The 56,998-nt window shown below is 36.3% G+C and carries 63 protein-coding genes (2 of these 63 only partly in view); 29 read left to right on the top strand and 34 right to left on the bottom strand.

Going from position 1 to position 56,998, the window contains the following annotated elements; translation table 11 throughout:
- From WJM97_RS22495 to WJM97_RS22485, 3 genes are all read right to left on the bottom strand, one after another.
- A protein-coding gene (locus tag WJM97_RS22495) for a 7-cyano-7-deazaguanine synthase (RefSeq protein ID WP_353930978.1) crosses the window boundary here: on the bottom strand, positions 1-43 show its 5' end (the start). It extends 1,397 nt beyond the left edge of the window; only the first 43 of its 1,440 coding nucleotides appear in the window; its start codon is at positions 41-43; its stop codon lies beyond the left edge, outside the window.
- Positions 40-666 carry a hypothetical protein gene (locus tag WJM97_RS22490; RefSeq protein ID WP_353930977.1) on the bottom strand — a complete coding sequence of 209 codons (627 nt, stop codon included), beginning with the start codon at positions 664-666 and terminating at the stop codon, positions 40-42. The genes WJM97_RS22495 and WJM97_RS22490 overlap by 4 nt, the downstream gene beginning before the upstream one ends.
- Before the next feature lie 226 nt (positions 667-892).
- Positions 893-1,342, bottom strand: a complete 450-nt coding sequence (locus WJM97_RS22485) for a hypothetical protein (RefSeq protein ID WP_353930976.1) — start codon at positions 1,340-1,342, stop codon at positions 893-895.
- Between the two features lie 184 nt (positions 1,343-1,526).
- Here WJM97_RS22485 and WJM97_RS22480 point away from each other — a divergent pair, with 184 nt between their 5' ends.
- The 5 genes from WJM97_RS22480 to WJM97_RS22460 all read left to right on the top strand — a co-directional run bounded on the left by WJM97_RS22480 (position 1,527) and on the right by WJM97_RS22460 (position 8,058).
- A complete protein-coding gene (locus WJM97_RS22480; protein ID WP_353930975.1) occupies positions 1,527-3,245 on the top strand; it encodes a DUF389 domain-containing protein in 1,719 nt (572 codons plus the stop codon).
- Between the two features lie 46 nt (positions 3,246-3,291).
- Positions 3,292-4,215: a YihY/virulence factor BrkB family protein gene (locus tag WJM97_RS22475; protein WP_353930974.1), complete on the top strand. Its 924-nt coding sequence runs from the start codon at positions 3,292-3,294 to the stop codon at positions 4,213-4,215.
- Positions 4,216-4,255: 40 nt separating this feature from the next.
- A complete protein-coding gene (locus WJM97_RS22470) occupies positions 4,256-4,759 on the top strand; it encodes a DUF4112 domain-containing protein (protein ID WP_353930973.1) in 504 nt (167 codons plus the stop codon).
- 50 nt (positions 4,760-4,809) lie between these two features.
- Positions 4,810-5,745 carry an alpha/beta hydrolase gene (locus WJM97_RS22465; RefSeq protein ID WP_353930972.1) on the top strand — a complete coding sequence of 312 codons (936 nt, stop codon included), beginning with the start codon at positions 4,810-4,812 and terminating at the stop codon, positions 5,743-5,745.
- A 627-nt stretch (positions 5,746-6,372) separates the two neighbouring features.
- Positions 6,373-8,058: an NAD-binding protein gene (locus WJM97_RS22460; protein ID WP_353930971.1), complete on the top strand. Its 1,686-nt coding sequence runs from the start codon at positions 6,373-6,375 to the stop codon at positions 8,056-8,058.
- Between the two features lie 80 nt (positions 8,059-8,138).
- Here the strand turns inward: WJM97_RS22460 and WJM97_RS22455 are convergent, their stop codons facing one another.
- Both WJM97_RS22455 and WJM97_RS22450 read right to left on the bottom strand, forming a co-directional pair.
- Entirely contained in the window at positions 8,139-8,888 is a 750-nt protein-coding gene (locus tag WJM97_RS22455; RefSeq protein ID WP_353930970.1) for a phycobilisome rod-core linker polypeptide, read from the bottom strand.
- A gap of 439 nt (positions 8,889-9,327) precedes the next feature.
- Positions 9,328-10,047: a Uma2 family endonuclease gene (locus WJM97_RS22450; RefSeq protein ID WP_353930969.1), complete on the bottom strand. Its 720-nt coding sequence runs from the start codon at positions 10,045-10,047 to the stop codon at positions 9,328-9,330.
- Between the two features lie 138 nt (positions 10,048-10,185).
- Between WJM97_RS22450 and WJM97_RS22445 the strand changes: the two genes are divergently transcribed.
- From WJM97_RS22445 to WJM97_RS22430, 4 genes are all read left to right on the top strand, one after another.
- The gene (locus tag WJM97_RS22445; RefSeq protein ID WP_353930968.1) at positions 10,186-14,589 is read left to right on the top strand and encodes a tetratricopeptide repeat protein; all 4,404 of its coding nucleotides are present in this window, start codon (positions 10,186-10,188) and stop codon (positions 14,587-14,589) included.
- Positions 14,590-14,604: 15 nt separating this feature from the next.
- Positions 14,605-15,174, top strand: a complete 570-nt coding sequence (locus WJM97_RS22440) for a hypothetical protein (protein WP_353930967.1) — start codon at positions 14,605-14,607, stop codon at positions 15,172-15,174.
- 2 nt (positions 15,175-15,176) lie between these two features.
- Complete coding sequence (locus tag WJM97_RS22435; RefSeq protein ID WP_353930966.1) at positions 15,177-15,464, top strand: hypothetical protein; 288 nt, start codon at positions 15,177-15,179, stop codon at positions 15,462-15,464.
- Between the two features lie 246 nt (positions 15,465-15,710).
- Positions 15,711-17,054, top strand: a complete 1,344-nt coding sequence (locus tag WJM97_RS22430; protein ID WP_353930965.1) for a DEAD/DEAH box helicase — start codon at positions 15,711-15,713, stop codon at positions 17,052-17,054.
- A gap of 400 nt (positions 17,055-17,454) precedes the next feature.
- On the opposite strand, the gene WJM97_RS22425 is transcribed toward WJM97_RS22430, so the two are convergent.
- From WJM97_RS22425 to WJM97_RS22385, 9 genes are all read right to left on the bottom strand, one after another.
- Complete coding sequence (locus tag WJM97_RS22425) at positions 17,455-17,652, bottom strand: hypothetical protein (RefSeq protein ID WP_353930964.1); 198 nt, start codon at positions 17,650-17,652, stop codon at positions 17,455-17,457.
- Complete coding sequence (locus tag WJM97_RS22420) at positions 17,649-17,846, bottom strand: hypothetical protein (RefSeq protein ID WP_353930963.1); 198 nt, start codon at positions 17,844-17,846, stop codon at positions 17,649-17,651. Before WJM97_RS22420 ends, WJM97_RS22425 begins: the two co-directional genes overlap by 4 nt.
- Before the next feature lie 45 nt (positions 17,847-17,891).
- Positions 17,892-18,350 (bottom strand): hypothetical protein, encoded by a 459-nt coding sequence (locus WJM97_RS22415; RefSeq protein ID WP_353930962.1) that lies wholly within the window; start codon positions 18,348-18,350, stop codon positions 17,892-17,894.
- Positions 18,347-18,607: a hypothetical protein gene (locus tag WJM97_RS22410; RefSeq protein ID WP_353930961.1), complete on the bottom strand. Its 261-nt coding sequence runs from the start codon at positions 18,605-18,607 to the stop codon at positions 18,347-18,349. Before WJM97_RS22410 ends, WJM97_RS22415 begins: the two co-directional genes overlap by 4 nt.
- A 2-nt stretch (positions 18,608-18,609) precedes the next feature.
- Positions 18,610-19,182 (bottom strand): hypothetical protein, encoded by a 573-nt coding sequence (locus tag WJM97_RS22405; RefSeq protein WP_353930960.1) that lies wholly within the window; start codon positions 19,180-19,182, stop codon positions 18,610-18,612.
- Positions 19,183-19,283: 101 nt separating this feature from the next.
- The gene (locus tag WJM97_RS22400; protein ID WP_353930959.1) at positions 19,284-20,099 is read right to left on the bottom strand and encodes a hypothetical protein; all 816 of its coding nucleotides are present in this window, start codon (positions 20,097-20,099) and stop codon (positions 19,284-19,286) included.
- Complete coding sequence (locus WJM97_RS22395; protein ID WP_353930958.1) at positions 20,099-22,615, bottom strand: hypothetical protein; 2,517 nt, start codon at positions 22,613-22,615, stop codon at positions 20,099-20,101. The genes WJM97_RS22400 and WJM97_RS22395 overlap by 1 nt, the downstream gene beginning before the upstream one ends.
- A 4-nt stretch (positions 22,616-22,619) precedes the next feature.
- Entirely contained in the window at positions 22,620-23,210 is a 591-nt protein-coding gene (locus WJM97_RS22390) for a hypothetical protein (RefSeq protein WP_353930957.1), read from the bottom strand.
- Positions 23,211-23,269: 59 nt separating this feature from the next.
- Positions 23,270-23,599 (bottom strand): hypothetical protein, encoded by a 330-nt coding sequence (locus WJM97_RS22385; RefSeq protein ID WP_353930956.1) that lies wholly within the window; start codon positions 23,597-23,599, stop codon positions 23,270-23,272.
- A 202-nt stretch (positions 23,600-23,801) separates the two neighbouring features.
- Between WJM97_RS22385 and WJM97_RS22380 the strand changes: the two genes are divergently transcribed.
- The gene (locus tag WJM97_RS22380; protein WP_353930955.1) at positions 23,802-24,380 is read left to right on the top strand and encodes a tyrosine-type recombinase/integrase; all 579 of its coding nucleotides are present in this window, start codon (positions 23,802-23,804) and stop codon (positions 24,378-24,380) included.
- Positions 24,381-24,482: 102 nt separating this feature from the next.
- Here the strand turns inward: WJM97_RS22380 and WJM97_RS22375 are convergent, their stop codons facing one another.
- The 3 genes from WJM97_RS22375 to WJM97_RS22365 form a co-directional block, all read right to left on the bottom strand.
- Positions 24,483-25,049 carry a hypothetical protein gene (locus WJM97_RS22375; RefSeq protein ID WP_353930954.1) on the bottom strand — a complete coding sequence of 189 codons (567 nt, stop codon included), beginning with the start codon at positions 25,047-25,049 and terminating at the stop codon, positions 24,483-24,485.
- 202 nt (positions 25,050-25,251) lie between these two features.
- Positions 25,252-25,926: a hypothetical protein gene (locus WJM97_RS22370; RefSeq protein WP_353930953.1), complete on the bottom strand. Its 675-nt coding sequence runs from the start codon at positions 25,924-25,926 to the stop codon at positions 25,252-25,254.
- A 72-nt stretch (positions 25,927-25,998) separates the two neighbouring features.
- Positions 25,999-26,247: a helix-turn-helix transcriptional regulator gene (locus tag WJM97_RS22365; protein WP_353930952.1), complete on the bottom strand. Its 249-nt coding sequence runs from the start codon at positions 26,245-26,247 to the stop codon at positions 25,999-26,001.
- A gap of 514 nt (positions 26,248-26,761) precedes the next feature.
- Here WJM97_RS22365 and WJM97_RS22360 point away from each other — a divergent pair.
- From WJM97_RS22360 to WJM97_RS22315, 10 genes are all read left to right on the top strand, one after another.
- On the top strand, positions 26,762-26,935 hold the full coding sequence (locus tag WJM97_RS22360; protein ID WP_353930951.1) for a hypothetical protein: 174 nt from the start codon (positions 26,762-26,764) through the stop codon (positions 26,933-26,935).
- Positions 26,928-27,350 (top strand): hypothetical protein, encoded by a 423-nt coding sequence (locus WJM97_RS22355; RefSeq protein WP_353930950.1) that lies wholly within the window; start codon positions 26,928-26,930, stop codon positions 27,348-27,350. The genes WJM97_RS22360 and WJM97_RS22355 overlap by 8 nt, the downstream gene beginning before the upstream one ends.
- Positions 27,351-27,583: 233 nt before the next feature.
- Entirely contained in the window at positions 27,584-28,765 is a 1,182-nt protein-coding gene (locus WJM97_RS22350; RefSeq protein WP_353930949.1) for a transposase, read from the top strand.
- Positions 28,766-28,806: 41 nt separating this feature from the next.
- Positions 28,807-29,169 carry a photosynthetic/respiratory NAD(P)H-quinone oxidoreductase subunit C gene (ndhC, locus tag WJM97_RS22345; protein WP_353930948.1) on the top strand — a complete coding sequence of 121 codons (363 nt, stop codon included), beginning with the start codon at positions 28,807-28,809 and terminating at the stop codon, positions 29,167-29,169.
- On the top strand, positions 29,160-29,894 hold the full coding sequence (gene ndhK / locus WJM97_RS22340) for a photosynthetic/respiratory NAD(P)H-quinone oxidoreductase subunit K (protein ID WP_353930947.1): 735 nt from the start codon (positions 29,160-29,162) through the stop codon (positions 29,892-29,894). Before ndhC ends, ndhK begins: the two co-directional genes overlap by 10 nt.
- Positions 29,887-30,390 carry an NAD(P)H-quinone oxidoreductase subunit J gene (locus WJM97_RS22335; protein WP_353930946.1) on the top strand — a complete coding sequence of 168 codons (504 nt, stop codon included), beginning with the start codon at positions 29,887-29,889 and terminating at the stop codon, positions 30,388-30,390. The genes ndhK and WJM97_RS22335 overlap by 8 nt, the downstream gene beginning before the upstream one ends.
- Before the next feature lie 210 nt (positions 30,391-30,600).
- Positions 30,601-30,813, top strand: a complete 213-nt coding sequence (locus WJM97_RS22330) for a type II toxin-antitoxin system HicB family antitoxin (protein WP_353930945.1) — start codon at positions 30,601-30,603, stop codon at positions 30,811-30,813.
- Positions 30,806-31,114, top strand: a complete 309-nt coding sequence (locus WJM97_RS22325; RefSeq protein ID WP_353930944.1) for a hypothetical protein — start codon at positions 30,806-30,808, stop codon at positions 31,112-31,114. Before WJM97_RS22330 ends, WJM97_RS22325 begins: the two co-directional genes overlap by 8 nt.
- Before the next feature lie 121 nt (positions 31,115-31,235).
- A complete protein-coding gene (locus WJM97_RS22320; protein ID WP_353930943.1) occupies positions 31,236-31,559 on the top strand; it encodes a hypothetical protein in 324 nt (107 codons plus the stop codon).
- Between the two features lie 3 nt (positions 31,560-31,562).
- Positions 31,563-32,234 (top strand): Shedu immune nuclease family protein, encoded by a 672-nt coding sequence (locus WJM97_RS22315; RefSeq protein ID WP_353930942.1) that lies wholly within the window; start codon positions 31,563-31,565, stop codon positions 32,232-32,234.
- Positions 32,235-32,309: 75 nt separating this feature from the next.
- Here WJM97_RS22315 and WJM97_RS22310 read toward each other — a convergent pair whose 3' ends face one another.
- Positions 32,310-32,549 carry a hypothetical protein gene (locus WJM97_RS22310; protein WP_353930941.1) on the bottom strand — a complete coding sequence of 80 codons (240 nt, stop codon included), beginning with the start codon at positions 32,547-32,549 and terminating at the stop codon, positions 32,310-32,312.
- A gap of 534 nt (positions 32,550-33,083) precedes the next feature.
- On the opposite strand from WJM97_RS22310, the gene WJM97_RS22305 reads away from it, so the two are divergent.
- Entirely contained in the window at positions 33,084-34,361 is a 1,278-nt protein-coding gene (locus WJM97_RS22305) for a bifunctional oligoribonuclease/PAP phosphatase NrnA (RefSeq protein ID WP_353930940.1), read from the top strand.
- A gap of 193 nt (positions 34,362-34,554) precedes the next feature.
- On the top strand, positions 34,555-36,732 hold the full coding sequence (gene recQ, locus WJM97_RS22300) for a DNA helicase RecQ (protein ID WP_353930939.1): 2,178 nt from the start codon (positions 34,555-34,557) through the stop codon (positions 36,730-36,732).
- Between the two features lie 6 nt (positions 36,733-36,738).
- Here recQ and WJM97_RS22295 read toward each other — a convergent pair whose 3' ends face one another.
- Together WJM97_RS22295 and WJM97_RS22290 are read right to left on the bottom strand one after the other, a co-directional pair.
- Positions 36,739-36,924, bottom strand: coding sequence for a hypothetical protein (locus WJM97_RS22295; RefSeq protein ID WP_353930938.1), 186 nt, complete (start codon positions 36,922-36,924; stop codon positions 36,739-36,741).
- 216 nt (positions 36,925-37,140) lie between these two features.
- The gene (locus tag WJM97_RS22290) at positions 37,141-37,389 is read right to left on the bottom strand and encodes a hypothetical protein (protein WP_353930937.1); all 249 of its coding nucleotides are present in this window, start codon (positions 37,387-37,389) and stop codon (positions 37,141-37,143) included.
- Positions 37,390-37,625: 236 nt separating this feature from the next.
- Here WJM97_RS22290 and WJM97_RS22285 point away from each other — a divergent pair, with 236 nt between their 5' ends.
- Together WJM97_RS22285 and WJM97_RS22280 are read left to right on the top strand one after the other, a co-directional pair.
- Positions 37,626-39,626 (top strand): long-chain fatty acid--CoA ligase, encoded by a 2,001-nt coding sequence (locus WJM97_RS22285; protein ID WP_353930936.1) that lies wholly within the window; start codon positions 37,626-37,628, stop codon positions 39,624-39,626.
- A 39-nt stretch (positions 39,627-39,665) separates the two neighbouring features.
- Positions 39,666-40,115, top strand: a complete 450-nt coding sequence (locus tag WJM97_RS22280; protein WP_353930935.1) for a YlqD family protein — start codon at positions 39,666-39,668, stop codon at positions 40,113-40,115.
- Positions 40,116-40,179: 64 nt separating this feature from the next.
- Here the strand turns inward: WJM97_RS22280 and WJM97_RS22275 are convergent, their stop codons facing one another.
- Positions 40,180-40,713 (bottom strand): hypothetical protein, encoded by a 534-nt coding sequence (locus tag WJM97_RS22275; RefSeq protein ID WP_353930934.1) that lies wholly within the window; start codon positions 40,711-40,713, stop codon positions 40,180-40,182.
- A 341-nt stretch (positions 40,714-41,054) separates the two neighbouring features.
- Here WJM97_RS22275 and WJM97_RS22270 point away from each other — a divergent pair, with 341 nt between their 5' ends.
- Positions 41,055-42,380: a dihydrolipoamide acetyltransferase family protein gene (locus tag WJM97_RS22270; RefSeq protein ID WP_353930933.1), complete on the top strand. Its 1,326-nt coding sequence runs from the start codon at positions 41,055-41,057 to the stop codon at positions 42,378-42,380.
- 31 nt (positions 42,381-42,411) lie between these two features.
- On the opposite strand, the gene WJM97_RS22265 is transcribed toward WJM97_RS22270, so the two are convergent.
- Positions 42,412-43,839 (bottom strand): bifunctional orotidine-5'-phosphate decarboxylase/orotate phosphoribosyltransferase, encoded by a 1,428-nt coding sequence (locus WJM97_RS22265; RefSeq protein ID WP_353930932.1) that lies wholly within the window; start codon positions 43,837-43,839, stop codon positions 42,412-42,414.
- Between the two features lie 361 nt (positions 43,840-44,200).
- Here WJM97_RS22265 and WJM97_RS22260 point away from each other — a divergent pair, with 361 nt between their 5' ends.
- The 4 genes from WJM97_RS22260 to WJM97_RS22245 all read left to right on the top strand — a co-directional run bounded on the left by WJM97_RS22260 (position 44,201) and on the right by WJM97_RS22245 (position 48,915).
- Positions 44,201-45,508: a restriction endonuclease gene (locus tag WJM97_RS22260; protein WP_353930931.1), complete on the top strand. Its 1,308-nt coding sequence runs from the start codon at positions 44,201-44,203 to the stop codon at positions 45,506-45,508.
- A gap of 54 nt (positions 45,509-45,562) precedes the next feature.
- The gene (locus WJM97_RS22255) at positions 45,563-47,749 is read left to right on the top strand and encodes a hypothetical protein (protein ID WP_353930930.1); all 2,187 of its coding nucleotides are present in this window, start codon (positions 45,563-45,565) and stop codon (positions 47,747-47,749) included.
- Between the two features lie 60 nt (positions 47,750-47,809).
- A complete protein-coding gene (locus WJM97_RS22250; RefSeq protein ID WP_353930929.1) occupies positions 47,810-48,592 on the top strand; it encodes an Rpn family recombination-promoting nuclease/putative transposase in 783 nt (260 codons plus the stop codon).
- A gap of 134 nt (positions 48,593-48,726) precedes the next feature.
- Entirely contained in the window at positions 48,727-48,915 is a 189-nt protein-coding gene (locus WJM97_RS22245; protein ID WP_353930928.1) for a hypothetical protein, read from the top strand.
- Between the two features lie 133 nt (positions 48,916-49,048).
- Here the strand turns inward: WJM97_RS22245 and topA are convergent, their stop codons facing one another.
- The 12 genes from topA to nifN form a co-directional block, all read right to left on the bottom strand.
- Positions 49,049-51,208 carry a type I DNA topoisomerase gene (topA, locus tag WJM97_RS22240; RefSeq protein ID WP_353930927.1) on the bottom strand — a complete coding sequence of 720 codons (2,160 nt, stop codon included), beginning with the start codon at positions 51,206-51,208 and terminating at the stop codon, positions 49,049-49,051.
- A gap of 45 nt (positions 51,209-51,253) precedes the next feature.
- Positions 51,254-51,994, bottom strand: a complete 741-nt coding sequence (locus tag WJM97_RS22235) for a molybdopterin-dependent oxidoreductase (RefSeq protein WP_353930926.1) — start codon at positions 51,992-51,994, stop codon at positions 51,254-51,256.
- Between the two features lie 81 nt (positions 51,995-52,075).
- On the bottom strand, positions 52,076-52,669 hold the full coding sequence (locus tag WJM97_RS22230; RefSeq protein WP_353930925.1) for a cytochrome b/b6 domain-containing protein: 594 nt from the start codon (positions 52,667-52,669) through the stop codon (positions 52,076-52,078).
- A 209-nt stretch (positions 52,670-52,878) separates the two neighbouring features.
- Complete coding sequence (locus tag WJM97_RS22225) at positions 52,879-53,196, bottom strand: FeoA family protein (protein ID WP_353930924.1); 318 nt, start codon at positions 53,194-53,196, stop codon at positions 52,879-52,881.
- Positions 53,197-53,247: 51 nt separating this feature from the next.
- Positions 53,248-53,547 carry a 2Fe-2S iron-sulfur cluster-binding protein gene (locus WJM97_RS22220; RefSeq protein ID WP_353930923.1) on the bottom strand — a complete coding sequence of 100 codons (300 nt, stop codon included), beginning with the start codon at positions 53,545-53,547 and terminating at the stop codon, positions 53,248-53,250.
- A 192-nt stretch (positions 53,548-53,739) separates the two neighbouring features.
- Positions 53,740-54,111: an iron-sulfur cluster assembly accessory protein gene (locus WJM97_RS22215; protein ID WP_353930922.1), complete on the bottom strand. Its 372-nt coding sequence runs from the start codon at positions 54,109-54,111 to the stop codon at positions 53,740-53,742.
- Between the two features lie 70 nt (positions 54,112-54,181).
- The gene (locus WJM97_RS22210; protein ID WP_353930921.1) at positions 54,182-54,964 is read right to left on the bottom strand and encodes a HesA/MoeB/ThiF family protein; all 783 of its coding nucleotides are present in this window, start codon (positions 54,962-54,964) and stop codon (positions 54,182-54,184) included.
- A gap of 10 nt (positions 54,965-54,974) precedes the next feature.
- Positions 54,975-55,292 carry a nitrogenase-stabilizing/protective protein NifW gene (nifW, locus tag WJM97_RS22205; protein ID WP_353930920.1) on the bottom strand — a complete coding sequence of 106 codons (318 nt, stop codon included), beginning with the start codon at positions 55,290-55,292 and terminating at the stop codon, positions 54,975-54,977.
- Entirely contained in the window at positions 55,289-55,489 is a 201-nt protein-coding gene (locus WJM97_RS22200; protein WP_353930919.1) for a CCE_0567 family metalloprotein, read from the bottom strand. The genes nifW and WJM97_RS22200 overlap by 4 nt, the downstream gene beginning before the upstream one ends.
- 24 nt (positions 55,490-55,513) lie before the next feature.
- On the bottom strand, positions 55,514-55,990 hold the full coding sequence (locus tag WJM97_RS22195) for a NifX-associated nitrogen fixation protein (RefSeq protein ID WP_353930918.1): 477 nt from the start codon (positions 55,988-55,990) through the stop codon (positions 55,514-55,516).
- The gene (gene nifX / locus WJM97_RS22190) at positions 55,987-56,406 is read right to left on the bottom strand and encodes a nitrogen fixation protein NifX (protein WP_353930917.1); all 420 of its coding nucleotides are present in this window, start codon (positions 56,404-56,406) and stop codon (positions 55,987-55,989) included. The genes WJM97_RS22195 and nifX overlap by 4 nt, the downstream gene beginning before the upstream one ends.
- Before the next feature lie 76 nt (positions 56,407-56,482).
- On the bottom strand, positions 56,483-56,998 hold the 3' portion of the coding sequence (nifN, locus tag WJM97_RS22185) for a nitrogenase iron-molybdenum cofactor biosynthesis protein NifN (RefSeq protein WP_353930916.1). Its footprint extends 813 nt past the window's final position; the window shows 516 of its 1,329 coding nt (coding positions 814-1,329); its start codon lies off the right edge, out of view — the gene reads right to left on this strand; the stop codon is at positions 56,483-56,485.

Below are 56,998 nucleotides of genomic sequence, written 5' to 3'. Positions count from 1 at the left end.
TACTTTCGTTTAATTTTTTTTGACGCGAAGGTGTATATTTCATATTGCTAGATTCTCCTCCATGTCTATCTCTTTGACTTGCGATCGCCGATTTCTCCTCAGTTTGGCTACACCTTCATCTACATTCGCCTTTTTTGCCCATGTTTTATGAATTTGCTCAAAGATATCTTTCCTCAGCGCATCCTTACGTTCTGTAAAAGTTAAATTGTCAACTTTGGCGTGGTGATCAGGAATGAGTGGAATTCTTCCCTCAAACTCTGATGTATACACCTTCTGCATATATCTTTCTATAACTGTTTCTGAAATAGTGTTGATGTCAAATTGCTGACCATAACGCAAATCAACGAAAACGCTCTTTCCAGCATCACCGACAAGTGACTTAGTTCTATCTGGTATGTTGGCTTGTTGTGCTAATTTATCAAGTTTTTTACTTAAATCAGTCCAATCTATAGATTGATTATTTCCAGAATCTTTAATTACTTGGGTTAAGAGTTCCCCTATACCCTTAGCTAACACAATAGCAGCATCACCTTTTTTCTGGAGATCCTTCAAAAAGGATTGCATCATCATCCGGGTAGATTCGGTGCGCTCAAACTTTCCTTCACAGAGTATTTGGTATGGCTGTCTATAAAGTCCTAAAAGCCGATGCAATACATCCCCATCCACGTTTCAACCTCCATGCTGAAACAATTTATATGACGAATTTAGCTGACATAACCGACAATGTCAATAGTTAAGACTGAATTTCAATATAAATGTCAGAATTTCCTTTCTCTTGTAAACGTCATATCAGTGTGGGACAAGTAGAGTATAGTCTGAATTAAAGATAGGTCTAGCGAGTATATTACATATTTGTAACATATTTATAAAGACAAGTATTATTGATAACTGATTACTGATTCCCTGCTCTCAATTTTGTCAAACTATCAATAGCATCACCTAAAGCAGTAGTTAAATTATTGCGGGTTTGAGCGTGATTTTCCTGTTCTGTTTTTAAAGCTTGAATGAGGCGATCGCGCTCTTGAATTACAGTAGCTAATTGAGTCTTTAATTCTTCCCCAGATGACAATTGTGTTAATTCTGCCTCAACTTCTGTAGTCGTAGTTTCAGTAATATTCTCAGCATTTATACCTTGTAATTTTTGTAGTTCAGCTTTTACAGATGCGATCGCTTGCTGGTGAATCTTAGCATCAGCACGGCGTTGTTCCGATTCAGTATTATATAGTTGTCGCCATTTTTGGGAACTTTCCCAAGCCTGATCTCGTTGTTGTTGTAGTTCAGCCATTTGTTGTTTTAAGGCTTGAATTTCAGCTAACCACTTTTGTGTTAAATCTTGGGACATATCATTTATTTTTAAATAGTTACGTGAGAATAGGCAAAAGGCGAGAGTTGATAAAAATGTATCATAAACGCTTTTTTTACTGTATTTATACGTTATCAGTAAAACTAATAGCTAAGTAGACTAGAGAAAAAAAATTACTCCTGCTATATTGACAATTACATTTGAATTTTATCCACAATCCTATATGTTTAGAGATAAATTTGCAGATAATTTGGGAATTAGTCAAGCCCGCAAGGAACAAGTATATCTGGATATATGCAAAACTGTTACCCTTCAAGATGTCAGTTATTGGATTCAGGTTTTATTTGCAGCTGGTATTGCTACCTTGGGGTTAGTTCTCAATAGTCCAGCAGTTATTATCGGTGCAATGCTAATTTCCCCCTTAATGGGTGGGATTCTAGCCAATGGTTTAGCATTAGCAGCTGGTGATGTCATCTTAGCTATGCGAGCACTGGTTAACCTTATTCTTAGTTGTGTAGTCGCTATTTCCTTTGCTGTACTCTTAGTATCTTTATTACCATTTAAAGAAATGACAGCAGAAATTGCTGCCAGAATTCGTCCCAATATTTTAGATTTAGTAGTTGCTTTATTTTCCGGTGCAGTTGGTTCAGTGGCAATTTGTAAAGAACCAAAAGGAGTAGCAACATCCATTCCAGGGGTAGCTATTGCAGTAGCATTAATGCCGCCATTGTGTGTAGTTGGTTATGGTATTGGTATAGCAATTAGTTTAGATTCAGTTAAAGGTTTACAAGTAGCTAGTGGTGGGGGACTATTATTTTTTACCAACTTAGTAGCAATTACCTTTACAGCTATGTTGGTTTTTTTAAGTTTACATATAGATAACAATCAAGTAAGAGCTAAAGTCAAAGAATGGCGTGAAAATGATCACGAAAGTTTAGTAATGCAGCATTTTTTAGAAAGATTACCTGCATACAATAGATTAAAGAAAGTGGGAGGATTACCAGGTAGATTTTTATTGATTTTTAGTACCATTGGCGTTATTATGTTCCCCCTTAATCAATCTTTGATCCAACTCAGAAAGGAAATTGCTGTACAGCAACAAGAAAATCAAATCCGTGGAGCAGCAACAGAAATATGGCAGACAAAATTTGCTAACTTCCCTAACGGTGATCCTCGTTCCTACATCAGTAATATATCCACTTCTTATAATTCCAATAATAAACTAATTATTCAACTCCAGGTATTTAGTAGTAAACAATATACACCGGAAGAACAAAATAACTATATTCAAATGTTAGCAAACAGACTTAATCAAGTACCGGAATTATTGGGATTAAAACTCATTGAAATTCCCACAGCATCTAATGAGCTTTTACAGCAAATTGCCGAAGAAAAACCAACAGAGACAGTAATTACTATTGCTCAATTGCAAGCAAACTTCTTGCAAGAAGTGCAATCATCTTTAGGCAGTATTCAACTACCTGAACCAGCACAATTAATTGATTATGAAATAATTACCAGTCCCATAGAACCCTTAAAGATGAGATTAATATATTTGAGTGAAAGAGAAATTAGTAAAGATGCTCAAGTAATCATTGCGGATACTATTAGAAATAAACTAGATTATCCATTAGCTAAAGTGGCGATGCAAAGAATAGATTCTAACCCAGGAGTAATAGCTTTTGAAAAAGATAAAGCGGCATTAACATTAGCTAATACCCAGTTATTAGATCGTATTGCTCAAACATTACAAAGACAACCAAATTTAAGTTTACAAGTTATAGTTAACCAAGAATTAACCGAACCACAGGAGATATTACCAGAGCGATCGCAAGTAATATTAGAATATCTACAATCAAAGTGGCAAATTACTGAAAATAGAATCAATATCCAATCAGGAACAGAGAATCAAGGCAATGCAGAACTCAAACTGGTAGTATAATGACTATGAAGTAATCAAGGGAATTTCTGACAAAACCCGTTTCCATATGCTGAAGTCAAAATTTATTAAGTTCTTTCGCCATCTTAATTGGCGGATACTGAAAAAAACTTTTGCTAGGACAATTGAAAGGAGACTATTAGGACTGGCTTCAGAAATTGCCTTCAATGCCATGTTATCTTTGTTTCCTGCCATTATAGCTTTTTTAACAGCCATCGGTTTATTTGCCGAACCATTACGCAACACCTTTATTCAATTAGCACTACAACTCAGTCAAGTTGTACCCCAAGATGCTTGGGTTTTAATTAATGAGTTTGCCACTAAAGAAATTGCTAACTCCAAAAATTCTGGTTTGTTTTCTTTTAGTTTTATTATCGCTTTATGGACAGCTTCCGGTGCAGTTAGCACCGCAATGACAACCTTTGATCAAATTGAACAAATTCCCCCAGAAGATACCCGTCCTTTTTGGAAAGCAAAATTAGTTTCTTTAGGTTTAACAATTGGTACTATATTACTTTTAGTGCTGGCTTCCTTCCTAGTATTTATTAGTGATTTACTGGTAGGTATGATAGTCAAGGGTAGTGCTTATTTAGGATTTTTATTACCACTTTGGCAACTTCTACTTTGGCCATTAGCCTTGGGTATAGTTGCAGCTACTTTTAGTTTAATTTATCGCTACGGAACAAGTGTATGGAAACCAGAAACACCATTAATACCAGGAGCAGTTTTAGCAGCTATATTTTGGGCGTTAGTGTCCGCAGTATTTCGTCTTTATGTGACAAACTTTGGAAACTATAACAAAGTTTACGGCACAGTGGGAACTTTCATAGTATTAATGTTGTGGTTGTGGATGAGTGCCTTTGTTCTTCTAGTTGGTAATCAGTTAAATGTAACCGTAGGTGAGGTAATGAAATCGAAATTATCTACTAGAGAATGGAAACTGGTAGAAGAACAAAAATTAGGCAGAGAATAACAACATTTAAGTAACAAGTAACCACTGAAAACTGATTAAAATGTCTAACTCTCCTCAGAAAATTACCATTGAATCTGAAGGTTATGCACCTACATTAAAACGTCTCCGTCACATCAGCAGACTTTTAGATAATGCTATTACCATTCCTGGCACAGAAGTCGGGATTGGTTTAGATCCACTTATGGGTTTAATACCCGTAGGTGGTGATGCTTTAGGATTGATATTTTCTATTTACATTATCATCGAATCGGCAAAGTTAGGTGTTTCTCAATCCACCGTGGGGAGAATGATAGTCAATATTATTATTGATGCCTTAGTAGGTGCTATTCCCATGTTAGGAGACTTATTTGATGTAGCCTGGACAGCAAATAGATATAACCTGAAACTGTTAGAAGAATACTTACAATCTCCAGGAGAAAAAAAGCAAGCTGATCAAGGTTTTATTCTGGTTTTATTTGCAGGTTTAATACTACTAGCTATAGTTTTAATTTCATTACCAGTTATTGTGATTGGAACAATCTGGAAAACGTTATTCGGTGGTTAGTTTTTAGCTATCAACCATGACATATTCACAATTCTCAATTACTTAATTATATGAAAGATTGGTGGCAAATTAACTTTCCTCAAGGTAGACAAAATCTCATTATTAGCGATGCTAACGGCTATCCAGTAAAGATTGCTTATGGTGAGAAAGGTACGGGTAAACCGCTAATTTTATTACATGGTTTAGGCAGTTGGAGTTATAATTGGCGGCACAGTATTAACCCATTATCTCAATATTTTCGAGTTATTTGTTTTGATGCTAAAGGTTATGGTTTTTCTGAAAAGCCTACATCTCGTCGTGAAGAAAATGGACATCAAATCATTGAATTAGAAAGAATAATTAATGCTTTATGTGATCAACCTCCGGTCATTGTTGCTGAATCTTTAGGTGCATTAGTTTCTTTAGCACTAGCTGCCAAAAACCCCCAATTAATTGGAAGGTTGGTAGTGATGAATGCACCGATTTTTACAACAAAATTACCCCATTGGGCGATGGGTTTATTAGCACAAACACCACTGGAAATAATACATACAATTGATTTTTTACGTCTAGCATATTGGTTTTCACCTATAGTTAGGGAAGTCATGGCAGCAGAAAGAAGAAAAGTATTATTTAATCCAGAAATTTTAACAGATGAGGATATTTATTGGATCACTTATCCATTTATTGAAATTCCAGGAACATTGGTCAAAGTAGCGGAAGAATTACAAATAGCAGCACAGGAAATTGAGAACTTACAAGCTAATAAACCAAATATGCTCACTCAAATTCAAAATAACTTGAGTGCTATTGAATGTCCTACTTTAATTTTATGGGGTGATCAAGATAGTTGGTTTCCTGCTAGTCACGGTAAAAAATTACATCAACATCTGCCTAATTCACAATTCAAACTGATCGAAAATTGCTATCATGACGCATCAACAGGCGCTAATGAAATAGTCAATAAGGAGATTCTGAAATTTTTAAAGAATACAAATTTCTCATGAATAATAACAAATTAATAAAAGAAGAGTGAGAGAAGGCATATCAAGCGCCTTTAACCTCTCACTCTACATTTGCTGCTGGGGCGTGCAGGAATGTTTTTTATAGACGCTAACCGTTACTTAGGGGGCTAATGTGTAGGTCAACGCAAGCGGCTATATGTTGAGATATTCCTAATGCAGCAAATGTCAAACCTGATTATTATTAATAACAATTATTTAACTAAATACATAGTCTAAAAACCATGATCAGAACAATATGAAAAGATTATTTTCCATCTCCATTATCCTTAATTTGTGAATAGTGTTTTGAAGAATCATTTATTTACTTAGTAGACCCTGATAACAACATCTTTGAAGTCGTTTATCTTTCAATAAGATAACCGGGTATTTTCGTGATTGGTTGCCAAGTTGGCATTATTTGCTATTGAGTAATTACGGAAATTACATCAGAGACTGTCTCAATCAGGCTTGTAGATAATTAACAACCACGGAATATTTAAGATTGGAGAATTTAATTTTTGCAATTACAGGATATCGTGTGTTCAGTTACAGTTCGATTTCCAGAAATCAGGCAACAATGGATATCAATAACTTATATGCAGCCTTGTCTGTGAATTATGCTGCTGTTACATGAAACCTCGAATTATTGTTTGTGGACTAGGACGTACCGGATATAAAATCTTTCGTTTGCTCCGACAACAGGGTGCTTTAGTGGTTGGTGTTCATCGTAAACCCATACCTGGCGAAGCGACGGGAGATGTAATTATTGGTGAATTGTGTGCAGCTTCTACCTTGAAAGCTGCGGGGATTGAACAAGCACATACTTTAGTAATTGCTAGTTCTGATGATGATGTCAATTTGTCAATTATGATGCAAGCAAGGGTTTTAAATCCTCAGCTTCGCATTATCAACCGATTTTATAATACAAATTTAGGTGAACGCCTAGATCAAACTCTCATAGATCATTTAAGTATGAGTGTTGTTGGTTTAGCTGCGCCTGTTTTTGCCTTTGCCGCTTTGGGAAATCAAGCCATAGGACAAATTAGATTATTTGATCAAAGTTGGCCAATTCAAGAAGAATATATTCACGAAAATCATCCTTGGCGTGGTCAAAAAATTAGTGATTTATGGGAAGAAAGAACAAGGATGCTAATTTATTATCTACCCTTAGCAGGGAAGATGAATTTAGTATCAGCAGTGTTAGCCGAGCAACGTTTACAGTTAGGCGATCGCTTAGTAATTGTTACTCAACCCCGTGTCAATAATACACGTAAATCATGGTTAAGAAAACTGATTAAAGTCTTTACCAGTATTAGACATTTTCAAAAACACGCCCGTTCAGTCATTGTGATGGCAATGGTGCTAGTAGTGATTATTTTAATAGCCACATTTACTTATGTTTCTACTAAATTAAATATTTCATTTGTTGATGCCTTATACTTTGCTGTGGGTATGATTACTGGTGCTGGTGGTAATGACAAAGTTGTAGAACAAGCACCCAACAGTATTAAATTATTTACTGTTGTCATGATGCTATCAGGGGCAGTAGTTTTTGGTATTTGGTATGCAATGTTAACAGATTTTGTATTAGGAACACGTCTCAAACAATTTTGGGATGCTGCCAGAATTCCCCTACGTCATCATTATATTGTCTGTGGTTTGAGTGGAATTGCCATTAGAATTATCCAACAACTCAACGCCAATGGCCATGAAGTAGTAGTAATTGAAACAGATCCTAATAATAGATTTGTGAACAGTGCCAGGGGAATGGGCATTCCTGTAATTCTAGCTGATGCTAGTTTTCGTACAACTTTAAAAATGAGTAATATTAATACCGCTGCCGCAGTTTTAGCCGTTACAAATAACGATGCCACTAATTTAGAAATTGCCCTCAAAGCTAAAGGTTTAGCCCCCAAAATTCCCGTAATTGTTAACTATGCTGACCCTGATTTTGCCGGCATGGCACAACAGGTTTTTGAGTTTGAAGCCGTATTAAGTCCAGCGGAATTAGCAGCTCCAGCTTTTGCCGCTGCTGCCCTGGGAGGTAGAATTATTGGTAATGGTATTATTGGTGATAACTTATGGGTGGCGTTTGCAACTTTAATTACTCCTAATCATCCCTTTTGTGGTCAATGGGTGAAAGATGTGGCTAGATATGCAGATTTTGTCCCTTTATATGTAGAAACAAATCACCAAACTTTACACGGTTGGGATTTATTAGAAACTAACCTCAGTGCAGGGGATATTTTATATTTAACTATCCCCGCAAATCGGTTATATCAACTATGGCGAGAAGAACAGGAAATGGTGAGTTAAAGAGTTCAAAGATCATGAGTCAGTAGGGGTTTAGCAATGCTAAACCCTGGCAAAATTCTTTTATTTCCTATTCCCAATTATTACAAATCAAACACACCGTAATAGCCGAGAATTACATAAACTATTGCCGATAAAATCAGCAGATTGCCTACAAACCAAACCGCAGAAGTCAGTAATAGATAAGCTGGATTATAAGGAGGTTGTTGCCATTTCCATAAATATCCTAGAGATGGTTTTGCTTGGAAATATCCCAAATCCTCTAATTGTTGCAAATGATATTGATCATAACGAGGAAATTGGCTAAAAGGTAATTCTCCTACGCTGTGTTGGGCAATAATTCGCCGACGTTGATAGGGAACTGTATTATCACCAAAATTAGTTTGATACTCTTCACTATTGAGAAGTGCATCAACAAAACCTTGTATTCCTTTAGTTCCGATGACAACAGACCAAGCCATTGTTTCTTGTTGATTGTAAACTTTCCGTCCTAAGACTCGTTGTATGCACATTTCCACAAACCGATAATTATTATTGGTGTTGTAGTTGCGTAGACGGAATGTTTCTGACATTAACAATCCTTTGATAAAATCCCTGACAGTAATACTTCTGTGTTTTAGTTGGGATTCTAGAGTCACTAGACGGTTACTTTTAAGAATTTGTTGTTCATTAAAAATTTGACGATAAGCAGCCCAAATTAAATCATCTATCTCTGCGGTGTCAGGAGTTCCTTCTGTGGTGTAAATTCTGGGTTGTTCATCTCCAGGAATTTCAAAACTTTTCACTCTTTGATTTTGACTGGAGGGAGCATATTTTAGTAGAGGAAGAGTCATAGTTATCTTGTGTAAGTTAGTGAAAATGAAGAGTTGAGAATTTACGCAATAGACATCTTTATAAAATTAGGTTTTCGCCTAAACAAAATGAAGGGTTTATATTTTGTTTAGAGATATCTAATAACTTTTGTTCTTACTAAATAGAAGTAATCCTAAAAACTTAAATAAGGATTTTAATGGATGTTTTTCTAACCACCAAGCAGTATAATATTTAATTAAATTATTTTCTGTATCTAAATTAGCGATGAACTTTAAAGATGGTGATTGATATGATATAGCGGTTATCGGTTGAGTGAAATACAAGAACCCCACCCCCAACCCCCTCCCCGCAAGCGAGGAGGGGGCTTAGGATGTATCTCATTCAAGTGCATACCGCTATAAAAATCCCCGAATTAGTGAAAAATCTGGGGATTGAGTAATTGAATTGACAATTAGTTATTTAGTCAGAAATACCCGCATCTCGAAGACGTTTTTCTAACTCTTCCAGACGTTTTAATGCTGCTTCTTTAGCAAGTCGTTCTTGCTGTACTAACTCAGAACCCCAAAGTAGCAAATTACCGTCTTCATCCCACCAGCGTAACCAGTAACCTTGACGGTTTTCACGCTTTCCTTGCCAAACACCAATAAATAGCCCCATATCGGCTAACCAATAACGCTGATTTTCGTTATCTGAGCGTAATTTATAGTTTCCATTTTCCAGTTGATGTACTTCTAATTCCCCGGTTTCTGGTTGAAAAATGATGTAGTTAGGAACTTGTAAAACTTGTTCATAAAAAAACCATTTTCCGGGGGGATAGGTGCGTTTACTGGAATATTCATTTCCTTCTGTATCTGAAAGAAATTCCATCACTACAGAGGGAATTTGCCCTTGTTTGTGGGGGGTGTAACTGCGTTGAACTTGCTCTCTAGGCACTGTAATTTGCGGCACGTAAGCCCAGTCTGGGGCTTTGATGACAAATTTGCCATTTAATGTGGCACAGATACCATAGTTAGTTGTAGTTAGGGCTGTTTCTGGCAGTTTACCAGCAAGTTCTAGACTTTCGGTTAATGCTGCGGCTAAACTGGGTTGATTGACATTATCCACTGGTTCATCGTCTAATACGAAATCTTCGGGTAGGAGTTCCCAGGTGATTTTTGTGGTGGAAACACTGATTACCATAGGAAACAATATTAATAATAATGGATTAAGTTTTAGTATAGCTTGTGATTAATTTGACAATCATGCTTTGATTGAATTAAGCTTTATTCTAATTGTAGCAAAAGTTTCGTGTTAGATGGCCAGAAAGAGGAAAGAAGAATGAGCAAGGATGATTTTTTATACAATCTAGCAACAAGCTGGTTTGAGCGAAGAATGGGAAATTATGATTTTTTATATAATCTAGCGATAACCTGGTTTGAGCAAGGTGAGAAAAAACTTGCCGCAGCATATCTTACAGTAGCAATTACTTGTTATGACAAAGCTATAGAAATTAAACCAACTTACCAACCAGCTTGGAGGCAAAGAGGTTATGCACTTTACATATTAGGACGATATAAAGAAGCAATTGTATCTTTAGATAAAGCTATAGAAATAAATAAGGCTGATAATTTAGCCTGGAATTGTAGAGGACTGACACTGTGTGTATTAGAACAATATGAAGAAGCATTGGCATCTTTTGACGAATCCCTAAAAATTAAGCCAAACGATAATTCTGTTTGGTCAATGCAGGGGTCAATTCTCCTGATAATCCAGCGATTTTCTGAAGCTCTTGTGTGTTTCAACAAAGTTATAGAGCTTCAACCGGATACCTACAAAAACTTATTTTATCAGGTGGAAATACTTGAAGATTCAGGAAAATTACAAGAAGCGCTTGCTGTCCGTAATCACATCATGCAATTACAAGCTAATGAATACTTCGCCTGGGAAGCTAAAGGGGTAGCATTATCGGGTCTAGAACGTTATGAAGAAGCAATAGCCTCCTTGGATAAGGCTATAGAATTAAACCCGGAAGATGATGAGGTTTGGAGTGAAAAAGGATTAGCATTATTAAGATTACAAAGATTTGAAGAAGCTCTAATATCTTGCGAAAAAGCTATAGAACTAAACCCGGAATATGACATTGCTTGGAGTAACAAAGGATGTGCATTATTAGGACTACAAAGATTTGAAGAAGCTCTAACATCTTGCGATAAAGCTATAGAATTAAACCCGGAATATGATATCGCTTGGAGTAGCAAAGGAGCTGTATTAATAGGATTACAAAGATTTGAAGAAGCTCTGATATCTTGCGATAAAGCTATAGAATTGAACCCCAAAGATAACATTGCTTGGGGTAATAAAGTGGTTGCATTAATAGTATTACAAAGATTTGAAGAAGCTCTAACATCTTGCGAAAAATTTATAGAATTAAACCCGGAAGATGATGAGTTTTGGAGTGAAAAAGGATTAGCATTATTAAGATTACAAAAATTTGAAGAAGCTCTGATATCTTTCGATAAAGCTATAGAACTAAATCCCAAAGATAACATTGCTTGGAGTAATAAAAGGTCTGCATTATTAAAATTACAAAAATTTGAAGAAGCTTTAGAAGCTTGCCAGAAAGCTATAGAATTGAACTCCGAAGATAACATTGCTTGGAGTAATAAAGGGGCTTCATTATTAAGAACACTAAAATTTAAAGAATCTTTAGAATCTTGCCAAAAATCTATAACTATAGAATTAGAATTCTATCATGATGAAGTTTGGAATGATCAAGGAGTAGCATTACTTAATTTAGGGCGTAATCAAGAATCCCTCCTGTCTTTCGATAAAGCTATTGAATTGAATGTTAAAAATTACTTGAGTTGGCGCAATCGCGGTACTGCACTTACTAATTTAGAACGCTATGAAGAGGCAATTACTTCCTTGGATAAAGCGATAGAATTAAAATCAGACTATGATGAGGCTTGGAATCATCGAGGTATCGCACTTGCTAATTTAGAACGCTATGAAGAAGCTCTCATATCTTGTAATAGAGCTATAGAAATTAATCCCGCATTTTATGGAGCTTGGCTTAATCAAAGTAGCGTGCTGGAACAGTTAGAACGATATGAAGAAGCTCTCATATCCTGCAACAAAGCCATAGAAATTAATCCCGAACTCTATGAAGCTTGGTGTAATCAAAGTAGCGTGTTGGAAAAGCTAGAACGCTATGAAGAAGCTTTCATATCTTGTAATAGAACTATAGAAATTAAATCTGATGACCACCAAGTTTGGGTTACTAAAGGCTCTGTGCTGATTAAACTAAAACGCTATGAAGAAGCTCTCATATCCTGCAACACAGCTATAGAAATTGAATCAGAAAATCATAAAGCTTGGCACACTAAGGGTACAGCTTTGGGTTTTCTAGGTAATTATGAAGAAGCACTGAAAATTTTCAACAAAGCTCAAGATTTAGGAGCTAATTGCTCTGGTGGCTGGAACGAACGCGGTGTTGTACTGGCAAACTTAGAACTGTATGAAGAAGCAATTATTTCCTACAACAAAGCCATAGAAATCAATCCTGAAGAAGACAAGTATTGGTACGATCGAGGTATATCACTGGCAAACTTAGGACTGTATGAAGAAGCAATTATTTCCTACAACAAAGCCATAGAAATCAATCCTGAAGAAGACAAGTATTGGTACAGTCGAGGTAGATCACTGGCTAACTTAGAAATGTATGAAGAAGCAATTATTTCCTACAACAAAGCCATAGAAATTAATCCCGAATTTTATGAAGCTTGGCACGAAAGAGGTGTAGTTTTTTTATATGACTTGATGCAATATCAAGAAGCATTAGCATCTCACGATAAAGCTATAGAACTTAAACCTGATTACCATTATGCTTGGATTAGTAGAGGTGATGCGGTACTTAACTTAACTACAGACATCAAAAATGTTAGGTCAAGATTTATCTCACCAGTAATTACAACATATCCTGACATTGCTCTAATATTCAAAAATCCCGACTTAAATAAGGTTGGCTATGAAGGTCTATTTGCCACCTACAAAGAAGGTTTAAAACATTGTCCCCAAGACACAGAAGGTTGGGGTAGATTACATTTAGCTATAGGTCGAGTCCACTATTTCCGAGGATGCAAAGATGAAAGTCCTTTTAGTCATTGGCGTAAAGCTGTTAACAACTATAATATTGCCATAACAACTCTCACAGAAAAAACATATCCAGAAGCACATTTAGAAGTTTTACAAAATTTAATTCGCTGTTTGTTAGGTTTAAAACAAATCAATGAAGCCACAGAACTACAAAGACGTGGCTCAGATATTTTACGAAAATTGCTCAAAGATACTAAAAGTTCCAGCCAACAACAAAAATTAGCCTTAAAATTTGTCAGTTTTCAACAATTAACTGTTGATTTAGCAGTGCAATCTGGTAATTCAATCCAAGCCTTAGAAATAGCAGAACAAGGAAAAAACGCCTGTTTATCTTGGCTCTTAGAAGGATGGAGTGAAGATATTTCTTCACCCCAATGGCAAGATATTCAACAGTTGCTAAATCCCACAACAGCTATAATTTATTGGCATCTTAGCCCTGCCGCCCTTCACACTTTTATCCTTAAATATGATAGCCAAACACCCATTGTTTTAACACAATCTGAATCATTAATTCCTTCCCAACGTTTACAACACTTGGAAGACTGGGTAAAAAATTGGAATCAAAAATATAGTGATTATCGTGGTAAAGGTAAAAATGAAAAAGATAAGAATGTTCATGCTTGGCGAAATGATATGCAAGCAAATTTCGACAAACTCAAAAATATTTTAGATATTGACACAATCAAAAATCAACTTTCAGGCATTGATCAATTAATTTTAGTTCCCCACCGCGACCTACATAGATTTCCGCTTCATGTTCTGTTCAACGCAGATGAAGAAAAATCAAAATTCATGATCGCTTATCTACCTAGTGCCAAACTTGGTCTTACAAATACACTTACCAAACTAGACCATAGCAATAAATTATTAAGTGTCGCAGTTTCCCCACCTCAAGATGATAAATATCTATTCTATGCCACACTGGAAGCAGAAATTATCAGTCAGATGTTTGAGCATAGAGAACGTATTCAAGAAGAAGAAGCTACCAAAGAAGAATTAGAAGCAGCATTAGAAAATGGTTATGAAATATTTCACTTTGCTGGACACGCAAATTACAACTTTAGAGAACCTCAAAAATCACAGTTAGCATTAGCCAACGAAGACAAATTAACTCTCCAAGACATTTACCAAAAAAATCTCACAACATATAAACTTGTTAGTCTTGATGCTTGCGAAACAGCTATCACTGGCAACCAAACAATAACCACCGAATATGTAGGTTTAGTCAGTGGTTTTTTGAGTCGGGGAGTTGACCAGATAGTGAGTACACTATGGACAGTGGAATCTGCTGCTACTGCTTTAATTATGATTGAATTTTATCGGCGCAGACAACTACCAGATAAATCTAATATCCAAGCATTAACAGAAGCTACAATATGGCTAAGAAGCCTAACTGTGGGTGAACTACAAAAATGGTTTGAAGAACTAAAGAATCAAATACCTCCAGAAAAATTAACCGGTGGAATTAACGGACTTTTAAAGGGAGAAATTCGGAAAATTTCTAAAGAAAAGCCAGACAAAATCCTGTATAATGATATATACTATTGGGGAGCGTTCACAATCACAGGTAAGCCACTATCAAGCTAATATTAAATGTATTAAATGAACAACATAGACAAACTTACCCTCAAAGCTTTGCTTGCAGCCTTAATGCGGCTGGAAGAACCCTTACCTGATGATTTGCAGAACCAGCTAAAGGAAATCAGCAAAACCTGGCCTCCAGATGTAGATAAACTAGATGCCCTAACAGAGATTTATCCACCTTTAGAAGATGAATATTTAGAAGCTCGTAGCATTTTACAAAATGATGGTGAACGCTTCCGTTCATCTGGTGTTCAGACAGTTAATGAAACTGTTAATGAAACTGTAGTTTTAAGCGACGAAAAGCTGATTAATTTAGCATTGCAAATTTTCAGCAGCGAAGATTCCGTTAATTCTCTGAATCAAGCATACACAGAATCCAGCCCAATTGGGCAATTTCTATTTCAACTGCGTCGCCAGACAAGCTTGATGGCGAAAGACTCTCAGAATATACCAGAAGAAGAATTATGGGTTTGGCAAGACCCTGTAGTTTGGGCTTCCTTAGAACGTGGACTCAAGCAAGCACAAGCTGGGAAAGGTCGTTACTTGGGTGATTTTTCGCAGTACGCAGATTTGGAGATTGACGATTAGTAATGTTTAGGCTGGAATTTCAACCTGAAGCAGAAGAGAAATTAGTCTATCTTCAGCTAAAAAATCCCAAGAAATACAAAAAAATATTAAAAATTCTGGGATTGATGCAAACTAACCTCCGTCACCCCAGCCTCAAAACTCATGAATACCAATCTTTATCTGGTCCAGACGGAGAAAAAGTATTTGAAGCTTACGTAGAAAATAACACTCCAGGAGCTTGGAGAGTTTTTTGGTATTATGGTCCAGGTCAAGGCGTAATTACTATTTTCACTATAGAACCTCATCCTTAATAAGTCTCAACTTTACTGCTAATTAATAAATGTAATTGGCAACCAGCACCAAATAGGGAGTGATGGCTAAAAAGTGATTCCCATAACAAATTTCCTACAAATCAATAGCCAAACTCTGTTAAAATACAGTGCTGCGGCTTATGCTCTCAGTCTTGGGGCTATTTGCCCATGCAGCCTTATCAACCCACATTCCGCCTAAGACTGACGCTGTAATGAGCGACAGGCCGATGTTATTTACGGAGTTCTATGTCTTTTTCCAATCTCGGCTTGTCCAATGAAATTATCCGCGCAGTCACAGAATTAGGTTACACCAAACCCACACCAATTCAAACACAGGCAATTCCAGCAGTATTATCCGGTGGTGATTTATTAGCGGGCGCTCAAACCGGTACGGGAAAAACCGCCAGTTTCGCCTTACCATTGCTGCATAGGTTGTCAGAAAATAACAATATTAAAAGTAGTTCCACTGGCTGGGTACCAATTCGGGCTTTGATTCTCACCCCTACAAGGGAATTAGCCGCCCAGATCCAGGAAAATGTTTACGACTATAGTAAGTATCTCAAGTTAAAATCAACGGTGATTTTCGGTGGTGTAAGTATCAGTCCCCAAAAACGCCAATTAAAAAGCGGTGTAGATATTCTGGTTGCTACTCCAGGCAGACTGTTAGACCATTTGGAACAGGGAACGGTAAACCTGTCACGGGTTGAGGTTTTGGTGTTGGATGAAGCGGATCGGATGCTGGATATGGGCTTTATTCGTGATATCCGGCGGATTTTGGCGATTCTACCGAAACAGCGTCAAAATTTATTATTCTTTGCTACCTTCTCCGATAAAATCAAGGAATTAGCCGCAGGGTTGCTAGATCGTCCGACGATGATTGAGGTAGCACGCCGCAATATTACTGCTGCAACCATCGCCCAAAAAGCTTATAAGGTAGACCGTGACAAAAAACGTCAATTACTGTCACACTTAATTAAACAAGATGATTGGTATCAAGTTCTGGTGTTTACTCGGACTAAATACGGTGCTGACCGTCTGGTGAGACAGTTAGGTGAAGACCGCATCCAAGCATTGGCGATTCACGGAAATAAAAGCCAAGGGGCGCGTACCCACGCTTTAGCAAAGTTTAAGGATGGTAAGTTACAGGTATTGGTAGCTACGGATATTGCGGCTAGGGGTCTGGATATCAGCGAATTACCCCATGTTGTCAATTATGATTTACCGAATGTACCGGAAGATTATGTACATCGCATTGGCCGCACAGGTCGCGCTGGTGCAACAGGTGAAGCTGTTTCTCTGGTCTGTGTTGATGAACAACATTTGTTAGCAGATATCGAAAAACTGATCCAGCAGAAGTTATCTTTGCAAACGGTTGCTGGTTTTGCAGTTAATCCTGATATTCAGCCTGAACCAATTCAAAATGGACGTAGACAAAAATCTCAATCTGGGGGTGAGCAGGATACTGTTGCTAAACGGAAAAAAGCACCACGAAGATCGGGTAAACGGAAGACAGCACCATCAGCTATAGATGGTAAAAAGTATGGTGGTAATTCTTCTTCCTCTCGCCGGGCTAAAAAAAGCGATCGCTAAAGATAATCAGCGCACAACATCCCCGTAGGCATCGCTTTTCTTTGAGGATGCCACTATTTAGTAAGCTGTTGCACTTTTAATTTACACACCAATGCCTACCAGAATGCCTACCTCACAAGGGTTAAATTAAATAATTGTATGCAAATTATAGGATTTTCAGTTTATTAGTCCATCTGTTGCTCAGATTTCAAAATACCCTAAAAGATATAATGTAAAAAGAATCCCCAATAGTAATTTAAAATTAAATCAGCCTTGATCGTCTAAAGGAACAGCATATATTAAGAGCCGTCGTCACCCTGTACGGATATGATTGTTCAAATCAATCTCAAGGATTTTTCACCAATTCTCAATAAAGCTTTGTCTTACTAAATTTGTACTGAGAACTGCTATCAACAAACAGTTATAAATATCCGATAACCTCCCTCATCAATTCCAAGCGGCTAAAATGCTTCATGCTGAGAATTTTAGTGATTAAACCTTTACCAAGTAAAACAGCTACCGCTGGATCTGGATCTAGTCGCGTGTGTCGTTCCAACCCCACACAAACATCTAGAATTGCTAAACACTCGTCATAAGAGTATGGGTTACTGTTCATCATAATCCCTCCAACCGTTCTATCCTGTAATCTTGAACTTGATTCTGTCCCATAATTTCCTGTCTAAGAATTTTTATCTCAGAATCTATCGCGGTTAACTTACCGCCGACGGTAAACCCACCGGATACTAAAAAAAGTGCAACCTGAGTCACAATAGTTAAAATCGTGATCAACATTGTGGCCCGTTCTGTAGTCATGGGTGTTTTTTGTTCAGTATTCATTGTGCCGGAAAAATTGAATAATTATGGTGAAGAAAGTAAAGTATCAATCTTGCTTTCAATTCGTGCTAGATTAATATCTAAAGTATTAATATCTGTCCCTTCATATTGGTAGATTCCGATGCTAATATCCTTAAACCATTTTGGCGGAAGAATCGTAATTCTATAATCTGCTTTCACCTCGTCAAAACAAATCAAATTTCTTTCACCTAAAAATAATGGTTTTTTCTCTTCAGAAATAGAATCCCCTATAGCTGTTGAAACAATCTTGCTTAATGTTCCCGCAAACTCCCAAATACTACCAGCCGGTACGCTAGTGGAAACACTGACAGACATAATCTGACTGTTAAAGATGATTGGAACAATAATCCGTGTCAGTCTTGCACAAACTTCTTCACCATTTAGCATCATACAAGTGGCAGGGATGGAAACTGTGTACACCAAAGAGAAATTATCAGGATCATTTAACTGTAATTGTCTCAATGAGCCGCCTTTATAATTAATTCAGTGTGATCAAGAAATTCACCTACTAGCTCAAACGGATCAGGAATATCATTAAACTGAAGAATATCGCAATAATCAGCCAGTGAAATTTTCCCTGTTAACCAATCCCTAGCAGCTTGATTAATAGCAAGCATTGATTGAAAGTCAGCATCTGAATCACTATCAATGCCAACTGCCAAAAGGTCAATGTCATCTTCAGGAGTCCAGATTATTCCTGTCCGTTCGGCTATACTCATGTCTACCCCTCCGGTGTAAATTTATATGAGCGTTTTGCGGGTGCTACCGCTGCCTCGACCCAAGCGTCTACCGTTGGCTGAATCGCAGCCGCAGCCGCAGCATAACTCTGACCACCAGATGCTTGTCCAAAAGGAGCGCTCACGGTATTGACATCCGGTTTCATGTATTGCCTGGTTGTTATTCTGGATGCTCTTTTAGTAAATGATGATCGGCTGGTAAGTGATAGCTTTGCACATTTATATCGAGGAACGTCTATTGCCCCACCGGTTGGAGCAGATTCAGCAGCGTTAATGTAGTAGTTTCCTAACATATTCGCTAGAGCTTGACCAACATCTGTACCTTCTCCAGTTTGAGTCGGAGAAAGAACCCGTAATCTGATGTATTTAAGTCCAGTCCCCACTTGGTTGAATGGTGATATAAACCCTATCTCTCTTTCTGGTTTAGCTCGCTTTGTTTCGTCCGTAATAGCAGCAAAAGAATTTTGTTTTGCTTCTGGGCTTAGGTCTTGCCACCGTTTATACGCATCATAGTAAGCCTTTTGGGCCTCGTATCTTTTCAAAAATGAGAAGGACATAAATTTTTCTATGTAACTTGTAACCCCTACTGTAGTGGCATTTTTATCGTTATTGTTTCCGACGACAAGTTAACTAGCGTGCGAAATTTGTTCACCAAAATTTAGACGGTTTCAATTACCTGAGACAATCTCATCCCTGCCATAGCCACAAGATTTATCGCTGTCATTTTTCCGTCAATAAGCATTTGTGCGTGTGTGAATTTTAAATCCACTCGCGGCCTTTCACGGGCTTTTCGGACAGTAGACCCATATACCCTATGTGTACCAGGTATTGCCGGATATGATCTGTTATGTTCTATAAATTGAAAATTATTGGAGGAATATGTATCAGATCCCATCCCTACCACCGCTCTAGCTATTCTTTCACCCTCTGATTTGGACGGTACCAATAGTCGCAAATCATAGCCATGATCTATATCCAAATATGTAGCCTTAAACCATCCTTTTTTCCATTCAAATGGAGGAGTAGCAAAATCACTTTTAATCTTTGATGCCCAAGATAAAGCATCAGTTCGAGAAATAGAATCAGAGTCTTTTTCCATTAATCTGAAAGTAATTTCACCTCTTACCTGATTAAAACCCTGATCCTCATGAATTGCTCTATCATAAGGTTCTTTAAAATGTAGTTTTATTTGTGGTTTAAACTTTGTAACTCTCCTAAATTCCTGTACAGGAATACCATAAATAGGAGCTTGCAAACTTTGAGCATGGCCCACTGTAATCTCAAATAGCCATAGCCTCATTAGTGTCATGACATCTGTATCTGCGTCCTTAATTGTGCAAGCATGACGCAACGATGATTTAGGCGTAGAAATATCATTTGGTGATTGATTCTTAAAATACTTTCCAACCAATTTATTGTGATATCTCCTAACCTGATCTTGCAAGTGTTCCCATTCATCAGCAGGTAAAACCATTACTCGTCGGCCTCCAAATCTTGACTTGATATTTCAGGTGCTGTGCTGTTAGCTTTTTTAGTTTCTTGTTCAGCTTTAACTTTTACCGCCTCTGGAAAAATAATTCCAACCTTGCCTTCCGGTGTCTGACCAATATCTTTAGCTAATTGAGCAGCATTGTCAGAAACTTCCTTTTTAGCGTCCTTGATTGATTGTGGTTGCTGACTAACCTCTTCAACAATACTTGCTGTTTCGTTCAAGCTATTTAATTTCATTAAAATAGGGTTGTTAAAATTAGGATTAGGATTCATCCAACCATAAGCTGATTCGCCAACTTTTCCCCATGCTCTTAAAGCATTACCAATTTTAGATGTTTGTCCTGATACTAATTGGAGAGCTTGAGTGGTTATATCCCCAAAACTAAGCATACTATTCAAAAGATTTCCTGCACTTTGATAAATCCTATTAGCATTTTTCCAGCTTGCATTTATAGCAGTATAATTTTCTGTTCCCAAAACGTTTTTCAAAAATGATTCTATTGATGTTTTTACCAATGTTTGTACATCATACCCCTTACTTTCACTATCCTTTAGTTCTATGAAGTTTACAACATTTTGAATACTAGAAATCAAGGTAGTTCCGAGATTATTTGATAACATCATTGCATTATGTATTGTGGCGGCCAATGTCATCATGGTCATTAATCTATTCAAAACATCCCAGTTGGTAAACCTGGTCATCCATCCTGCTAAACCATCTTTTAATTGAACACCTAGTTTAAGATCCATGAGAGTAGTTCTAACATCAATACTACGAACTCTACTTCTAATTTCTGTTAGGTCAACATCTGAACCTTGATTATTTACTATTGTCGTTCTACGTTGATCATAGTTATTTGTTACATAGGTGTTTTGTACCATTCCCGGTTTCAATCTCCCTAATAAAGCACTTATTCCTGCTACTGTTAAAGTTATCCCTGCTATTTGTGCTGCTAAAGTAGCAAGCTGTAAAAGTATTTTTTTGATATCAAGATTTAATTTTCCAATTTGGCTTAATAAATTAGTTTTTAGTGCCTCGATTCTGTTGGTTAATGCTTGCAGTTTTGCGGTAAAAAATGTCCTTAATTGAGAGACTTGTTTTTGAATATCTGCAACCGTTAACTTTAACGCTTCAAGCAGTCCCTCACTCAGCTTAATTCTGTCTTGCAGTCTTACTAATGCCTTTCTAGTTGAATTAGTGAGGAATTCTATTTCAGCTTTTGTGAAATTCTCTAACCTTTTCATTGCATTTAAAGCCGATTGAGTTACGAATTTTATTTCACTTAAAGCATTATCAGCTTTACCTTCAGCTTTAACTGCTATCGTGACCGCTGATCGGGCATCATCTTTAGCTTTTGAAATCTCAGCCAAAATCGTAGCTAAATCAATTTTTTGACCATTGGATAATATCCAAGATCCTATACCAATTATCCCATTTAGAATTCCACTAGCAATTAAGCTGAGAACAATGGATTTAACAATGCCAGGTAAAGCATTTATCAACGCTACTACTGCTTTTTCGACTATCCCTAACCTTATTTTAAGCTGTAGTATTTCTGCTGATTTTACTTTTAAATCATTAAAGATGTTAGTGTGTTCTCCATTATTTTTTAACTTGTATTCATTAAAATCTCTCCTCAGCGCCCATAAATCACCATTTAGTTTTCCCTGGGCTTCAATCTGTTTAATTCTGATGTCTTGAAATTCATCAACAGATTTTTTTAAATTCACTCTATATTCAAGGATATTTATTCTATTTTCCAGTGCCCTATTCCCTTCAGGGTTTTTTCCTCTTAGTTCATCAAGCGCTCTAGTAATACGATCCAAAATCCCATCACGCATTGGCTGACGTGCTGACTCATATTGTATTTGTATCTGTTGATTGGTAATCGAATTTCGTAAAAATTGAATTGCTCTACCTATGCCATTGAAACTGAGTTCAATGTATCTTTTATATCCATCGAAATCATTAATTTTCCGTAAAATATAAGCCAGAGTTGGTTTAATTTTAGCTTCTGTCTTAGCAATTATTGACTGCTCTGAATTTTTAATTAATACAGGTATTTCATCTCGAATTTTAATGATATCTTGATTAATTTTATCAATTCCACTCAATGCCCTATCAGCCCTTTGTCTGTTTACCCCTATTTGCCCAAGTGCGCGACTTAAATCAGCAGACAGGACATCTAAATAATTTTCTAAATCGCGTGATAAAAGATTTCGCAGTTTTTCTGGACTAAATCCGCTACTTCTCATTGCAGATGATAGATTAGGAAATTTACCTAACCCAGAATTAATGATAACTTCCAAGGAACTTAATTTATCAATAATAAAAAATAATCTTCCATTTACTATATTATTAATTCCAGGAATAATTAATCTTAATATTTCATTGGCGAATTCACTTTTTTTAGATTTTAATATAAACTTATCCTCTAGTGCTGCTATTTCTGCTTTTATCTCTAATAATTCAGCTAGAATTAAATCGCATGATGTCATTTTTTTATATCCCTTGTAAAGTATTTTTAATTTCTATGAGATGACCATAAATTAAATCACAATTTAGGTCACAATCACCGCAGTTGATGGTATTTCCAGGTGGATTATATCCAGAAGTATCAAAATAATATTCAATAAAATCTCCTGAATCTTGAAAAATTAAATTACCTCCATTAAAGGCTTTAATAAAATATTCTATATTGATTGTATTTAAACACGGATCTTCTAAAGTACCTCCAAAATCTTCTGAAGTATTATTACCCAGATTGTCTCGACAATTTCCTAATTCAGTCACTGGATGACTTGGATCAAATCGCCGAAAATCATGAAGACCACATCTATTGATAAAATAAATTACGGCTGGAGGCGGTTCAAGTTGAATCCGATAGCCATGTAGACATAAGGTTGCTATCCTTCCTTCATCGTCCGGCGGGCGCTTGAATGATATTGCGAAACTTTTTTGTGAAAAATTTGTTATACCTAGCTCTATTTTTTTCGGTTTTTTCCCAAATTCAATAATTGAATCACAAGGTAAAAATATTTCAGATATTTCTGAGTAATCAGGTGTTTTTGTGTAATAAAGTGGACAATTCATATTTATTTCTTTATTGTGAAAGCTTTTGAATAAATTTATTCAAAAGCTTTCTTTATATTTTAATAATCTTCTGGATTTAAAGTAGAAATAGGTGCTGGACGCGCTAGATTAATGCTAAATTGCCTCACCTCATGCCTGATCTGATTAGTACCGTCATTCTTAAAAGTGAAAGAATCAAAGCCAGAAGCAGAAAGATATACTCGTTGGTCAATATTTGCTTCAAACTGCTCTAAAGTCATTCGCACGAGAGCAATGCTTACAGTTGCTACTATAAACTTGTCAGCAGTAATGGTTGGTGATGTTATGTTTAAATCAGCTTTAGGAATGGTAATTTCTGTAGCTGTTTCAATTGCACCTGGAAATAGATCAATTAAAGTTAGTTCAGACATTGATGTAAATTATTAATTTTCTATCCTAATTAATAATTCACTATCAATATCATGTAAACATTCCATTTTTATGTAAAAATGGAACACGAATAAATATGGTGTATCTATTGCTGTATAAAGATTATGGGCTATTATTAAAAGTAGGTGAAATATAAACTATTCCATTTTTACCTACTACTAAAGTAAAAGTGGAATATAGAAAATGAAAAATTGTAGAAATGGTCAAGCGGCTATTTTGTCTGAATCTGATTACAGCAGATTAAGAAGAAATATAAATCAGCTTAAATACAAAATATTATTTGACATAGCATGGTACACAGGTGAAAGATGGGGCGCGATATGTAAATTAAAAGTTACAGATGTTTACCAAAATGGTAAACCAAAGGAAGTTATCACTTTTAGAGCATCTTCCAGAAAAAAACGGCCTGATGGTTCAGCAGAAACTAGGCAAGTACCAATTCATCCCAATTTAGTAGAGGCATTAAGTTCTTACTCACCCAATGAGAGTTTTATTTGGCTGTTCCCATCGAGAGAATGTGATAAACCAATTTGTTGGAGAAATGCCTACAATATTTTGTTAGCATCTGCTGATAAAGCAGGTTTATCTGCGAAGGGTATATCTACCCATAGCACCCGGCGCAGTTTTATTACTAAATTGCATAATAATGGTGTAGCAACAGCAACTATAAAAAAAATTACCGGACACCGTGATTTTAAATCCTTAGAAAGATATATAGAAATTGGTAATGATGAAGTGAAAGGTGCTATTTTTGCACTGTGATAGTACAATTGAACCGGAAGGAAGTAATCACTTGATGCACCACAAACCCTGTAGCGCGTACAGGGTTTTTTTTGGGCTAATAATCGGAGCTAGTGATCGGAGCTAGTGATCGGAGCTAGTGATCGGAGCTAGTGATCGGAGTAATTTATTTCCATCCTTTCCAAAACCACCTTTGATAAAATTTTGAATCTGGAAAGGTGTCATATTTTGTGCGATCGCCCTCTCAATCATCTGCTTTCTAGATTGGGCAATTTCATTTTCGATGCAACCGCCCGGAATATGAACATGATAAATTTTGCGGTCATAGTAGCAATACCTGTAATACCAATATTTATTCCCGCTGCGGGTAACATAATATTCTTCTATCCATTGCTTTTTAGGTTGTTCTGGAAGATGCAAGGAGTTTTCCAGAACAGGCATAAATTGATATTCAACATCTGGATTTAATTTCTCCCACTCTCTCCAAGCTGCCACAAAATCTAATCTATTTTCAAAGTCATCGGGGTCAGGTGGTTCTTGAGAATCATCATAAAAAAGTGTGGCTTGACCATTCTGATCAATCATGCCCTCACGGTCTAAGACGATTTCATCCAATTTATCCCAGTAAGGGTCGTTAACATATTTAGTTTCAGGTTGATGAAATTGGTCAAGGTTAAAGAGTGTATTCATCTCTCACCCCCTTTTATACCTTTGGCATTAGGAGAGATAAAGTAAAACTGTTCCGACTTGTAGATACCACTGCCAATATGGCTGTACAAAAATCCATTCCAGAATATAAATTTAGGCAAGTAATTTCCAGAAATATGGTGATCGTACCAATCACCGTGTCCATTGTGTAATCTAACTATCATTGGTAAAACCTGGTAAAAAATCAAAAATCACTAATTAAACAACTCGGATCTAAACCTAGCTTTTGTAATTGTTCTGTTAACCATTGCCTCCCTGTTGGTCTGTTATTCCATTCCGATGTCCATATATTTAAAGTCTGACTAGCTTGAGAAAATCCCACGTTGAAAAATGCACTAATTAGCTTGACGGTCTTTTCTCTTTTATTTTTCAAAACCTCACTTTTCTGTGGCAATTCCTTTGTAGTGGAATCTATAATATTGATTTGATCCGATTCACAAATGGATTTTTCAGTATCACAGCTTGCATCTGTCTGATCCTCTAAATCCATTTGATCATCGTGGTTAAGGTTGTCTAGTGCCTGTTGAAGATTTTCTACATCTAACCTATACTGAAATGTTCTGTCATAAGGTGTGTGTGGGTTATTCCGTCTGGAAATAAATCCTAAATCCACTAGAATATTTAATGCTTTTCTGATAGAATGAATACCGTGTTCACCCATTAATTCGCCGTGCAAAGTTTCTAATGTTTTGTAGATCCATTCCCTAGCTGTCTTCTGTACTTTCTTTAATTTGTTAGTCCAAAATTCAAAGATAGAAAGCAACTTGGCCGCTACAAAATTGTTAGTCAGTGTTAGGTACTCTTGCCTTAATAGTACCAATGGTGTTTTTTCTGGGTGATTTATTACAGAATTTTTCATGATTTTAAATACAGAAGATTGTCACCATCTTGTTAATAGATGGTGTGGGATGTTGCGGATTAAATTTGTTTTTTAGTTAGGTGCGAAGCTGTCAGGTAAATCTTGAATTGTTTTACCGTTAGCTCTTAATAATCTATCTAGTGCTTTGAGTTGGGGAATGGTAAACGATGGGACATTTGAACCAGATTCCCAACGGCTCACAGTTCTAACACTGATACCAATGGTGCGGCCAAAGTCCTCCTGAGACATATCCAACTCATCCCTAAGAATTTTCAAAGGTGAATCACCGCCGTTACTGTTTTTCTTGGTTGATTTTTCCATAATACCTACTTATAGACAATCTGTCTAGACTACTTGACATAGACAAATAATCAAGACATAATGTCTAGTATGAGAGAACAACAAAACCAGCCAAAGTTACTCGGCTAGAGGTAAACACTTGGTTGGTTAGTTAAAAGTCTCTCACTAATAACAACACCTGACATGGGGATGACTTTGTATCATTCCCTTTCCCCTTCCCACACTTGCCATAGATGCCCGTGGGAACTTGCAGGGAAAACACCTCATAACTAAAAACTGAATACCAATAACTAATCACTGATAATTAGCACTATTTAATAGTGTGGTGATGTCTGCGTTGAATTCGACCTGATAACTTATCAATGAAAATCATGAAAATTTCTGTTGATAGCAAGGGATGCTTGTTTGTAAAAACTCGCAGACTTTTTATTTATAGCAGTGCCTGTTGCACTTGGCTGTTTCCGTTTGGACTTTTTCAAATAAATATCAACGATGAATTTCAGTTGCAAATTATACCAAAAATGCACATTTAATCATGACAACAACGTACAAAAGAAGTCTCTATCTTTGGGACGTTTATCAGCTAAACTCTGCTGGTAAATGGATTTTGCTTGGATCATTTAAAAAACGAAATGACGCTGATCAATATGCCAAAATTATCAAAGCTAATTCTTTAAATCCAGTAAGGGTGGTATTTGCAAATGACTAATTTTATCAAATTACCAAGTGGTGATTACGTGAATTTGGATATGATTCAAGGACTAGAGTTCGACCTTGATAATTCGCAAATTGCAAGATTGTGTTTTCCTGAAAGTGATACAATCTTGCGCGGCGAAGATAAAGATTATATCAAGCAATTTCTTGATAGAAATTACGGTGAATTTTTTCAGATGCACTCACAGGATTATGCTGCTCAAATTTTAGGTTTAGGATATGCACTAGAAAAATTAGAAAAGCTATCAGGTGAGTCAGTGGAATCTTTAAGTCAAGAAATTATTTTGAAGGCTAATGAACGCGTTTCAAAATTATCGAAAAAATCAATTGGTTTAATGGTTCAACATTACCAAGAACAGGTAGGTGGTGGACCAGGAGGTAATGTAGTTAGCATCAAAATTCGGGCCTGATGAGTTCCCTTGACCCAGGAACGAAACACCCTTTTTAGGGTGTCGCCGGTTGGGTCCAAACCAACCAGCAATCAACAATTACAGTTTAAAGCTTTGAAAAAGAATTAAGCTTTTTAGCTTTTGTAACTTCATAAGCTTGGCTGTAATTGTTGTTGTCTTTGAGACTGAATCAGGCTGTTATGGCCTTTGGGTGATTCCTAAGCGTAACTTTATTTACACCCTTTACAAATTATATGCGAATAGTTGGTTTAGATATCTCTAAATCATCGGTTTCATGCTGTCTACTTGAAAGCAAACCGAGTGATGTTAGAGAATTTTATTATGAGTGCAATTTTTACCACTTCCAGAACAATCAAGCAGGAATAAATGGATTATTAGCACTACAACCAGATGTAGCTTTACTTGAACCAACTGGTGTAAATTACTCTAAATTTTGGGTGCAACTTTTGACCCGTGCCGGAATAGAAATTAAATTTATTGGCCACAAGGAACTCAGGAGGTATAGAGAAACGCATCTGGGACTACCCGATAAAGATGATGATGCTGATTCTCTAGCCATAGCTTGTTACTACTTTGATTATTGTGGCGATCGCTCGCGGTTTGTTAGAGTTCTAGATCCAGTGGTAAGTCAGGTTAGAGAATCAATTCTCAGACTCAACCATTTAAACAAAGTGCAATCGCCGATCATTAACCGCGCCCGTCAGGATCTAGCGTGGCAATTTCCAGAGGTGGCTTTAGTGGTTTCAAAGCGTGGTGTTTCTGGAAACGTCCCATTGCTTTGGGGATGGTTAGCAGGTGAGAGAAGTTCTAAAAAATATGATCGGCTGTATGCTCAAACAGCCGGATTGGGTTTGTCTGACTCGGTAAAATTTCATGCTCAAAGGATTTGTAGTTTACAGCGGGAAGAGCAAATAATAGAGGATGAATTGGCTGAATTGCTTACAGATTCTAAATTTGCAAAATATATACAAGTATTTGATGAATTCGGTTTTGGCGATCGCCTACAAGCTACAATCATCAGCTTTATTTTCCCGCTAGACAATTTTTTTGGGGATGACGGTAAACCGCTGGTAAAAATCCGTAAAGGTAGAATTTCTGGAAAACCTACCAAGCGCTACTTGAGTTTAAGAAAGTTTCAAAAATCTTTAGGCTACGCTCCTACTCAAGAATCATCTGGTGATATTTCCAGAAATAAGGTTTCCGGTGGTAGTTCAATATGCAGACGAGCAATTTGGCAGTGGGTATTTAGTACGGTTGAACCATTAAAAAGTAGAAAATCACCAATAGTGAAAGAATTGGGGGAATGGCTTGATCAAGAGAAAAAATCAGGTAAGCCAGTGGCACTGGTCAGGAGTAGAACAGCGGTTAAGGCGGTAAAACTCCTGTTTAAAAATTTGGTAGATGTTCTAGACTGAAGTTACAGCTTGATTTCCACCATAAACGGTAGATATTTATTGTGTTTGTCCTCAGCGGTTACGAATACCTTCTAGGCTTTCTCATTCTTTGTAGCCTAGTCCCAGCCTTGGCGCTCTCCGCGTCAAAACTCCTCAGACCAAGTAGTTTCAGCCCAGAACGGCGGACTACCTATGAATCCGGCATGGAACCCTTTGGCGGAGCTTGGATTCAGTTCAACATTCGCTACTATATGTTTGCTTTGGTCTTTGTTGTTTTTGATGTAGAGACAGTTTTTTTATACCCTTGGGCGGTAGCTTTTCACCGTTTAGGGTTATTGGCGTTTATTGAAGCCCTGATTTTTATAGCGATTCTTGTAATCGCTTTAGTGTACGCATGGCGTAAAGGAGCATTGGAATGGTCTTGAATTCTAATATAACTACCCAAGACAAAGAAAAAATCATCAATCCGATAGAACGGCCTACAGTTACTCAGGAACTGTCAGAGAACGTGATTTTAACCACCGTTGATGATTTGTATAACTGGGCGAGGCTTTCTAGTTTGTGGCCTTTGCTGTTTGGTACAGCTTGCTGCTTCATTGAATTTGCGGCTTTAATCGGCTCTCGTTTTGACTTTGACCGTTTTGGTCTGATTCCCCGTTCTAGCCCCCGGCAAGCCGATTTAATCATCACTGCGGGGACAATTACCATGAAGATGGCTCCCCAATTGGTGCGTCTTTATGAACAAATGCCCGAACCCAAGTATGTAATTGCTATGGGTGCTTGTACAATTACTGGGGGTATGTTCAGTGTTGACTCTCCCAGTGCGGTACGCGGAGTTGATAAGCTGATTCCAGTGGATGTATATTTACCTGGTTGTCCTCCCCGTCCAGAGGCAATTATTGATGCAATTATTAAGTTGCGGAAAAAAATTGCTAATGACTCGATGCAAGAACGGGGTCAAATCAAGCAAACCCACCGCTATTACAGTACAACCCACAATATGAAACCAGTTCCTGAAATCTTAACTGGTAAGTATTTACAATCAGAAACTCGCTTCAACCCACCCAAGGAGTTGACCGAAGCAATTGGTATGCCTGTACCTCCAGCATTGCTAACATCTCAACAAAAGGAGGAAGAAAAGCGTGGCTGATGAAGAAGCAAAAATAATCCCTGCTGGTCAGGTTTCCCAGTGGTTAACTGAAAATGGTTTTGACCATGAATCTTTGGCAGCTGATGTGAATGGGATTGAAATTATTAAAGTCGCCGCAGATTTCTTGCTGCCTACTGCAACGGCTTTGTATGCTTACGGGTTTAATTATCTCCAGTTTCAAGGTGGGATTGATTTAGGACCGGGACAGGAATTAGTCAGTGTTTATCACTTGGTAAAAGTGGGTGATAACATTGATAAGCCAGAAGAAGTACGGGTGAAGGTGTTCTTACCTAGAGAAAATCCCACTGTACCCTCAGTTTATTGGATTTGGCGGACAGCAGACTGGCAAGAGCGTGAGTCTTACGATATGTACGGCATTATCTATGAAGGTCATCCTAATTTGAAGCGGATTTTGATGCCGGAAGATTGGGTAGGTTGGCCTTTACGTAAGGATTATATCTCGCCTGATTTCTATGAGTTGCAAGATGCTTATTAGGTAGTGCTGAGTTTTAATCTCTGATTTGCCCCTTTCCCGTGGTGGAGAGGGGTATTTGTTTTTTTGATGTAACGAACCGCAGAGGCGCAGAGAACGCAGAGAAATGAGGATGATGATATTATTTCGCGCAAAGATGCAAAGGAGCAAAGGCGCGAAGTTTTTTGAGGTATATTTTAGGTGAGATGGGAAAGTTTAAACTTGAGGAAAAATATGATGAAGACTCGTAGCTTTACAGTTATTGTCTATAAAGAAGATGATATGTATATTGCTGAATGTCCAGAAGTTGGTACAGTTGATCAAGGAGAAACTATTGAAGAGGCAATTAATGGTTTGAAGGAAGCAACACGGCTTTATTTAGAGGAATTTCCTTTACCTGAAACTTCTCCTAGATATGTAACTAATATCGAAGTCGGCTATGCCTAGATTACCTCGGATTTCTAGTAGAGAAGCGATTCGTGCGCTGGAACGTCTAGGATTTGGAGAAGTTTCTGACAAACCCATACCACTCACTCTACAGAATGGTTCTATCCCAATAGATGACCATTATTGTTACCAACAAAGTCATCACTACTTGTTAGCTCAGATAAAAGAGGATGGCACAAAGTATGGTCAGCTTGAGAAACAAGCATCAGGTATTTTCAGACATATTGTTTCTCAGCATCCAGAAGGTCAACTAATAGTTAAGGGTATATTTCCCCCGTCTGATGAGCTACTTTTGTGGTGATAAGTTTGCTGTTAGTTGGGTTACGTATGGTTAATTTAACTAAACAGTAATACCTCTGGCAAGCTATTTAGCTACTATCTCATATATAATGTAAATATTATCTAGAAAATTCTGTGATGTTATGAATTCAGATATTGAATCTAGTAACCAACAGTTAAATAAAAATCAAGTGGTGTTACTTAATAAAGCAGAAATTGCACTTGATACCTTACCAACTGAAGTTAAAAAGAACGTGATTCGTGTTCTCGATTGTCTAGAAGAATTTCCTAATTGTTCAGTAATACAAACTAACAAGCTGAAATCTATTCCCAATTCTTTTATTGCGCGAGCAGGTCTAAAATATAGAGTTATTTTTGAATTTAAAGATAGACAAGTAACTATTGTTGATATAGTTAATCATGACCGTCTTGAGAGGTTTTATCAAAAATTGAAAGAGGTTATTTAGCAAATGAAAGGGCTAGACCCATTCAATTTAGACCTTAAACAGTGTCTATTTGAGCTTGAAGAATTTGAAAAGTTACTTTTCAATAATCGTGAACTAAAAGAAAGTGAACATATACTTCCTTTTTTTAAGCAGCGACTACATTTATCTGCCTATATTGCTTTTTATATTCCTCAGATGGTTAGATTCGACCAAATTAAACATGAATTTAGCTTTTTTGGTGATTTTCGTGCCGATTTAGCCATCGGTGATTCTGTCAATAATATTTACTGTTTTATTGAATTTGAAGACGCTACTAAAGACAGTATTTTTGTAGATAAAGGTAGAAGTACATCAGATTGGTCGCCTAGATTTGAACATGGTTTTAGTCAAATCATTGATTGGTTTTGGAAAATTGATGATTTTAAAAATACTTCCTTAGCTCGTTCTATTTTTGGTAGCGAAAATATAGAGTTTTGTGGAATCCTGATTATAGGTAGAGATGCTTTTATATCTGATATTGATAAAGCTAGATTAAAGTGGCGTTTAAATAAAGTTTTAGTAGATTCCCGCAAAATTATTTGCATAACATTTGATCAATTAGCTAGAGATATTAGAGATAGCTTTTCACGATATTCACTAATTTATGAAGCAGAATCAGAGGCTGAAGCAGGAATTTCAACGGATGATAGTGATTGATTTTGTATAAAGTAAATTGTTTTTAAAAATAAATATCAATGGTGCGTTACGCTGTTGCTAACGCACCCTACAAAATTACATTCTGCCTTTTGCCATTACTTGTCGCAGATGTTCCCGAATTTCGTGTGCTTCCTCAATTTCTGATTGACGCAATTTTTGAAATAGTTCTACACAAGGTTGAGAATTTACCTCTTGTGCATCTTTAATGTAACGTTCATAGGATTGGATAGCCGCTGCTTTGTTGTGCAGAACAGTGATAAAATCATATTCTAAATTACTAATTGGTTCTTGGGTTTTGACTTTAGTAGTAGTCATGATTTTCTGCTCCTTGAATTTTTGATCTTCCATTCAATTTATACTGACCTCAAGGTTGAATTCATCTATCTGTAAGTGGACAAAAATATCACCCTTAGATAGAAATCTCAGAAAAATCATTGATTTGGTTGAAGAGATATTCTTACAATTATTGCGCTTGTTTTCATATCCTGAAAAGGTTAAATATACTATTTTGTAATTAAAACCGTACGAGAGTTCACGACATCCTCAGATTTTTGTCCAGATACGGAAATTATCACCCAGAAACCCTACATGATATGATATTAAAGTTTACTAAAATATAAATATGCCAATTATAGTTCTGGGGTAAAGGAAAAATCTCAGCCGCTCCATGAATAGGAAAGTTTTTTGAAAATTTAAGCATATATCAGCAATTCCTGACTACCGCTCTTGACAAAATATAGACCAACATGATGCTTTGCCAAGACATTGGATTTCTGTCAAGATCATAGTGTGTGGACAAACCAAGAGTATCGCTGGTTAGAGTCGTCACCCCAAAAACTAAATTTCATTATGTACTTGAATTCTCCGGTTACTCAATTTGAAAGTTTTTCATTTTCTACAGATCCGAATGGGGAGGAAGTGGACATAAATAGAGAAACAATCGAACTTTCACCTCTTACCCGTTCTTCCTTATTAACTACCAATGGTGATGGGGGCGGTTATGTAGCGCAACGTGGTAATACTCTGGCTGTACAAAAGTCAGAAGAGTTAAAAAAAACCTTGACAGCCCATCGGCATGAGCGTCATCTTGTAATTTTACAAGATTTTCCTGACCCTGACGCACTCTCTAGTGCTTGGACATACCAGTTAATTGCCCAACAATACGATATCAAATGTGAAATTGTTTATGCTGGAACTTTAAGCCACCAAGAGAATATTGCTTTAGTTAAGCTAACTAATTTACCTGCTCAACGCTGGACTATGCAAACCCTAAAAAGTAAAGATTTATCATCTTATCAAGGGTTTGTGTTGATTGATAATCAAGGAACAACATCTCAGTTATTAAAAGTCGTAGAACAATCGGGAATTCCTTTGATTGTGCTAGTGGATCATCATAGCTTACAAGGGGAACTCAAAGCCGAGTTTGCTGATGTTCGTCCTCATGTGCGAGCTACTGCAACAATATTTACCCAGTATTTACAATTGGGTTTATTGGCACTCGATAGCAGTATTAGCCAACATATTAAATGTGCCACTGCTTTAATGCACGGTTTGCGCTCAGATACCAATCGGTTGATGCAAGCGCAGGAAGAGGATTTTATGGCTGCTGCTTATTTGAGTAGATTTTATGACGCTCAATTGCTCAATGCCATTTTACAGGCTAATCGTTCCAAGCGGGTAATGGATGTAATCGAGCGATCGCTCAAAAATCGCATTGTCCAAAATAACTTTTCCATCGCTGGTGTTGGTTATTTACGCTACGATGACCGTGATGCCATTCCTCAAGCTGCTGATTTTTTAGTGACAGAGGAAAATGTACATACCGCTGTAGTTTATGGCATAGTTCATGATGAAGATGAGGAACTAGAAATAGTCATAGGTTCTTTGAGAACCACAAAACTGACTTTAGATCCTGATGAATTTATTAAAGAAGCCTTTGGACAAGATAGCACAGGGCGGTTCTTTGGTGGTGGACGGACTGGTGCCGGTGGTTTTGAAATTCCCATGGGTTTCTTATCTGGTAGTAATGAAAACTCTGCTTATGCCAAAATGAAATGGGAAGTTTTTGATGCTCAAATTAAACAGAAATTATTAAAGTTGGTTAATCCTAAAGATCACCCAATTTAGTATCAGATAGATGAAGTTAAATCACAAGGCACAAAAAACTGTATGTAAAGAAATGTGGAATGGCTCATAACTTCGTTAATTTTACTGACGTAGTTGAGCTTTTTTGTGCTTACTTATTTACTTACAGCATATTGCAGATTCATGAGGTACAAATAATAATCAAAAATCCTGACAAACAAAATACATATTTATCATGCTTCAGTATCCCGAATTAGAAAAATACTTAAAATATCACTTTGGTTATGATCATTTTCGTCCTGGACAAAGGCAAATTATCGAAGATGCGCTACAAAATCGGGATTTAATGGTCATCATGCCTACTGGTGGGGGTAAGTCTTTATGTTTTCAATTACCCGCACTTTTAAAACCTGGTTTGACTGTAGTTGTCTCACCGTTAATAGCATTAATGCAAGACCAGGTAGAAGCACTGCGAACTAATAATATTTCAGCAACTTTTCTAAATAGTAGTTTGAATTCTTATCAAGTGCGTTCTCGTGAAGAAGCGATTATGACTGGTAAAGTTAAATTATTATATGTTGCTCCAGAACGGTTAATTAGTGATAGATTTCTCCCGCTGTTAGATGTAGTTAAAGAAAAGATAGGTCTTGCTAACTTTGCCATTGATGAAGCTCATTGTGTTTCCGAATGGGGGCATGATTTCCGCCCAGAATATCGGCAATTAAGGTTATTAAAAAAACGTTACCCTCATGTTTCAACTATTGCTTTAACTGCCACAGCTACTGATAGAGTTAAGGCTGATATTATTGAACAATTAGGATTACAACAACCAAGTATTCATCTTGCTAGTTTTAATCGGCAAAATCTTTACTATGAAGTCCGTCCTAAAAGTAAAAGGTCTTACGCTGAAATATTAGAAATTGTCAGAGAAAATGAAGGTTCAGGTATTATCTATTGTTTAACTAGAAAAAAAGTAGACGAATTAACTTTTAAATTACAAAAAGACAAGGTTGCAGCTTTATCCTATCATGCCGGTTTAAGTGATAAAGAACGGGCAGGAAATCAAACTAAATTTATTCGAGATGATGCACGGGTGATGGTGGCAACTATTGCTTTTGGGATGGGAATTAATAAGCCTGATGTGCGGTTTGTAATTCATTCTGACTTACCAAGAAATTTAGAAAGTTATTATCAAGAATCAGGTCGTGCAGGTAGGGATAGTGAACCTTCAAGGTGTACTTTATTTTTTAGTTTTGGTGATGTAAAAACCATTGAATGGAGTATTAATCAAAAAACTGATCCTCAAGAACAATTAATTGCTAAACAACAATTAAGACAAGTCATAGATTATGCGGAAGGAACTGATTGCAGAAGGACAATTCAATTAGGTTATTTTGGGGAAAGATTTCCTGGCAATTGTGGGAATTGTGATAATTGTCGTTATCCCAAACCTGTACAAGATTGGACTATTGAAGCCATGAAGTTTTTATCTTGTGTAGCTAGATGTAAAGAAAGATATGGAATGACTTATATTATTGATGTGTTAAGGGGTGGAAAAAATCAAAAGATTTTGCTCAATAAACATGATCAGTTATCTACTCATGGTATAGGTAAAGATAAAACAGTTGATGAATGGCGAATGTTGGGAAGATCGCTTTTACATCAAGGTTTGTTAGAACAAACTAATGATGGTTATTCGGTTTTAAAACTGAATCCTTTGAGTTGGGAAGTAATGCGAAAACAACGTTCTGTTTCTATTGCTGTTCCTATGGTACAAAAGCTGAGTTTAGAAGATGGTCATGGGAAAGCTGCGGAGGTGGAAGTTTTGGTGCAAAAATTGCGCGCTTTGCGTAAACAATTAGCTGATGAACAAGCTGTTCCCCCTTATGTGATTTTTCATGATTCGACTTTAAAATTAATGGCACAAGTACAACCAAAAACATTAGATGAATTTGGTGAACTTTCTGGAGTGGGTAGTTATAAATTAGAACAATATGGTGATCAGTTTTTAACAGAAATTCAAGCTTATTGTCAGGAAAAAGTTGTACAATTACAAACAAACAATCAGTCTTCTGACTCAGCATTTGATCATTATCCTTCTGATACTGAATCTAGCACTTTAGAGTTATATCAACAAGGTTTTAGTATACGAGAAATAGCTGAACAACGTAATGTGAGAACTTCTACTATTGTTCGTCATCTCTCTGATTTAATTGAGAAAAATAAACAAGTGGACTTAAATCAATTAGTACCTCTAGAACATCAAAAGAAAATCTGGCAAGTTCTAGAGGTTTTAGGAGATATTTCGCTGACACCAATTCGAGAACATTTAGGTCAAGACTACACTTTTGATGAAATTCGTTTGGTAAGAGCTAGATGGAGGAAAGAAAAAAGAAAAGCTGGTCAATTCTAAACCTATTTACAAGACACTAGCAACTTCTTGATTGACGGCTGATGTTGAAATATTCCTATTTGCTTCTATTTTTTGCTCTTCCTGGGTTAACTGTGTCTTTTTAACTTCCAGGACAACAGATACTAATTTTGGAAAAGTCAGACAAGCAACCGTATTTAACAAAGTAAAAAGTACGCAATCTCTTAAACTCATGTATTTTCCCCTGTGTAAAAATTGGCTGTTCCTCTTACATATTATCAACTACTATCTTTATAATCAAATATTCATTGGGTTTTGAATTTCTTTTGTGGTGTATAAATAAATTAAATGTTCATAGAAAAACACACATAGCAATTCGGTATGATGACTGAACAGGGAACAGGGAACAGGGAACAGAGAACAAAAATACTATCTCCCTGACTCCTGACTCTATCCACCAGAAGAACAACGGTGACAAAATTGGGGTCTAAATTTACAAAATTGATTACCAGTTAAGTCATAAACAGTACAATATGGAAAGCTGGAAATTTCTAACTTCTCTGTATTCAAAGCAGAGTTTTTCAGTGAGGGTTTAGGTGATTTAGTTCGCAAAGATAAAAGTATAGATAGGAGTTTAGGAAGACCTAAACAAATTACAGCATTAATAACAGTGATGAGCAGTCCATCAATTAAACCCATAGGTAATCACCTCCTGCAAGAGTTAAGCAACTAAAATAAAGATGCAAAATTTAAGATGCAAAATTTTTCATCAACTCATGTAGAGAACCATTGCATTTAATCTATCTTTATTGAGTTTAACATAAATTTTTGTAAAGTAGATACTGGAAGTTGTGTTAGTGTCATACACAGTCAGAAAAGATGATACTCAAGACTGTTATTAACAAAATCAAGAAAATATTTCTTAATTAAGTCTTATGTCAACCACCCAATCCCCATCCCCATCTTCTCTCTTATCAAATGTGACTGAGCGAGAATATCGAGCATTACAGACTTTGGTAGATTACACAAATATTGAATCACTACCAGAAATATGGTCTTTAGCTGCCAGGAAGTTTGATCATATTATCGCGCTCCATAACCCCCATTCCCAGCCAGAATTCAAAATTACCTATTCTCAGCTATTTATACAAATCCAAAAATTTGCAGCGGGTTTGCAAGGACTAGGGATAAATATGAGTGGTGGTGAGAGTAACCAAATTGAACGCATTGCACTAATAGCAGATAACAGTCCACGCTGGTTTATTGCTGATCAAGGTATCATGAGTGCTGGAGCAGTTAATGCAGTCCGTAGCGCTCAAGCTGAAAGGGAAGAACTACTATATATTATTGCCAATAGCGGTAGTACAGCCTTAGTAGTTGAAGACATTAAAACATTAAAAAAATTAGAATCTGGGTTAAATGATTTACCCATTAAATTAGTGGTTTTACTTTCCGATGAAACACCACCAGTAGCAGAACAATATCGAATAGTTAATTTTAATCAATTATTAGACCTGGGTAGTAACCACACCCTAGTAGCATTAAAAACTAGCGGTGATACTTTAGCAACTTTAATTTATACCTCTGGGACTACGGGAAAACCCAAGGGTGTAATGTTATCTCACAAAAACTTACTTCATCAAGTTAAGACCTTGGGAACAGTGGTACAACCACAACCAGGTGATACGGTTTTGAGTATTTTACCGACTTGGCATAGTTATGAACGTAGTGGAGAATACTTTTTACTTTCTCAAGGTTGTACACAGGTTTACACTAATTTACGTGCTGTCAAGGAAGATTTAAAAAAATATAAACCTAACTACATGATTGCTGTTCCTCGGTTGTGGGAATCAATTTATGAAGGAGTGCAAAAACAGTTTCGGAGTCAGCCAGCCAATAAACAAAAACTGATTCAATTTTTACTCTCTACCAGCCAGAAATATATGACAGCGCGGCGGATTACCCAGGGATTGAGTTTAGATCATCTTCATGCGTCCGCTGGAGAGAAATTGGGAGCGAAAATAGTAGAGTTGGCTTTATCACCATTCCAAGCACTGGGAGAAAAAATAGTTTATGCCACAGTGCGGGAAGCCACAGGTGGGAAAATTAAACACGTTATTAGTGGTGGTGGTGCGCTACCCAAACACATAGATAACTTTTTTGAAATTATTGGTGTGGAGATTTTACAAGGTTATGGTTTAACTGAAACTTCCCCAGTTACAAACGCTCGTCGTCCGTGGCGAAACTTGCGTGGTTCGTCTGGTCAACCAATTCCCGGCACAGAAGTTAAAATTGTAGACCCAGAAACCAAACAACCCTTACCTGTAGGACAAAGGGGTTTAGTGCTGCTCAAAGGACCCCAAATCATGCAAGGGTACTATCAAAACCCTGAAGCCACACAAAAAGCTATAAATGCAGAAGGATGGTTTGATAGTGGTGATTTGGGTTGGGTAACACCAGAAAATGATTTAGTGCTGACTGGTAGGGCTAAAGATACCATCGTCTTAACCAACGGGGAAAATATTGAACCCCAACCCATAGAAGATGCTTGTTTGCGATCGCCCTATGTTGATCAAATCATGTTAGTAGGACAAGACCAGCGTAGTATCGGCGCGTTGATAGTTCCTAATGTAGAAGCACTAGAGAAATGGGCAGAAATGCAGAAGCTGGATATCAGTACCCAGAATGATTCCACCTCAACCAGTCAAAAAATTGACTTAGAGAGTAAAATAATTCAGGATTTATTTCGGCAAGAATTAAACCGGGAAGTGAAAAATCGTCCAGGTTATCGAGCCGATGATCGCATCGGACCCTTTAAGCTAATCCTCGAACCCTTTTCCATTGAAAATGGCATGATGACACAAACATTAAAAATCCGTCGTCATGTTGTTATGGAAAATTATCGAGATATTATTGACGAGATGTTTGTCAAATAATTCCCCTTGCAAATAATTTAGAGTGAACGCGAAATTTTTATGGATGTCTCCAAATCTCAATTGCTTTTAAAACGTGGCGTTAACGTCAAAGCCATCGTGACAACTCTCTGGAAAGAGGAAGTACAACAGCAGCTACAAACGCAGATCAACCAACTAGATCAGCAGCTGCAACAGTTAGACATGGAAGGACAAAGAGCAATTTCTGCCATTCAAAAGCAAAGTGTACAGCCACCGGGTCCCCAAACTCAGCAACAAATTGATAATATCCAAATCCAAGTTAATCAAAAGAAAAGTGAATTTCTAGAGCAAAAAAATCAATTACTGCAAAACCTTCAACAAGTGCAGTTTCTGGAATTAGATCAAGAAGTTAATCAGTTTCAAATGGAAGGGTTTTTTAAGGTAGAAACCGGAGATAACTTAATCAGTAAAATGCAAGTTGAAGTTGTATTAAGAGATGGCATAGTCGAAGAAATTCGTGGTGATATTTAATCACTTAGTCATTGGTTATTAGTCATTAGTCATGAGCAACTGACCACTGAACACTAACTACTGACTAATTGCAATTGTGGCTAAACTGATTCTGGGCTGGACTTTGAGTAGTACATTGTACTTGATAACCAGCCCAGGTAATTTGCCAGACAGGTGGTGAACTAACTAATAGCGATCGCCCAAAACGGTTCATTTCCACTCGATATTTCATAGTATTGACAGAATTATCTGTTACCTGTTTGACTTTTGTAATCATTACCAAAGCGTGATTAGATTGGGGAAATGTTACCTCAACAGAAGGCTTTCCCTCCACCGACTTGAGATCATAAAGAATATTTAAAGCCAGAGTACCAGGATCACTACCTTGGAGAATAGAGTTTATACTTTCTAATGGTATAGTTTTATATTGAGAACGCTCAGGGTAAGCGACAAATTGAGAAGAGTCAGAAGAGTTGTTTTTTAAAGATATAGCTTGTTGTTGACTATTTGCATTTCTCGTCATTAACAAAGCTGGCTGATGCTGAATTATATAAACCGCAGCAACAGCAGTGAATACACTAAAAACCGAAATTAAAACAAATTTCAACTTTGCCGACATATTCATCTGATTGAAAGGGGAATTTTAAACAGGTTATTCACCAATTTTGAGTTTTAAGTTCAAATCTCACCCCTAATAACTGCTGATCGTTAGTATTTGTGTGTGAAGAAGCAGTGAGGAGTACAGATAATCTCAGTTTATCTAAATAGACATCAGCTTCGGCGTTAAGTTCCAAATGGGAATGGGTAATTGGTGATTAGTTGATTATTTATTAATCTTCCCCACCTCCCCACATCCTGCCTTCTGCTGATAATTTGCTCTAAAATCCTCGTAGCAAGATACAATTCGATCTGGCAACAGCTGTTAAAGTCCATAAAATTATTGATTCTAAAACCACCATTATGAGCATTAATGAAGTATTTATGCCGGCGCTAAGTTCCACCATGACCGAGGGCAAAATTGTTTCTTGGGTAAAGTCGCCGGGGGATAGAGTGGAAAAAGGCGAAACAGTGGTGGTTGTCGAGTCAGATAAGGCGGATATGGATGTGGAATCTTTCTATGAAGGATTTTTAGCCCATATCATCGTCCCTGCTGGTGAAACTGCCCCTGTTGGTGCTGCGATCGCCTACGTAGCAGAAACAGAAGCAGAAATAGAAGCTGCCATAGCTATGGCTGGTGGTGGTGCTGCTGCGGTGACTGAAACACCTGCACCTGTACCCGTACCTGTAGCCGCTGGCAATGTCGCTGCTCCTGTAACAGCCTCTCACAATGGCTCTAACCACAAAGAAGGTCGGTTAGTTGCTTCACCTCGCGCTCGCAAGTTAGCTAAAGAATATAGAATTGATTTAAATAATCTTAAAGGTAGCGGTCCTTATGGTCGCATTGTCGCTGAAGATGTAGAAACTGCTGCTGGTAAAACACCTCAGCCTACTACTCCCGCAGTGACTCCAACTCAACCCCCAGCACCTGTAACGCCAGTTGTTACAGCACCTGTAGCACCTGCACCTGTAAAACCAGTACCCGCACCTACTCCAGCTATCACCAGTTCTGTACCTGGTCAGGTAGTACCATTGACTACTTTACAGAATGCAGTGGTACGCAACATGATGGTTAGTTTGACTGTACCTACATTCCATGTTGGTTACACAATTACAGTTGATGAACTCAACAAAGTTTATAAACAGATAAAATCTAAAGGTGTGACAATGACAGCGTTATTAGCGAAAGCGGTAGCGGTGACATTACAAAAACATCCATTACTGAATGCTAGTTATTCAGAACAGGGAATTGTTCATCATGGCAATATTAACGTAGCTGTAGCTGTAGCCATGGATGATGGTGGATTAATTACACCAGTATTACAGAAAGCGGATCAAATTGATATTTATTCCTTGTCACGGAATTGGAAAACTTTAGTAGATAAAGCTAGAGCAAAACAACTACAACCAGAAGAATATAACAGCGGTACATTTACTTTGTCTAACTTGGGAATGTTTGGTGTAGATACCTTTGATGCAATTTTACCACCTGGACAGGGTTCAATTTTGGCGATCGCTGCTTCTCGTCCAGAAGTTGTAGCTACCAAAGATGGTTTATTTGGTATTTGTCAACAAATGAAAGTTAACATCACCTGTGATCATCGGATTATTTACGGCGCTCATGCTGCTGCATTCTTGAAAGATTTAGCAACATTGATTGAAACCAATCCTCAATCATTGACAATGTAATCATTCTGTAGGGGCGAACGGCCGTTCGCCCCTACATAAACGCCAAAAATTGCTGCTCAGTAATTCTGCCAACTTCGTATAAAGTATTCACAATTTCCGAAAGAGTTAACACAGAATAAGCATTATAACCTTGAGCTTTTAACCTATCTTTTACACCTTTTTCATGGTCAATAAACACCACAATATCCTTCACATTTAAACCCACAGACTTAATTTTTTCCGCTCCTTCAATTGCACTTTTCCCACTAATCAAAATATCATCCACCACCGCTATAGTTTCCCCTGGGTGAAAATTACCTTCAATTACCTTCCGTGTACCATGTGCTTTAACTTCCTTGCGGGGAAAAATCATCGGACAATGTAAACGCAGAGATAAACCCGTTGCAGTAGGTAAAGAACCATAGGGAATACCCGCTAAACGATCAAAAGTGAGAGTTTTTAAGATATCTTCATAAGCACTAAGCACCTGATTAAAAACTTGGGGATTAGAAATAATTTTCCGTAAATCAATATAATAAGGAAAAGTTTCCCCAGATGCTTGCACAAATTCACCAAACATAATACAACCAATATCAAAAAGTTGTAAAATCAAATCTTGATGGGGATGATTATTTTTGATTTCCACATTAGAAACCCAAACATCACAACTAGAAGCATTATCAACAAAATCACTTCTAAAATTATTTATTTCTGTGCGTAACTTTTGAATTTCTTGAGAAAGGTTTTCACTTCCTAACATATCTTGAGGAACAGGAATTAACAAACCATCACCATTACTATTTAAACCTGCACTTAAAATAGGTTTCAGAGTGTTTTCTTTAGCCCAAAGACTCCGCACCATAATAATTCTTTCCGGTGCGATTGTGCGGACATTTTTGAGAATTTCTGCATTTGTAGTTCCCACTTCTAAACATAATTGTTCAGGAGTTCCCCAGTTTTTTGACTCTTCGACAACTTTTAAATAAAAAGGGTTTTTAAGATCAGGATATTCCTGTAAAATTGTGGCACTAGGATTAGAAGTAGAACACAAAATAAAAGCAGCTTTATCAGGATAAACTAAAAAAGGTGCAACATGATCTTGTCCAGAATAAGGACTTAAAGTAACAGCGTCTACTTGCCATTCTGTAAATATAGTATGGGCAAAAATACTGCTAGTATTCAAATCACTATGTTTAGCATCCAAAATAATGGGAATGTGACTAGGAATAGATTTTAAAACTTTTATTAATAACTCTAAACCTGGGACACCTAAAGATTGATAAAAACCTAAAGTTGGTTTATAAGCACAAACAAAATCAGCGGTTTCTGTAATCACGAAATTTAACCAATTTTCTAAACCAGTCATCAAATCAGAATTTTGATAACGGTTAGGAATCATTTCTGGGTTGGGATCAAGTCCGACTATTAGTAAACTTTGATTTTGGGAAATTGTTGTATTTAACTTGTCGAAAAAGTTCATGTTAAAGTTTTTTAGGGATTTATTTCTTTATTTTATCTGATTATTAATCTAGTTTTACATACTTGGATAAATGGAAAGTAATAAATGTTGGGTTGAGGTAAAGAAACCCAACTTACTTACTATCAGAATCAGGATTTGCAGGATTTAAGGATTTGCAGGATTAAAGTGATTTAGTTTTGTTAAAAATTGCAATATATTTTTAAATTATCAATCTAATCATAACAAATATTAAACTAAAAAATATTTTTCTTCATCCATTATTGCTAGAAATAGTAATGTATAAAGATGTGTAAATAAGTTAGTGTTATTTCTGAATACCCTGTATAATTAGAAATTAGCTAAAATTTCATAGTTCAATTAAATGGGCCAACATTTTTCGGAGTCTGTTGATTTTGGCGATATTACAACTTTGATAAATCGAGAACTTAAACGCTTGGGTTGGACACCAACACAAGAAAAAAATTATCTCGTCAAAACTTATCGCCAAATAATTCTTAAATTACTTACTGATGAACAGTTGTTAGACTTTTTTGAATATTTACAAAATCTGGGTAATGAGCAAACAAAAGGTAATAAAACTATGACAAGTCCAATTCAAAAAATATTTTTCGGTTGTCCTGGTACTGGTAAAAGCCATAAAATTTCCAATGATATTGATGGCGGAATTGTTAAACAGATTTTAGGGATTGATAAAAATATTCATCCTGAGAATCTGATTAAAACTGTTTTTCATCCTGAATACACCTATGGCGATTTTATGGGAAAATTAATGCCACAGACTAAATCTAATGGAGATGTTTATTATCAATTTTATCAAGGTCATTTTTTACAAGCATTGGCTCAAGCTTATAAAAATTTATTAGTTCAAAAAGAAGACGAAACCGTACAAAATGTTGCTTTAGTTATTGATGAAATCAATAGAGGTAACTCTTCAGCAATTTTTGGTACAGTTTTTCAACTGCTAGATCGTCGTCAAGATGGGTGGTCTGCCTATGAAATTAGTCTTTCTGATTTAGAATTTCAAACACTTATCAAATTAACAGGTTTTAAAGAAGTTGGATTTAATAATGTAGAAAAAGTTCCTACATATACTTATGGTAAACATACAAGTGAAAGAAAATTGGGAGAATATCAAGACATTTTAGATAAAATTCAGATTAAGGTTGAAAAAAGTACGTCTGTTGTAAGTTCAATTCGCATTCCTTACAATCTTTCCATATTTGGAACAATGAATACTTCGGATAATTCCATTTACTTTATGGATAACGCTTTTAAAAGACGTTGGGAATGGGAATATGTAGACTGGAATGAAGATGATGATAAAAAATTAGATAATGTTACCTTAGAAGGTTATGGAGATGGCACTTTAAAATGGAAAAATTTAGTAGAGAGATTCAACATCTTTATTAAAGATAATCATAATTCTGTCAGAAGTGGCAGAATAGAAGATATGCAAATAGGTTATCGTTTCATCAATGCAGGTACAATTACAGAAGATCAGATCAAAAATAAACTGATGTTCTTTATTTGGGATAGTGTTTTTAACCGTGATAAAACCCCCATTCGCAAACTTTTAAACAAGAGTGATAAAGAGTTGGTGACTTTTGGTGATTTTATTAAATACCATCAGGAATTTGTAACCAATCTCTTAAAATATACAACTAAATAATGTCATTCAAAATCTTGATAATTTCCTCTTTGTTCAATCAACTGGTTAATTATTATGTGGGACTTTTCACAAATTGATCTGAAAATAGGTTCAGATTTTGTAGGTATTAAAGCAGATGATAATGGTGGGTATGCTTTTTACTTGCCAAAAGGGTTTGATGATTTTATTGCTAAATATCAAAATGCAACTGGTACTGATGATAGTAGTAAATTTAATAAAGTCCGTGATTTTTTCTTTTTAATGTATCGCACATTCAGAAAATTTGATCGTGACAATGAAAATAATTCCAGAGTTACCAGGAAAGATGCTAAAAATAAGAAAAATCAAGATCAACCAACTTTGAGTACAGGAGGTATTACTTTAGAATACCAAGAAGAAAGTGAGTGTATTTTATACAGTAAACTTTCTATGATTGAAAGAGTGTTAGAAACTTATGATGATTTAGCAATTAATTCCATTGAAAAGAAAGTTAGACGTAGTGAAGAAATAGACCATTCTAAAATATATAAATATTTAGATAGAGCTATTTATCTAGATAATGGAGCAATTTATATTGATGTCATGGACTTACCACGTCCAATGATAAGTTATGAAAGTACCAATATAGTTAATCTTTATTGTTTTATCCTGAATGAAATTATTCAACAATTACAGGAAGATGTACCTGATCATGTTTATGGTAGAAGTCAAGATATTCAATTTCTTTCGCAACGATTTAGAGATAATTATTTAACTATTAATCACTCTCTTTTTGATCAAGATACTTTTGAGGAAACTATTACATTTTGTAAAGAAGCTCTTGATAATACAGATAGAAATACCCATTATAAAGATGCTGATTATTGGGGACTTTATGAAGCTATTGAGATTTTCTTATATGGAGGATTAAACCCGGATTTAGATGATGGTGATTTTTGGGGAATACAAGGAGAACAAGGTTTTGATTATGTTTGGGAAGATATGTGTCAAACCTACTTTTTTAAGAAAAATTTTGATCCCATTTATAATTATGATTTTGATGATATCTGTTTTGCGGATACTGATATCCCAATAGATGGTCATGAAAATTCTAATAGACCAGGAATAGAAAAAAATAGAGTTGGTAATTGGAATTTTAAAGGTAGTGATGATAAATTAAACAAATTTGGTAATGAGTGGTTACATCAAAAATTAAACTCTGGCGGTCGACATCCAAAAAGAGGAAAAATATTATCTTGGAGAGAAGTATTCTGTATTGAATGGGATTTAAATATGAGAATATTTCCTAATGTGCAATATCAAATCATACAATATAAAATTAGTAAATTATTACGTCGTTATCCACAACCTGATCTCATTTGGCTACGTTCTATAAATACTGATTACATCAGAATTATTGATTTTAAAAATGTTTCTTTAAAAAAATATGAAGATTATAGAAATAAATTTTTGGAAGAAACTGATCAAAGTTATAGAATAGCTTTAGAAAAACAACTTGGGTATGAATTAGCATTACAACAAACTTTTCCTGACATTCCCATATATAATTGCTTTTTTATTCCTTTTTATTTTACTAATAAACTTGAATCTGACCAAAAGTTTCTAGGAACTATGGAAGATAGGTTTAATATTAGAGGTATTGAAATATTTAAAGCAGATTTTGAGGTAATACAAAAGGTATACTTAGGAATTATTGAAGCATCAGATGTTTTAGTAGGTTGGGAAAATTATTATCAACCAAAAATCGAAGCTACTCGTCATATTCATCCTTCCAGAAAACAGACAGAAATTATTTTGCTAGAAAATCAAATTTTAAAAAGTGATTATGTTCCTTTAATTTCTTTTAAAAATGAGAAGCAAATAAAAAATGCCACAAATTATATTATTAAACAAGTGGAAATATTTTTTGAAACTATAGGGGAAAATATGCCTAATCTTGTAGAATCTTACTTTCCCTATTCAGAAAGTATACTTGCTGACGAATTTAAAAAAGTAAATATAGAGTATTTTTATGATAATTTATTTTATGATTTAGGAGAAAAACAAGAAGACAGAGATGCAAAAGGCAAATTAAAAGTAAAACCTAAATGGTGTATCACCTTTCATATTAACTCTACTCCTATTGAAGTTCCTCAACTTAAAATACCTAACTCTGATTTATGTCGTAGATATGGAACTATAGATATTGTGGGTACACCAATTCTTTACTATATTTATTTTACCCTGCCAGAAATATTAGATGTCATTCTCAAAAATAAATAGGAAACGTCTAATATAAAAATATGAAAAAGATTCAACACGGTGCATTAAACGAGTTATCAAATGAAGACAGACACGATATTTTACACATTACTGCAAAATCTCCCCAGTGTGTTATTTGAATTGCTAGAACAGTCACCAACACTAGCCTTACACTACGAATTTTCCTCAGTGGAAATCAAAGAATTAGCACGTCGAATAGATGGCTTATTTTTACCCAAACCAGAGTACCCACAAGACCCGATTTATTTTGTGGAAGTACAATTTCAAAGCGATGATAATTTATACTGGCGATTAATTACAGAAGCATTTCTTTACTTAAACCAATATAAACCTCAAAGAACATGGCAAGCGGTAGTATTGTGGGCAAATCGGGATCTTGATCCTGGTATACCCTTAGCATATCAAAGTTTACTAACTGCTGGATTAATTCATGTCGTTTACTTAGATGAAATAACTGATACATCATCTTCAATTGGTTTAGGTATTATTAAATTAGTAGTTTCCCCTGAAGATGAAGCTATCCAACAAGCAAAAACTTTGATCAATTTAGTAGAAAAAGCAGATGCGGCCAAGAGTCGAAATCTTTTAGAATTAGTAGAAAGAATGCTAGTTTACAAATTCTCATCCTATAGCCGTCAGGAGTTAGAAGCAATGTTTGGATTAACAGAATGGCAAAAAACCCGATTTTATCAAGAAGTCAAAGAAGAAACAGAGTTAGAAACAAAGCTAGAAACCATTCCTAGACTGTTAAATGAGGGGTTAAATGTAGAACAAATTGCTCGTATACTTGAGTTAGATATCGACGTCGTGCAACAAGCAATCAAACAGCAAAATCATAAATAGACATTAGATGAACAAATGCAGTAGAAGGAATCACAGAACAAAGGTTACAAAGAAATATAGCTGCTGCTAGTAGCGTTTTAGCCGGTCTAGTGTTAAACAAAGATGTAATTAGGAAAATATTCAGGAGTGAGATTATGCGCGAATCAGTCATTTATCAAGAAATCCTAGAAGAAGGTGAAGCCAAAGGTAAAACGGAAACAACCAGAAAGTTAGCTTTAAACTTGTTAAGAATGGGAGTAATGAGTTTAGAACAAATTGCTGAAGTTACAGAATTATCTGTTGAAGAAGTGCAAACTTTACAACAAGAAATTCAAAAATCTTAAATTTTCACAGGGTGTAAAGGATTATCTTTTACACCTAAATTATCCAAGCATTACCGGGAACATCCCAATTTTTAAAAAATACAGTTACACATTAACAGCATCTGCATAAAATATTCATTCATATTCATTCAATCTACAAATTCCCAAATTTAGGACTCCACCACCCTTTTGCTGTATAAAAATAAGCCGCATCCTTATGTTTTTTATCCTTCCAAGAATCCTGACCAGAACACCGCAACATGGTTTTATTCTGCCCATCTTTAATATAACTATACTCCTCTAAAGGTTTCTTACATACCGGACAGGGATAAGATGTTATTTTAGCCGCTGGCTTAGGAGTATTTTCTGTTGCCGATGTTTTTGTTTTTGGTGCTTCCCAACGTTTATTAAAATCACTCCAAAACAAAACAATATTTTCACAACCACTCACACATTTAAGAAAATATTTCTTCTTCACCTTACTACTAGGAATTTTCGCTAAAAAGTTGCTACATTCAGGACATTTAGTTTTTGAACTTTCATATTTACGCTCAAATTTACCATTAGTTTTAGCCGTATTTCCTACATTAACAACCACAGTTTTAGCTTTAGAAAGTGCAGGGACAAAATAACTTTGATTCCAAGTAGTTAAATAATTTTGCCAAGAATTTTTACCTTCAGCAATTTTATCTAATTCCGCTTCCATCTTGGCGGTAAATTCTGCTTCTAATAAATCTGGTAATGCCTTTTGTAAAAACTCATCAACTTCTAAACCTAAAGTTGTAGGATGAAGATTACCTTTTTTTAATTCAATATAATTACGTTTCTTTAAAGTCGCAACTGTAGGCGCGTAGGTACTAGGACGACCAATACCTTTTCTTTCCATTAATTGTACAAGTTTTGGTTCACTGTATCTTGGTGGTGGTTGGGTTTGTTTCTTTTCATGTCCGGCATTTTCTAAAGTTAATTTTTGCCCCTGTTGTAAAATTGGTAAAACCGCATCTTTACCCAAATTAGGCCAATATTTCGCATAACCATAAAACTCTACAACTTGTCCCCTCGCTTGCCATAAAATATTACCTGATTGGGTAATAATTAAAGTTTTTCTCACCTGTGCAGGACGACATTGAGAAGCAACTGCCCTTTTCCAAATCATCACATACAGGTTAAACTCATCTTCAGGTAATTCTACCCGCAACTGTACCGAAGGACGAAACACATCTGTAGGACGAATCGCTTCGTGTGCTTCCTGTGCTGTTTTACTACTACGGTATTTAGCTACTTGTTGGGGTATATTCTGGGGGTCATGTTCTTCCAACCACTTACGCGCACTGGCGCAAAATTCAGGACTTAGCATGACTGAATCTGTACGCATATATGTTATCAACCCTGCCTCATATAGCTTTTGTGCCACCTGCATGGTTTTTTCTGGGGCAAATTTCAGTTTAGACCCGGCTGCTTGTTGTAGGGTGGAGGTGGTAAATGGTGGGGGTGGTTGACGATAGGTGAGTTTACCTTCAATTTGGATGACTTTGTGAGGATGTTGTTTAGCTTCTGCAACTAATTTATCTGCTTCTGCTGCTGATAAAACCCTCTTAGACTCTGGTTTTTCGGGGTTATTCGTAGCTGCATCATCGTGGGTTTGGGTTTCTGATTCTGGTGTTTCTGTGAGGGTATTAGCTGTACCTTTGTAAAAAGCCCGAAATCCTTCTTTGTAGTCTACCCACACACTCCAGTAATCTTGGGGAACGAAAATTTGAATTTCTCTTTCGCGCTGACAAATGAGGTGTAATGTGGCGCTTTGGACTCTACCTACACTTTTTGCACCGTTGTTTAATGCCCAAACTAGGGGACTACCTTTGTATCCTACCAACTTATCAAGACAATCTCTGCATAATCCTGCACCGATTAAGTTAGAGTCAAGTTTCCGAGGATGGGAAATTGCGGCTTTTACGGCTGATGCTGTAATCTCTGTATAAACTACTCGCTTGGGTTCTCGTAATCCCAGGGTTTCTTTGAGATGCCAAGCAATGGTTTCTCCTTCTCTATCTGGGTCTGTTGCTAAAATGACTTCATCAACTTGTTTGACAGCGGCTTTAAGTTTTTGAATTGTTTCTTTAGCGCGTTGGTCACGGGGGATATATTTGCAATTAACATTGTTACCTATCATTGTGAATCCTAGCGAATCTTCACCCTCATTACTGAGTTCGCGGATATGTCCACAACTAGCGCGAACTATCCAATCTGTACCGAGAATTTGACTCAGTTTTTTGACTTTTCCGGGCGATTCAACAACTAGGAGGCGTTTGGGCATAGCATCTTTTTTCTCTATAGTCTATATATATTACAGCACTTTTGTTTACAACCCCGCAAACCATTCATAACCTTGGTCTTCCCAATAACCTTTAAAATTTGATAACTGACTCAACAAAGTAACTCTTGTCACCCATTTACTCTGTTTATAACCCAACTTAATTGGTGAAGCTAAACGCAAAGGTGCGCCATTTTCAATCTGTAATTGTTGCCCATTTTTTTGATAAGCTAATAAGGTTTGTGGATGAGTAACTGAAGGTAAATCCCAACTTTCATAATAACCATCTGCTGATTCAAAGAAAGCATATTTAACAGTTGCTTTTGGTTGTGATAAAGCGATTAAATCCCGTAAACATATACCTCCCCATTGCACAATGGCCGCCCAACCTTCAACGCAAACATGACGAATTATCATGGAACTTAAAGGTAAGTTTTGAATTTCTGCCATACTTAAACTGAGGGGATTATTCACTTCTCCATCAATAATTAACTTAAATTTATCAACATCAATTATTGGTGTATTACGGAAGCTATTTACTATTAATTCTTGGGGTTGAATTTCGTTAATAGAAAATTCTGGTACGAGTTTTTGTGGTTGAAATATTAGTTGTTCTACTTTTTGGTTGACAGGTTCTGAGAGTTTACCTACCAAGTCTTCTAATGCTGGTGTACCACAACTACTGAGTAGAGTCCCTATGCTGGAAAATCCGGTAATTTGTAATAGTTTACGGCGTGTTAGTTGGGGTTTAATTAGGTGAATTAATTCTTTTTGCTTGGGTTTTTTCATGGTTGATGTTTAAGTGTTTTTTCTAAAACGCAGATGAACACAGATAGTTATAGATGATTTGATAGATTTTATGACTGTGGTTTACCAAAACATGGATTCTATTAGTTTATCTCCTCCGGCTTTTTTTCCTAATTGCCAATGAATGATTACAAATACTGTTATTAATGGAACTGAGGCAAAATGTACTATTCTTAATGCTTGCCAATCTCCAAACATATCAACTATCCAGGGAAATTGAGCAGGTTTGTACATTCCAATTCCTGTTAAAATTGCTAATAATAAGATGGGAATTATGGATGTGTAAATAATCCGATGCCAAGCGTAGGTTAGGCGTTTGGGATTTTGAGTTTTTTGGATGGCTTTGATGTCATTTGTGCCTACAAATTTATGTCGCCATCTTCTGGTGATGAAAATATAAATTCCGTAACCTAAAAGATTGAGAGAAAATAACCACATGGCGGCAAAATGCCAATGTCTACCCCCTGCTAACCAAGCGCCTAATGTGAAAATTGGGGGAATATGTAAACCTGTACGGCCACCAAAAACGGGGTTAGCGTTGTAAATTTGTAACCCGCTGGTAATCATTAAGAAAAGGCTGATGATATTAAGAGAGTGGAAGATTTTAGCAGCTATATTTTGGGTTGGTGATTTTTGACTTTTTGCAGGAGAATCCATAAATTATGTTATTTAATGTTGTTAGTAATTTAAACTTTTAATTAATTAAAGATGTTCTTGTAATATGTTTTGCCAAGATTGAATGTAATTAAAACTATTGTATTAAACCGTACTATTAGTACAGTATACAATATTTCAGTCTATTTGATCACACAATCAAGAAAAATTATTTATCAAAGAAATAATACTATTTAAAACAACCAATAAAATTAAACATCAACCACACGGATATAAATAGCCCTTGCTGTTTCCCTATCAATACTCATAGTTACATTAGCAGCTTTAATCAAAATTGATGGAAACTGCTGTTCAAGAGTAATATTAGTCCCTGTTCTGATACCTAAAGCAATTAACTTTTTTCTAATTTTTTCGTCTTGGGTTTTACAGACAGTGACAATACCTTTATCTCCAGGTTTGAGTAATTCTAAAGAACAGCCAGTAACAGTAAAAGGTGTAAACATTTCCAGATAATAATTACAGATAGAAGGTAAAAAATGAAATGATGAAAGATGATAAAAATCATCCATCACCATTAAAGTGAAAATAGGATTTCAGGAATACTAAAACCTAAAATTTACTTAAACTAAGTAAGGTTCTTGGTGGGTTTTGATTGTGCAGTTAGAGCGAGGATAGGTAACACACAATAAAGCAAAACCTTTTTCTATTTGGTCATTATCCAAGAAACTTTGATCATCTTGGTTGATTTCGCCTTCAACAATTTTACCTACACAGCTAGAACAAGCACCAGAATGACAAGAAACAGGTAAATCAATACCTACATCTGCTGCTGCATCAACAATTGTTACATCTTCATCACATTCAATTGTTGTGTCTAGGTCTTCTTTTTTGCAGATCAATCTAACTTGATAAGTTGCCATTTTTCGTTCTCCTTAAACGTGACTAGGATTTGTAATTTGTGTAGTTAGTTCTTACCTGGTCAAAATAGGTAAATCTTTCCTTCCGTACACAAAAATGTAGAGAATGTCTACGGGAAAGTTGTAAATTTGTAAGTAATAGAATGGAACTTAGAAAAGAATCCATATTTATTGTTTCCTAAGTTCCAAAATTTTTTAGCTGCAAGGTACACCATTAGGTGAACAATCTCCAGCTTTGAAAGATTTACCGCAACCACAGGTATCTGTTGCGTTGGGGTTGGAGAACTTAAAACCGCTATCCATTACACCTTCAACAAAATCAATTTCTACACCTTCTAATAAGGGTGCGCTTTCAGCATCAACGTAAATAATAATATTACCTTGTTGGCTGACGATATCATTAGGTTGAGGCTTATTGGTAACTTCTAATCCATACTCATAGCCACTGCAACCCCCGTCTTTAACGGAGATGCGGACACCTTTTTTAGCTTGATTTTCTTCAGAAGCAGAACTTTTTAAAAAAGCCCGCAAACGAAATTCTGCTTTTTCTGTTAAAGTAACAGTCATTTTGTTTCCTGTTCTGTAGCGATTATTCTGATTTCCGATGCCGATTATTTATTTTTGTGGTGGTGAAACTTTAAACTGATAGGGACTGAGATTGGGAATATCTCCAAGGTGCAGTATTACCACAAACTGGACAATTGCGGTCGCGGTGAGAACGCCGTTTAGCAAACTCCATTCTCTGCAAATCAATTGTTAGTAATTCCGACAATAATGGTTGACTAAAACCGGTAATTAACTTAATAGCTTCCAATGCAGTTAAACAAGCTAAAGTCCCAGAAACAGCCCCTAAAACTGAAAAAGCGCGTCTATCCCAATCTGGTTTTTCTGGAAACAAACAAGACAAACAAGGAGTTACACCAGGAATAATTGTGGTGAGGTAAGCCTCCATACCATCCATCGCCGCTTCCACCATTGGTTTACGCCAACGTACACAAGCTTCATTTAATAAATTCCGCTCGGTAAAATTGTGAGCGCAGTCCAAAGTCATATCAGCAGATTGCACCAAAGAGTCTACATTTTCCGAGGTAATATAATCATGAATTACTTCAATTTGCACATCAGGATTAATAGCTTCTAAAGTTTCTTTAGCTTTAAAAACTCTTGGTTTTCCCACCCAATCATCAGTCATTAAAATCTGACGATTCATATCATCCAATCGCAAATCACCACCCCGGACTAGAATGAGCCGCCCAACACCTGCTACTGTTAAGTAAAGCGCCGCAGTCCCACCTAATCCACCCACACCAGTCACCAGAACTGTCGCTGATTTTAGGCGCTTTTGAGCTAATTCACCAAAATTAGGAAGCATCATTTGGCGACTATATCGCTCTAATTCGGTAGGCGTTAGGTTGATCAATTTATACCTCCTAATCAGATGTGATTTCTGTTAATGTAACTACATTTTTTGGCTTATCGTTAAACACCTTAAACAGTTTTTGTTCATGGGGTGTAGACTCGGTAAACACTTGATATGCTTTCTGTAAAGCTAAACAATATTGAGCTAATTTTTCTTGCTCACTCAAGTTAGGAAATTCTTGATCAATTTCGGACATATACTGAGAGAATTTCTTTAATATATGTAAACGATTGACATTAACCAATTGTTGATCATAAGGCAGTTGAAAGAAGATAAAAAATTCTTCTGCATCAACAAGTTTTTTGAATTCTTGAATAGTTCCAGTCATTTAGCACTCTCCATTTGTTTTAGTTGTTGCTTGAGTTCATTTAACTTGCAATAAATTTCGTAAGTTTGTGCCGCAACATCCATCAACTTTTCGTAATCTGTAGGTAGTCCTTCAGCTAAATCATGCAGATCCATTTTCATTTGACCTGCTTTACTATTTAGCTTTTTAATGGTGGTTTTTAGTTCTTCAATTGTCATTAGTTATGTTTACCCAATCACCAATCACAAATTACCTACTTCGGGGAAACGTTTGGCTAAATCAATTCCTTTTTCAACAAACTTTGCTCCCTCTTCATTTAACTTTTCTAGGGATTCAAAACCAAAACGATGGGCATCTCGCAAGGTCTTGATAGTTAATAATAACCGCCCAGAAAAAACCAAAGCCCAACCAAAACCTTCATGACCTAAATCAATTACCACATTAGAAAGTAGTCCAGTTTCTATTTCAATACTAGAAGCTATTGCTCTAAAAAAAGCATTAATTCTAGAAATAGTAGCTGGATCAATTTCACCCTCTACAGAAATTTCTTTTTTCTTTTGTTTAGTAACAACATAAGGTTTGAGGATTAATTCATCAGACCAAGTCCGGTAGAAACCATAACTATCATTTGCCCGGATTTGTTGAACTAATGTTTTCAGAAAAGGTGAAGAAATTATTGCACTTGTCGCGTTTCCGTTCAGACTATTATTTTCACTCATACCGCTGCTTCGTCTTCAATTTCATCTAAAAAGTTAGGTTTGTTTTTTCCTAAAGCTTTACGCAACCAAGGTGGAGGATTCCCTTTTAAGGTTTGCACCAATTTATTCAAGATATCTTCAATTTTTTCTTCTTCTGATTTAGCCTTAACTGGTGTGACACCATGCTTAATTAATCGAGCCGCTGCACTACCACCAATCGCGACTACATACACAATTGTACAATCTTTTAAAGCATCAAGTTTAGGGGTAATTTTATCCTCATTACCATCTTCCTTGAGGTCGCCTTCAAACTTCAAAGTTTCTAGAAATTCATATCCTTCATCGGAAATTTCATACACATCAATTTCCTTAGCCCAACCAAAGTGAGCATTAATATGAATTCGGTCAGTTGTTGTAAACGCAATTTTCACTTTCATTAGTCCTTTGTTGTTAGTTATTGGGCATAGGGCATTGGTCATTGGTCATTAGTTATTACCAATTACCAATTACCAATTACCTATTTATTACCCCTTGCCATTGCTTCATCATTAAGACTTCTTCGTGTTCTATAAACAAGTTGCCGATGGCAAATAAAACATCCATCGTGCCGCGATAACCTACTTTAGTAAATAAGCCATTACCTAACCTGTCATAGATAGGAATTCCTAAACGATAGAAGGGAATAGAAAGACGTTTAGCAATGTTATTGACATTGGAATTACCAATTAATAAGTCAGAACCAACTGCTAAATCTTCAAAATCTTCTAAATCACCAATACTCACATTTTTAATGGGGAGTAGTTCTAATAAAGGTGATTTGGTTGTTGTTACAGCCGCATGAATTTGCGCTCCCATTGACTGTAAAAAATGCACCATAGACCACATTAAATCGGGTTCTAAGGCTAAAGAAATCCGTTTTGCACCAAAATAAAAATGAGTGTCTAACATCGCATCTTGTAGCTGACGACGTTGACGGCGATATTTTTCTGGTACGGGATTTCCACTCAAAACTGATAAGGCTTGCAGAAA

The sequence above is a fragment of the Okeanomitos corallinicola TIOX110 genome, assembly GCF_038050375.1.
Classification (GTDB): domain Bacteria; phylum Cyanobacteriota; class Cyanobacteriia; order Cyanobacteriales; family Nostocaceae; genus Okeanomitos; species Okeanomitos corallinicola.
This window is presented reverse-complemented; position numbering and strand designations above follow the sequence as displayed.

Excerpts from the sequence above, each read along its gene's own strand:
- WJM97_RS22245 (WP_353930928.1), top strand. The coding sequence starts at position 48,727 with ATGCGCGAATCAGTCATTTATCAAGAAATCCTAGAAGAAGGTGAAGCC.
- WJM97_RS22235 (WP_353930926.1), bottom strand. The coding sequence starts at position 51,994 with ATGAAAAAACCCAAGCAAAAAGAATTAATTCACCTAATTAAACCCCAA.
- nifW (WP_353930920.1), bottom strand. The coding sequence starts at position 55,292 with ATGACTGGAACTATTCAAGAATTCAAAAAACTTGTTGATGCAGAAGAA.
- nifX (WP_353930917.1), bottom strand. The coding sequence starts at position 56,406 with ATGAAAGTGAAAATTGCGTTTACAACAACTGACCGAATTCATATTAAT.
- WJM97_RS22255 (WP_353930930.1), top strand. The coding sequence starts at position 45,563 with ATGTGGGACTTTTCACAAATTGATCTGAAAATAGGTTCAGATTTTGTA.
- WJM97_RS22320 (WP_353930943.1), top strand. The coding sequence starts at position 31,236 with ATGAATTCAGATATTGAATCTAGTAACCAACAGTTAAATAAAAATCAA.
- WJM97_RS22425 (WP_353930964.1), bottom strand. The coding sequence starts at position 17,652 with ATGATGAACAGTAACCCATACTCTTATGACGAGTGTTTAGCAATTCTA.
- WJM97_RS22360 (WP_353930951.1), top strand. The coding sequence starts at position 26,762 with ATGACAACAACGTACAAAAGAAGTCTCTATCTTTGGGACGTTTATCAG.
- WJM97_RS22405 (WP_353930960.1), bottom strand. The coding sequence starts at position 19,182 with ATGTCCTTCTCATTTTTGAAAAGATACGAGGCCCAAAAGGCTTACTAT.
- WJM97_RS22315 (WP_353930942.1), top strand. The coding sequence starts at position 31,563 with ATGAAAGGGCTAGACCCATTCAATTTAGACCTTAAACAGTGTCTATTT.
- WJM97_RS22200 (WP_353930919.1), bottom strand. The coding sequence starts at position 55,489 with ATGACAATTGAAGAACTAAAAACCACCATTAAAAAGCTAAATAGTAAA.
- WJM97_RS22270 (WP_353930933.1), top strand. The coding sequence starts at position 41,055 with ATGAGCATTAATGAAGTATTTATGCCGGCGCTAAGTTCCACCATGACC.
- WJM97_RS22480 (WP_353930975.1), top strand. The coding sequence starts at position 1,527 with ATGTTTAGAGATAAATTTGCAGATAATTTGGGAATTAGTCAAGCCCGC.
- WJM97_RS22390 (WP_353930957.1), bottom strand. The coding sequence starts at position 23,210 with ATGAATTGTCCACTTTATTACACAAAAACACCTGATTACTCAGAAATA.
- WJM97_RS22215 (WP_353930922.1), bottom strand. The coding sequence starts at position 54,111 with ATGACTGTTACTTTAACAGAAAAAGCAGAATTTCGTTTGCGGGCTTTT.
- WJM97_RS22375 (WP_353930954.1), bottom strand. The coding sequence starts at position 25,049 with ATGAATACACTCTTTAACCTTGACCAATTTCATCAACCTGAAACTAAA.
- WJM97_RS22485 (WP_353930976.1), bottom strand. The coding sequence starts at position 1,342 with ATGTCCCAAGATTTAACACAAAAGTGGTTAGCTGAAATTCAAGCCTTA.
- WJM97_RS22295 (WP_353930938.1), bottom strand. The coding sequence starts at position 36,924 with ATGAGTTTAAGAGATTGCGTACTTTTTACTTTGTTAAATACGGTTGCT.
- WJM97_RS22435 (WP_353930966.1), top strand. The coding sequence starts at position 15,177 with ATGTTTAGGCTGGAATTTCAACCTGAAGCAGAAGAGAAATTAGTCTAT.
- WJM97_RS22355 (WP_353930950.1), top strand. The coding sequence starts at position 26,928 with ATGACTAATTTTATCAAATTACCAAGTGGTGATTACGTGAATTTGGAT.
- WJM97_RS22220 (WP_353930923.1), bottom strand. The coding sequence starts at position 53,547 with ATGGCAACTTATCAAGTTAGATTGATCTGCAAAAAAGAAGACCTAGAC.
- WJM97_RS22310 (WP_353930941.1), bottom strand. The coding sequence starts at position 32,549 with ATGACTACTACTAAAGTCAAAACCCAAGAACCAATTAGTAATTTAGAA.
- WJM97_RS22290 (WP_353930937.1), bottom strand. The coding sequence starts at position 37,389 with ATGGGTTTAATTGATGGACTGCTCATCACTGTTATTAATGCTGTAATT.
- WJM97_RS22250 (WP_353930929.1), top strand. The coding sequence starts at position 47,810 with ATGAAGACAGACACGATATTTTACACATTACTGCAAAATCTCCCCAGT.
- WJM97_RS22230 (WP_353930925.1), bottom strand. The coding sequence starts at position 52,669 with ATGGATTCTCCTGCAAAAAGTCAAAAATCACCAACCCAAAATATAGCT.
- WJM97_RS22460 (WP_353930971.1), top strand. The coding sequence starts at position 6,373 with ATGAAACCTCGAATTATTGTTTGTGGACTAGGACGTACCGGATATAAA.
- WJM97_RS22325 (WP_353930944.1), top strand. The coding sequence starts at position 30,806 with ATGCCTAGATTACCTCGGATTTCTAGTAGAGAAGCGATTCGTGCGCTG.
- WJM97_RS22330 (WP_353930945.1), top strand. The coding sequence starts at position 30,601 with ATGATGAAGACTCGTAGCTTTACAGTTATTGTCTATAAAGAAGATGAT.
- WJM97_RS22385 (WP_353930956.1), bottom strand. The coding sequence starts at position 23,599 with ATGTCTGAACTAACTTTAATTGATCTATTTCCAGGTGCAATTGAAACA.
- WJM97_RS22445 (WP_353930968.1), top strand. The coding sequence starts at position 10,186 with ATGAGCAAGGATGATTTTTTATACAATCTAGCAACAAGCTGGTTTGAG.
- WJM97_RS22275 (WP_353930934.1), bottom strand. The coding sequence starts at position 40,713 with ATGTCGGCAAAGTTGAAATTTGTTTTAATTTCGGTTTTTAGTGTATTC.
- WJM97_RS22410 (WP_353930961.1), bottom strand. The coding sequence starts at position 18,607 with ATGAGTATAGCCGAACGGACAGGAATAATCTGGACTCCTGAAGATGAC.
- WJM97_RS22280 (WP_353930935.1), top strand. The coding sequence starts at position 39,666 with ATGGATGTCTCCAAATCTCAATTGCTTTTAAAACGTGGCGTTAACGTC.
- WJM97_RS22365 (WP_353930952.1), bottom strand. The coding sequence starts at position 26,247 with ATGGAAAAATCAACCAAGAAAAACAGTAACGGCGGTGATTCACCTTTG.
- WJM97_RS22475 (WP_353930974.1), top strand. The coding sequence starts at position 3,292 with ATGCTGAAGTCAAAATTTATTAAGTTCTTTCGCCATCTTAATTGGCGG.
- WJM97_RS22455 (WP_353930970.1), bottom strand. The coding sequence starts at position 8,888 with ATGACTCTTCCTCTACTAAAATATGCTCCCTCCAGTCAAAATCAAAGA.
- WJM97_RS22440 (WP_353930967.1), top strand. The coding sequence starts at position 14,605 with ATGAACAACATAGACAAACTTACCCTCAAAGCTTTGCTTGCAGCCTTA.
- WJM97_RS22225 (WP_353930924.1), bottom strand. The coding sequence starts at position 53,196 with ATGGATGATTTTTATCATCTTTCATCATTTCATTTTTTACCTTCTATC.
- WJM97_RS22465 (WP_353930972.1), top strand. The coding sequence starts at position 4,810 with ATGAAAGATTGGTGGCAAATTAACTTTCCTCAAGGTAGACAAAATCTC.
- WJM97_RS22370 (WP_353930953.1), bottom strand. The coding sequence starts at position 25,926 with ATGAAAAATTCTGTAATAAATCACCCAGAAAAAACACCATTGGTACTA.
- WJM97_RS22395 (WP_353930958.1), bottom strand. The coding sequence starts at position 22,615 with ATGACATCATGCGATTTAATTCTAGCTGAATTATTAGAGATAAAAGCA.
- WJM97_RS22265 (WP_353930932.1), bottom strand. The coding sequence starts at position 43,839 with ATGAACTTTTTCGACAAGTTAAATACAACAATTTCCCAAAATCAAAGT.
- WJM97_RS22380 (WP_353930955.1), top strand. The coding sequence starts at position 23,802 with ATGAAAAATTGTAGAAATGGTCAAGCGGCTATTTTGTCTGAATCTGAT.
- WJM97_RS22450 (WP_353930969.1), bottom strand. The coding sequence starts at position 10,047 with ATGGTAATCAGTGTTTCCACCACAAAAATCACCTGGGAACTCCTACCC.
- recQ (WP_353930939.1), top strand. The coding sequence starts at position 34,555 with ATGCTTCAGTATCCCGAATTAGAAAAATACTTAAAATATCACTTTGGT.
- WJM97_RS22195 (WP_353930918.1), bottom strand. The coding sequence starts at position 55,990 with ATGAGTGAAAATAATAGTCTGAACGGAAACGCGACAAGTGCAATAATT.
- WJM97_RS22430 (WP_353930965.1), top strand. The coding sequence starts at position 15,711 with ATGTCTTTTTCCAATCTCGGCTTGTCCAATGAAATTATCCGCGCAGTC.
- WJM97_RS22420 (WP_353930963.1), bottom strand. The coding sequence starts at position 17,846 with ATGACTACAGAACGGGCCACAATGTTGATCACGATTTTAACTATTGTG.
- WJM97_RS22400 (WP_353930959.1), bottom strand. The coding sequence starts at position 20,099 with ATGGTTTTACCTGCTGATGAATGGGAACACTTGCAAGATCAGGTTAGG.
- WJM97_RS22305 (WP_353930940.1), top strand. The coding sequence starts at position 33,084 with ATGTACTTGAATTCTCCGGTTACTCAATTTGAAAGTTTTTCATTTTCT.
- WJM97_RS22350 (WP_353930949.1), top strand. The coding sequence starts at position 27,584 with ATGCGAATAGTTGGTTTAGATATCTCTAAATCATCGGTTTCATGCTGT.
- topA (WP_353930927.1), bottom strand. The coding sequence starts at position 51,208 with ATGCCCAAACGCCTCCTAGTTGTTGAATCGCCCGGAAAAGTCAAAAAA.
- ndhK (WP_353930947.1), top strand. The coding sequence starts at position 29,160 with ATGGTCTTGAATTCTAATATAACTACCCAAGACAAAGAAAAAATCATC.
- WJM97_RS22260 (WP_353930931.1), top strand. The coding sequence starts at position 44,201 with ATGGGCCAACATTTTTCGGAGTCTGTTGATTTTGGCGATATTACAACT.
- WJM97_RS22470 (WP_353930973.1), top strand. The coding sequence starts at position 4,256 with ATGTCTAACTCTCCTCAGAAAATTACCATTGAATCTGAAGGTTATGCA.
- WJM97_RS22285 (WP_353930936.1), top strand. The coding sequence starts at position 37,626 with ATGTCAACCACCCAATCCCCATCCCCATCTTCTCTCTTATCAAATGTG.